Genomic DNA, 57,671 nt, shown 5'->3' with positions numbered 1-57,671 from the left:
CTTTTCGCTTTCTCTCCGTTGGAAGTTTTTTCTTTACTTTGTGGCCAGTGCCGCCATTACGGCGTTTTTGCTGCTTATTCTCTCCTTGCTTGCGGAATTTCTCGTTCAATTTCCATTAGCGGAGCAGTTATTCCGATGGTTGAAAAATAAAATCGGGTATAGGCCGCTTACGATATTGTTCGGCTGTATCGTATTCGTCTTTAGCTATAATCTGCTTAGCCGTCCAGCCATGAACAGACTGAACAGGTTAAAGGACGGACTGAAGGAGATGGCGGCAGGGAACTTCGATATATCGGTATCCGTGCATTCCCGGGACGAGCTGGAGGACATTGCGCAAGCTATCAACAAGCTCGCTGCGGAGCTGAATCAAGACTTGCGCGATATTACAAGAGGACTGGACGAGATCTCCAGAGGAGAGCTTCGTCATGAGCTGCCGGTTCGGGACAAGCACAAGCTTGGTGAAGTGGCGGACAGTATCAACCGGATGAGCGCTCGGCTATACAAGTCCATTCAGGAAGAGCGTATGGCGGAGAAGACGAAGAATGATCTGATCACGGGCGTATCCCATGACTTGCGCACGCCGCTTACATCTATCCTGGGCTTCCTTGAGCTGATCGAGAATGACCGGCATAGAGATGAGCTCGAACTCAGGTATTATGTCAATATCGCCTATGAGAAGACGCTGTCGCTGAAGAAGTTGATCGACGATCTGTTCGAATATACGAGGCTGAGCAACGGGCTTCCGTTGAAGCGGGAGCAGCTGCCCATTGCGAACTTCATACGCCAGTTGACGGAGGAATTCGTCCCCAGCTTCGAAGCTGCGCAGATGGAATGCCGCATTCGTCAAGTGGAAGAGGGCTTGATCGTCTCGGCGGACGGCGATAATCTTGCGCGCGCCTTCGAGAATCTGATCTCCAATGCGATCAGATACGGTCGTAAGGGTGTATACATCGACATTGACATTGTGTCCGAAGCGGAGCATGCCGTAATCAACATCAGCAATTATGGCGATCCCATTCCGTCGACGGCACTGCCGTTCCTGTTCGACCGATTCTATCGGGTCGACAGCTCCCGTACCAAGGGGAGCGGAGGAACAGGGCTGGGTCTTGCGATTGCGAAGAGCATTATTGAAGGTCACGGCGGTACTATTACGGCAATTAGCGACGATCGCGTCACGACGTTCCAGACGAGATTGCCCAGAATCGTTGCGTAATTGTTGTTAAGCTTCATTAAGAAGCCTCCTTTATTGTCCTTGTAGAAGGATATTGAGGAGGCTTTTTTTGGAAATATAGAAATTATAAGTTCCGGGGTCCCCTGCAAAGTACCTCAGTAAGCTTCGAATCGGAGCCCCACTTTGTGGGGGTTATGCCGATAAGGAGCGTACGGGCCATATGAGTGTATGAATCCTACACTGGAGTGCCGAAAAAGGTCGTTCGAGCCGATATAGTGTATGAATCCTACACTGGAGCGCCGAAAAGGGTCGTTCGAGCCGAAATAGTGTATGAATCCTACACTAGAGCGCCGAAAAGGGGCGTTCGAGCCGATATAGTGTATGAATCCTACACTAGAGTGCTGAAAAGGGTCGTTCGAGCCGAAATAGTGTATGAATCCTACACTGGAGCGCCGAAAAGGGGGCATGCGTAGCAAGAGGGGAGGACGCCGCTAGGCGTTTTTCTTATTATGGGATCGATCTGACAATTGAATATTTACCAAAACTTGAAAATAAGGTACGCTTGACCATGTAAACAACAAGAAAAGACTAGCCGTGCAGAAGTGATCATCAGGGAGGATTTGAAAGGATGGCTTCAAGGGAAAGACTCCCCCAGTTGGGGACGGCCAAAGGGATTGCAATCATTGCCGTTCTGGCCGCACAGTCTGCTTCATCGGCTTTGCCGGCCATGCAAGATTCCGGTTTTTACGCCGTATACAATCTCATTAACGTCATGTTGGGGGCAGGTACGCCTCTATTGCTCACGTTATTGGGCTTCTCTTTATTCTATACATACTATGAAGCTCCGTTTAACAGAGAGCAGGTTGTTCAGTATTATAAGCAGTGCTTGAAGTATCTATTCCTGCCATATGCGTTGTTCTCGTTCATCTATTTCATTATGTCCCATGTTCTATTCTATCGGGAACAATCTCCCATAGCGTTCATAGAGGGCTATTGGCGGGTGATGGTCGCAGGGAACGGCTACTCTCATCTGCATCCCTTCTGGGTGGGCCTGCAGTTCGCCTTGCTGTTCCCTGCTTTCTTATGGGTAATGAAGCGCAAGGAGGCCGTTGCGCGATGGGCTGTTCCGATCGGATTGGCGATACAATGGGCTTATTTCCTGCTGAGATCCTATGTGCTGGACATGCCCGGTCAAGGAGCGTGGCTGCCGGGATATATGTCCTGCTTGCTGCTGGGCGCATATGCGGGCATCTATTACCCGAAGCTGGCCGGCTGGCTCATGCATCGGCAAGGCGATGTTACGCGGGTCCGAATCGCACAGTGGACCGCCATATGGATTACGGGAATCGGTGCGGGGCTGCTCCATGTATACTTATGGCATGCTGCCCGCGTGCAAGGTGTATATTACCATGAACTGTTGTTTGAAGCGGCATGGCAAGCGCACACGATTACGGCATCGATCATCGTATTTCAGCTGGCCCATGGGCTCCATCGGCGTGCGTGGCACAAGCCGGTTGCGTTGCTGCGGAGATTAGGACATTTCGCTCTTGGCATTTACTTGTTCCATCCGCTCCCCCTATTCATCTATAAGCACTTTCCGCCCGAGACGTCGAACAGCAAGCTTGTTCATCTCTGGCATGGGGGCGGATTTCTGTTCATGCTGCTTGCCTCCTGGGGAATGGTGTCTATGCTGGCACGTATTCTCCCCTGGTCATGGATGGTCTTCGGCAAGCTGTTCCCCGATGAGAAGAGGGAAGGGACCGGCAGGGTTGCGGCCATTGTCATCGGAATCGCATTAATCGCATTTCCTGCCATGGCCGGCGGGCTCGCAACTATACAACCGAGACCGGACTCGTTCCTCGTGACAATGAATGGCCGCATTCTGGACGCTTCCGCGCAAGGGATACGTCTTCTTCACGGCGAGCTGATGGCGATACCGGCTTTTATCGAATCGGCGTTCTCTGCGGATGTGAATATAGGAATGCGCCATGTGACCAGCGACGGCGTCTATTATACCGACAGGGTTGCCATTCTGATGTACCATGAAATTCAGGATGAGCCTGAGGCGGACCACATTTTGTCGACCGAAGCCTTCCGGCAGCAGATGGGATTGCTTCGCGAGTACGGCTTTCATGTCATTAGCATGGAGGACTATATCCGGTTCAAAGAAGAAGGAGCACCTGTGCCTCCCAATGCCGTGCTGATCACATTCGATGACGGGTATGAGAGCTTCTATTCGAAAGCCTATCCCATTCTGCAGGACTATGGCTATACGGCGACCAACTTCGTAATCGTATCGCTCATAAGTAAAGCGAACGAGAAGCTTCCCAGGCTGAGCTGGGATCAGATGAGGGAGATGAAGGCTGCGGGAATGAGCTTCTACAGCCATACGTATCATTCCCACTACTACGCCGAAGTCAATGCAGCCGGAGAGCGGCAGCCTGTGCTCGCGAATCCGCTGTATCGGGTGCGGGAAGGGCAGTTAGAGACGGATGAGGCCTACATGGAACGGATAACGCAAGATTTGTCTCTGGCCGAGCAGCGGCTGAAGGAGGAGCTGGGCAATGAGAGGAGTCTGCTGGCTTATCCGTACGGCGCGTATAATGAGCATGTGCTGGAGGTGATCGGCAAGCTTGACATTCAGCATACATTCACGGTGAGGCACGGCTTGACGGCCAGAGCGGATGCGAACGCCTACCGCTTCGATTGCGGGAACAGTACGGACTCGCCGGAGGAAGTGATGAGACGGTTGATCGGGGCAGGCGGCAAAGTGTCGCTAAGCCATGACATCGACTACATCATGAACATTGACGGCCAGAGCATGCCCAAGGAGTGGGGGTGGGCGGTGACCGGCGAAGGGGAGATTTGGCTTCCTTTAACCAAAGTAGCTGCTCTGTACGGTACAGAAGTGCGCTGGAACGCGAAGCGCAACAGCGTGGAACTGATCAGGTGATGCGTGCTCAGCAGGCGCCAATAGGCATGACTTGGAAACCTCGCAAGAGGTTTTTCTTTTTCACTATCGATAAACCGGGAACTTATTGTACTCTTATGTGTCTGTTTATTGGAGGTGGAAAACGGGTGGAGGAGGAGTACCTGAAAACAACAGACAACGTTCAGCCGCATGTCATCGAATCGCTCGTCAGGAAATATTGGAAAGACATATGGAACTTTGCCTTTGTTCTGACGAATAAGTACGATGCTGCCGACGATATCGCGCAAGATACGTTTGTTAAGGCGTTCTTGTCTCTGGAGAGCTTTCGAGGAGAGTCGACGGTGAAGACCTGGCTGCTGAAAATCTGCAGAAATCAGGCGATGAATTACAAGCGTTCCGCTTTTATCCGCAAGATGGTGTCCTTCCCCGCAAACCGTAAAGTGGGAGAACAAGCTTCGGCTGAATCGGAGTATTTTCAAGGCGTCATGCTGGATGAAATCTGGCGTACACTGCTGTCATTGCCTCGGCATTATCGCGAGGTGCTTGTTCTGGAGCTGAGGTACGGTCTGTCCATTGCGGAAGCGGCCCGAATTCTGAATGTGGCAGAAGGAACGGTGAAGTCCAGGTTGAACCGTGCCAGGACGCATATGAGAAGAAAGATTCGAGGAGGTTGAGGAACGCTTATGGTGAAGTGGGAGGATCGTCTTGCGAGCGGACCGTATGAAGCGAGACTTGCGCATGAGCAGGTTCATGCTATCCAGCAGAAGATAGCCTTGGCGAGCGAAGGGAAGCGGAAGAAATATGTGTTGAAGTGGATTGTACCGATTTGTCTGGCAATGAGTATTGCTGTACTGGCATTTACTCTGGAGATTAAGTCTGAACGTGTGGGACTTTTGGCAGGCGGCAGGCTGACCGACGAACAAATATTGGCCCAGATTCATAAGGAGTATCGCCCCCCGGAGAGAGTGTTGCTACATAAGCATCCTATAGGTGAAGAAGGGGTATTAACGTTTACCAATGTCATCGATTATGATCGGAAAGGAATGGTCTGGGAGCTCGGCTACTTGAGCAATAACACTCGACAGTGGGTGAGCGGCGGCGATATAAAGATTGATTTTCTATCAGCGGATGAGTATGAAAAGATGGTTGCGGAAGGCTCGCAGCCTGTCATTGCTCATTATGCCGATAAGAAGTCGGGACTGCCGGTGCCGGTTGTGTATGGTGTGCTGATGAATCCTTCAGTGGCGCAAGTGCAACTGTCAGGCGAACAACTGGAACTACAGCAGGCAGTCGTGATAGATAGCGTGCATGGAGGATATTCGCTATGGTACGCCCTCTTGCCGGAACACGGATTAACGGAGTTAACGATCCGATTCGCGGATGCGAAGGGGGCAACGGTGCAGTTGGAAAAGGTGAAAACAAGCTCTTTGTAGCAGCATTCAATGGGTGGAAAGTGGAGCGGATTCTCTCTGCCTGAATATTCTACGCTGCTTCATTCTTCGTTCTTCGCTATACTTTCGCCATGTACGCGAACGTCTTCTCTGTGCAAAATAAGGTTATACATATGATGGAGGAGGAGGAAAGTATGGTGGATGTGAAAATGAAGGAAGAGATTGGGCGTGAACTGCAACGGCTGGAGCGGGAAGAAGGAGTTCGCATTCTGTATGCGTGCGAATCCGGCAGCCGGGCGTGGGGATTTCCTTCCAAGGACAGCGATTACGATGTACGGTTCATCTATTCGCGTCCTGTGGAATGGTATCTGTCCATCTTCGACAGACGGGATGTGATCGAGCGTCCGATAAGCGATCAACTGGATATAAGCGGGTGGGATGTCAGGAAGGCGCTGCAGCTGTTCCGGAAGTCCAATCCGCCGTTGCTGGAATGGCTGCAGTCTCCGATCATTTACCGGGAGAACGGCAGCTTTGCAGCGCAAGTGCGCCAGCTTGCGAGCCGGACTTTCTCGCCAAGATCGTGCATGCACCATTATCTGCATATGGCCAAGGGGAATTACCGGGACTATTTGCAAGGCGAGCGTGTGCGGGTGAAAAAGTACTTCTACGTGCTGCGTCCGATATTGGCTTGCAAGTGGATTCTGCGATTTGATGCAATGCCGCCTATGGCTTTCATGGAGCTGGTGGAAGAACTGCTTCCTGCAGACGGAGAGCTGAGGGGGACGGTGGAGCGGCTGTTGGCGCGGAAGATGGCGGGGGAAGAGCTGGATATGGAATCGAAGCTTCATGCCATTAACGATTATGTGGAGAAAATGTTAGAGGAGTTAACGATAGAAGCGGGCAAGTGCGATAAGGGCGGCGCTGATCTGGATGACGAGCTGGATATGCTGTTCCGGACGTCTATACATGCCGACGGCATTGCAGTCCGGCCCTGATCCGCCATCCATAAAAAAGTACCCACAGCCCGCAGCCCGCACACCTGTTTTTCAAAGTGATCAGTCCATGGAGGGGTACCAGTGTATTTATGTATGTGTTTATTTTTGATCTTCAAATTTTAATTGAGCTCTGACTTTCTTTGATATCGCATATGGCTCTCTTTCGATAAGGAGCTGAGCATCTTTAAGTGCTGAAATTGGTAGCATACCCTTATTAAAATCTATCACAATTTGGGCCATCCTTTGATATTCTGACCTACTAATTTTAGTAGGTGTAGAATCACTGTTAGCATATTGGGCATAGCCAACTGCTAATCCACCGCCCATAACTAGAGCAGTAATAATAGTAGCAATCAACTTTACTCTCTTCAAAGTCTCCCTCCTCTCAGCTAATATTATCTCTTCATAATATTGACGAATATATTCAAAAAAAGGTTTCGATTACCACATCTCATTGTACTTACCTGTTTGGGCAAAAGGGTTGTCTACGATATGCTCACTTGGAACCCGCCAATTTCAGAACACACTGGAGATATTTAGGGAGCTGAACGACGAGAAGTGTCCTGCGTGCGGAGAACGGAATCAAGCAAGGAATAGAACCTACAAGTGTTCCTGTGGCTTCAAACCCCAACTGTCTTCAAATCATTCTTCCCGGCTCGAAATGCAAATGGGGACCCGGACGCAACTCGATGCGCACGGGTCCCTCCTGTATTAATTCTGCCACTTATTCTCCAGCTCTGGACGCTCGAAAGCTGCCAGCTTGTCGACCAGCGCGGTCGGCTGCTCGTCCATGACGAACAGGTTCCTGTTCGATTCGCGGGCGAAGCCGGCGTCTATCGCATGCTCCACCAGCGCATAGAGCGGCTGGTAAAATTGCTCGCAGTTCAATAGGCCGATCGGCTTGCGATGGATGCCGAGCTGTGACCAGCTCATTGCCTCGAACAGCTCCTCGAAGGTGCCAAGCCCGCCAGGCAAGGCGATCAATGCATCGGAGAGCTCCAGCATAAGCGCTTTGCGCTCGTGCATATTGGCTACTTCCCTAAGCTCCGTCAGTCCCGTATGCACCATCTCTCCCTTGAACAATCCCGTCGGCATGACGCCGATGACTTCGCCGCCGTGCTTCAGCACGGTATCCGCTATGCGCCCCATCAAGCCGTACTTTGATCCGCCGTAGACGAGCGCGATGCCCCGCTCGGCCATTACTCTTCCCAATTGTTCCGCCGTCTCGCCGTACATTGGCGAGACGCCGCTGTTCGATCCCGCATAGATGCATATTCGTTTCAACTCAGATGTCCTCCCATTCCCGGGCCAAGCTGTTCTCTCTGTAGAAGGAGGATTCGCTTTCCCTTGTTCGCTATATATAGTTGTGGTAATAATATGATTATACTATATATGGAGAGTTGGTCATATAGAGATGGAAAAGTTAACACAAACGCTACATCGTATCAACGGACGCGGCTATAAAGCCTATAAGGACATTGCAGGTACATATAAAGGGCCGGACTGCACGCTGCATATCGATTATGTGCAAGGCGATCCATTCGCTTCCCCATCTCGGATCAGGGTTGCCGTCAAGCGGGAAGCGGAAGCGGGCTGGCTCACTACACCATGGCGGCGGATCGCAGCGGAGGACTTCTTCGCGCGCAATGTGGCCGAAGGGATACGCAGGGCGAGCGTACGCGTGAGAGGGAACGGGAAGAGCGGCCTGATCGCTGTCGATGCCCCGGGCCAAGAGGTGCTGCAGCGGACAGCGGTTGTCATCACGAAGGATGGCATTGAAGTGCGACTTAGCGTCGGCCTGCCTGCTGCGGGAAGGTCGGTGCTGGGCCATGAAGCGGCGAAGCTGCTGTGCGAGCATGCGCCCGGCATTGTGCTGAAGGCGCTGCGGACTTATGACCGCGGGCGACTGCAAGCGCACCTGGAGCTTGCCGACCAGCAGCAGGCGATTCGCCGCTTCCTGCGGGAGCAAGGCTATGTCGCCTTCGTCGCCAACGGAGCGGTGCTGCCGCGCGAGAGCGGCGTGAGCAATCGTCCGCTGAAGGGGAGGGATGTCGTTCCGTTCGCTTCGCCGCCGTCGCTGGAGGTGCAGATTCCGCTGCCGCATCGGGAGCCTCTCCGCGGCATGGCGGTGCCGCAAGGGGTGACGCTTATCGTCGGCGGGGGCTATCACGGCAAGAGTACGCTGCTCAAGGCGGTGGAACGCGGCGTGTACAATCATGTACCGGGCGACGGACGGGAGTATGTCATAGCGGATGCGACGGCCTGCAAGATCAGAGCGGAAGACGGAAGGAGCATCAGGAAGGTCGACATCTCGCCGTTCATTCGCAATCTGCCCCACGGCAAGGACACCGTCCGCTTCACGAGCGAGGATGCCAGCGGCAGCACCTCTCAGGCGGCGAACATTATGGAGGCGCTGGAAGCCGGGGCGAGGACGCTGCTGATCGACGAGGATACGAGCGCGACCAACTTCATGATCCGCGATGCGCGCATGCAGCGGTTGGTGGCGAAGGAGAAGGAGCCGATTACGCCGTTCGTCGATAAGGTCAGACTGCTCAATGAACAGCATGGCGTCTCTACCGTGCTCGTGTTGGGCGGATCGGGCGACTACTTCCACATTGCCGATACGGTTATTATGCTGGATGAGTATAAGCCGGCGGATGTGACGGAGGAAGCGCGTGCCATCGCGGCGGAGGTCGATACGCAGCGGGAGGCGGAGGGCGGAGCTAGCTTCGGGAGCGTGACCTCGCGCATCATTATGCCGGGAAGCTTCGATGCGACCCGCGGCAGGAGAGAGAAGGTGGATGCGAAGGGGCTGGACCGCATTCTGTACGGAACGAGCGAGATTGATCTGACTGCCGTGGAGCAACTGGTGGACAGCAGCCAGACGAGGGCGATCGCCTGCATGCTGACCTGCACGGCAGGCCGGTATGCAGATGGCGATACAAGCATTCCGTCTATTATAGACAAGCTGTACAGACTGATTGAGGAGAAGGGGCTGGATGCGGTATCCCCCCATTATGGCCAGCATCCCGGCGATCTTGCGCTGCCCAGAGGACAGGAGTTGGCAAGCGCACTCAATCGTCTGCGAACTTTGCTGGTGAAGGGGTAACGGTTCCGGTGTGATTTTTGTTACAATGGTAGAGATTACGGATAGACTTGGGGGAGGTTGACAATGGAACGGTTGCCAAAGTACTTACATCGTTCACAGGGTGGACTGTGGCTGACCGAGGACGAACGAGATAATCTGAAGATCAGTTATCGCATTAAGGATGTATTATTCGAGGAAGACAGCCCGTATCAGCATGTCATGGTATTGGACTCACACGAATTCGGCCCTATGCTTGTGCTGGACGGCGTCGTGCAGACGACCTCGATGGATGGGCATATTTACAATGAAATGATATCACATGTCCCGATGACCGTTCATTCGCATCCCGAATCCGTCCTCATTATCGGCGGCGGAGATTGTGGCGTGGCGAAGGAGGTTGCGAAATACGAGGAAGCGCAGCGGATCGATATGGTGGAGATCGACGAAGCTGTCGTTCGCGCTTCCAAGCAATATATGCCGGAGGTGTCCGGCAATCTGTCGGATAGTCGCATTCGTTATCATTATACGGACGGCGTGAAGTTCGTGCAGGATAAGTGCGAGGAATACGATGTCATTATCGTGGATTCCTCCGATCCGGTCGGGCCGGCACAGATGCTGTTCGAGCTCGATTTCTATGAAAATTTGCAGGGCGCGCTGAAGGATGACGGGCTGATGGTCTGCCAGAGCCAGTCGCCCATTCTTCATCAGGAAGTGATGAAGCAGTCGTATGAGCGCATCGGCAGCTTGTTCCCGCATCTGGGGCTTTACACGGCTGTTGTGCCGACGTATCCCGGCGGATTATGGAGCTTCACAATCGGCTCCAAGCAGGAGCTTCCGAATCCGGATGAGCTGGCGTTCGAGAAGGATGCGATCTATGCGAACGAGGATCTGCTGCGCCGCTGCTTCTCGCTGCCAGCGTTCCTGCAGAAGCTGTTGGATGAGGAGACGGCGGGCCTGGAGGCGGCGGACAGCTAGCGCTACAGTAGGAGGAGATGGTTATGCCGGTTCTGCCGGATGGGCAACGCATACTGCCTGCCGCGCGCAAGGGAAAGGATGTGGAGGCGATTCTCGCCTCCCCCTATACCTACATGGTGCTGTTGGGCGGACATGTGGGGCAATTGCAGGGAATGGTGGATCTAGCGCGAGGAAGCGGGAAGAAGGTTCTGCTGCATGCGGACCTGATCGACGGGCTGAAAAATGACGAGTACGCAGCGGAATATCTCTGCCAGTCGATTCGTCCGGCGGGGTTGATCTCGACTCGGGCGAGCGTCATCGCCAGAACGAAGCAGAACGGGCTGATGGCGATCCAGCGGCTGTTCCTGATCGATTCCGACGCGCTGGAGCGGAGCTACAAGCTGCTGGAGAAGACGCAGCCGGATTATATCGAGGTGCTGCCCGGCGTCATGCCGGATATCATTGCGGAAGTGAAGGAGCGCAGCGGCGTGCCGGTCATTGCCGGTGGTTTAATCCGTACGGAGCAGCATGTGCGGGATGCGCTCACTGCGGGTGCTACGGCGATTACGACGTCCCGCAGAAGTCTGTGGCAAGCTCCATTCGCTTGGGAATAGACGGGAATAAGGTTCGGCAACACACATGGGAGGGAAACGTACATGAAGCGTTATATGATGGCGTTGGATCAGGGAACGACCAGCACAAGAGCGTTGCTCGTCGATGAAAGCGGAACCATTGCGGCAATCCGACAGGAGGAGCTGCCGCTGCACTATCCGAAGCCGGGAGCGGTAGAAGCGGATGCGGAATTCATCTGGGCTTCAGCCCAGCGCGTCATGCGCGGGGTGCTGGAGCAGGCCGGCGTATCGGCGGAAGCGGTCGCAGGCATCGGCATTACGAATCAGCGGGAGACGACGGTCGTCTGGGACAAGGAGACGGGCCGGCCCATTCATCAAGCGATCGTATGGCAGTCCCGCCAGACGGCGGACATATGCGAGCGGCTGAAGGCGGAAGGGCACGCGGCGGAATTCCATGCGCGAACGGGGCTGCTGATCGATGCATACTTCTCCGGCACGAAGGTAAGCTGGCTGCTGGATCATGTGGAAGGAGCCAGAGAGCGGGCATTGGCGGGAGAGCTGCTGTTCGGCACGATCGAGACATGGCTCATCTGGAATATGACCGGCGGCAAGGTGCATATGTCGGACGTGTCCAATGCTTCGCGCACGTTGATGTTCAACATTCATAACCGGGAATGGGACGATGAGCTGCTGCGCATCCTGCAGGTGCCGCGGGTCATGCTGCCGGAAGTACGGGCCTCTTCCGAGATTTATGGCGAGCTTGATGAATCGCTGCTTGGCCGGGCTATTCCGGTTGCCGGCGCGGCCGGCGACCAGCAGGCCGCCTTGTTCGGCCAGACGGCATTCGCGGAAGGCGCTACGAAGAATACGTACGGCACAGGCTGCTTCATGCTGATGAACACGGGGGAGAAGGCGATCTTGTCGGAGCGGGGCTTGCTTACGACGATCGCCTGGGAAGTGAACGGGAAGCTTGAGTATGCGCTGGAGGGCAGCATCTTCGTTGCGGGTGCAGCTATTCAGTGGCTGCGGGATGGGCTGGAGATGATCCAGTCGGCGTCCGAGACGGAAGCGCTGGCGGAGCAGGTGGATTCCACCGAGGGCGTCTATGTCGTACCGGCATTCGTAGGATTGGGCACACCGTACTGGAACAGTGACGTTCGCGGCTCGGTATTCGGTCTGACCCGCGGCACGTCGAAGTCCCACTTCGTCCGCGCCGTGCTGGAGTCGCTTGCCTATCAGAGCAGAGATGTGCTGGCGGTGATGGAGCGGGAATCCGGCTTGAAGCTGTCGTCGCTCGCAGTGGACGGGGGCGCGGTAGCCAACAATCTGCTCATGCAATTCCAGAGCGATCTGCTCGGCGTTCCGGTGGAGCGTCCCGGCTCCAATGAATCAACTGCGCTCGGCGCTGCGTTCCTGGCGGGGCTGGCAGTCGGCTTCTGGAAGGACTGCGAGGAGTTGTCCAAGCTTCGAGGCATAGATCGGATCTTCCGTCCGACGATGGACGAGGCGCGCCGGGAGCAGCTGTACGAGGGGTGGCAGCGGGCTGTGAAAGCGGCCATGGCTTTTGCAGAGCAGGTATGATATACTGGTCATAAGTTAATACAGGTTGGAGATTCGGAGAAACCACGAAAGCCGCTTCTTTCCTCATTGTCGAGGTGAAGCGGCTGGAGTGGCTTCTCCTTTTTGCTGTTCTCATAAATTATCTGCAGAGAGGAAGGATATAGTTATGACTAAAAAAAGCGAAAAGATCAAATTCGGAGCGCATGAGCGGACGGCAATGCTGGAGGCAATGGAGCATGCGGAGCTGGATGTGCTTATTATAGGCGGCGGTATTACGGGGGCCGGGATTGCGCTGGACGCGGCTTCGCGGGGGATGAAGGCCGGACTGGTGGAGATGCAGGACTTCGCGGCGGGCACGTCCAGCCGTTCCACGAAGCTTGTCCACGGAGGCTTGCGTTACTTGAAGCAACTGGAGATCGGTGTCGTGGCCGAGGTGGGGAAGGAGCGGGAGATCGTATACGAGAACGGCCCGCATGTGACGACGCCGGAATGGATGCTGCTTCCTCTGTACAAGGGCGGCACATTCGGCAAGTTCTCCACATCCATCGGTCTGCGCGTCTATGACTATCTTGCCGGCGTGAAGCGCAGTGAGCGGCGCAAGATGCTTAGCGCGGAGGAGACGTTGCGCAAGGAGCCATTGCTGAAGAAGGACGGTATGAAGGGCGGCGGCTATTACGTCGAATATCGTACCGACGATGCGCGCCTGACAATCGAGGTGATGAAGCGCGCGGTAGAGAAGGGTGCGCTTGCCGTGAACTACAGCAAGGTGGAGGAGCTGTTGTATAACGGCTCCGGCAAGGTCGTCGGAGCGGCCGTGCGCAATCTGCTGACAGGCAAGCTGCACCAGATCAAGTCGACCAAGGTCATCAATGCGACAGGTCCGTGGGTGGACAATATAAGGGAAATGGACGGCTCGAAGCGGGGCAAGACGCTGCGGCTGACGAAGGGCGTTCATCTGGTATTCGACGGCGGCCGCTTCCCGCTGCGCCAAGCGATCTACTTCGATACGCCGGACGGTCGCATGGTGTTCGCCATTCCTCGCGAAGGCAAGACCTACTTCGGCACGACGGATACGAATTACACGGCGGATACGGCAAGGCCGGTCATGACGCAGGAGGACCGCGACTACCTGTTGAAGGCGGCGAACTTCATGTTCCCTACGCTCAATCTGGCTGACCAAGATGTAGAATCCAGCTGGGCGGGTCTCCGTCCGCTTATTCAGCAAGAAGGCAAGTCGCCATCGGAGATCTCGCGACGCGATGAGATATTCGTATCGGATTCCGGTCTGATCAGCATTGCCGGCGGCAAGCTGACCGGTTACCGGAAGATGGCGGAATCGGTCATCGACAAGGTGCTGGAGCTTCTGAAGGCGGCGGGAGCACCTTCCATGTTCGGGGCAAGCCGCACGAAGAACATGCCGATATCCGGCGGTGATGTAGGCGGATCGAAGGAATTGGATGGCTTCATTAAGCGCAAGACGCAGGATGGCGTTAAGTACGGCTTCTCAGCCGAGGCGTCTCATCTGCTTGCCGGCCGGTATGGTACGAATGTAGATAACTTGTATGCGCTGGCGGATCAGGCGCATAGTATGGGGCAGACATACAGCTTGCCGCCAGAGGTAGCCGTTCAGCTGCGGTATGCGATCGATGAGGAGATGGCGGCGAAGCCGGTAGACTTCTTCATCCGTCGCACGGGCGATCTGTTCTTCCGAATCGACGAGGTCCGCAAGTGGAAAGAGCCCGTCATCGCGGCTATGGCGCAAGAATTCCAATGGAATGACGAGCAGAAGCGGCAATATAGGGAAGAGCTCGAGCGAGCGATTCAGGATGCAGTGCAGCCGACTTAAAACGAATAGTATTTGAGTGCGAGAAGCAAGGTCAGCTCCGTTGTCAGCATACGCGACTCAAGGGGCTCCCCCTTGCCGGCCCATGTCCGGTAGCTTGGCTTGTAGCAGCTTGCGATACTTGTGCGGCGTTGTGCCGTACAACGCCTTAAAGCATTTATAAAAGTGTCCCAAGTTGCTGAATCCGGCTTCCAGAGCGATATCAAGTATGCTCCAATCGGAGTGAAGCAGCAGATTCTCCGCATATTGTAATTTAATGCGATTCAAATACTGCAAAGGAGTGAGTTGTTCCCATTGCTTGAACAAGCGGCATAGATGGGCATGGGATTTGCCTGACAGCCGCAGCATGGCTGGCACCCCTTCATGGAAGTTGGCAGGATACAGTATGTCCTTGCACAGTTGGAGAAACCACTCCGGACGGTCGTCATGTTTGATGACAATGGCTTGCATCATGTAGTTGCAATAGACTTCCGCAAGTAAAGCGCGCAGTTCGGTTCGGAACGGACCTTTATCCTGCTGTGGAATCCTGTAGAGCTTCTCCAGACGGCGTTGAAGCTCTTGCTTGTCACGCGGGGAGAGTTGGATGGTAGTCGGGTAAGGTGCGCTCAGGAAGGCGTCCTGCGGAAATGCCTCGCCCAAATAGCTGAAAAGCTCCATAACAGTATGCTCATAGAAGGATAGATTAATTAAGCGGAAATCGCTGCCGGGCACCTTTTCATAATAGTGAATATCCTGCGGACGCATAAAGACCAAGGTCCCTTCCTGAAGCTGCTCCTTTTTGCCGTTGACCCAATGATAAGCCACCCCTTCTACGATAAGAAAAAATTCAAAAAAATCATGCGTATGCGGACCGGCCGTGCTTTCGATCCCGATCAGGTCGCGGTAGTGTCCCTCCGCCTCCGCGTCAATTCCCTCATAAGCCGTTAGTTTGATGATTTTTCTTCCCATGAGTACACCTCCCTATAAAAATCAAAATAACACATTTTTGAATGAGAGGGTAGAAGTTGCAGCTCCCTTATTTTATTGATGATTTTCGCATGATAAAAGAAAACTTTTCGAAAATGTTAAAATAGCGTAGTTTTTGTGAATTACAAGCAAGATTCTGCATTCCTCCGCGTGCTAGAATGCCATGTATAATCTTATAGAAGCGGAGGCTGAAGACAAGTGGATTTATTGCGGCAGCGGACACAATTCGAAGAGATCAAGATGATATATGAAAGCGTCAAATTAACCTTCTATGGCGTTGCAGGCTACGATGTTTATAATGTGTCCATCCCTTTTTCATGGAAAGGCGAGCGATATATTTATGGCCGGGTGGAAAGACGATGCGAATGGGCCCGATCGTGGGTTCGCTTGTTCCAGGAGACGGAGCCCGACGAATGGACGCTGGTTCCGGATAGTATGATTTATCAGCTGGAAGATCCCTATATTAGTCTGATCGGAAATCAGCTTGTTATGGGAGGTACGCACGTACGTTATCAGCAGGGATATGTGGATACTTATTTTGGCTACTTTTATAAAGGGACGGAATTGGATGATCTGACGTACTTTACGACTGGGCCAGAGTATATGAAGGATATTCGTCTGGTCGAGATGGACGGAAGCCGGATCGGCGTTTTCTCCAGACCGAGGAGCGAAGCGATTCGCAAGCAGTTCGGCAGTGAGTCGATGATTGGGTTTACAATCATTAACAGCCTGGACGAATTGACAATGGAGGTCGTGGAGAATGCGAAGTATATTCCGGGGTTATTCGATCGCGATCAATGGGGCGGCTGCAATCAGGCTTATTATTTGGAAGACGGCAATATTGGCGTGATCGGGCATATTTGCTATAAAACCTTCAATGACGACGAAGGGATGAAGCAGGTGTACATGAACTTTTCATTCGTGCTGGATGTGGAGCGTCATGAAGCTGTTGATCGAAAAATTATCGGTACGCGAAGCTGCTATCCGGCTGGTCCAGCTAAAAAGCCGGAATTGACAGATTGCACCTTTACTTCGGGCATCGTGATGCGAGAGGACGGCAAATGCGATTTGTATGCCGGAATCGGAGATACGGAGGCGGGAAGGATCGTCATCGATTACCCGTTTGAAGGGCATGGTCGAATTATCAGCAAAACTTAACGCAACAATAGAACAAGGACTGTCCTCATGCTTGTCCATGCAGGACAGTCCTTCTGTTCATGCAAGAAACAAATGGAATTGATTGTGGTATGATAATTTCATGTGTTTATGAGAGATAACGCTTTCATATAACGGTTGCTGCAAATTGCGATAGATGAAAGTTTTTGACGGGGGGACATAGATGAAATACATCAGGGGTAAAATCCGGTTAAGAACATTGTTTTCGAAGTTTTTCCTGTCGTTTGCTGTGTTGCTAATTCTCGTGGCATTAACAATTACGGCTTTGCTGTTCCAGGCTTTTTCCAAAGGATCGACGAAGCAAATCAATGAAATTTCACAAAAGGGATTGGAACAGAGCGCAAGTATGCTGGAGTTTATGGCGAACCAGACCAGATTGATTACGCTGCAATTATCGCTTGATCCCGATATTATTCAGTCGATTTATAAGCGGGGAACTGCTGAGGACTACTTCGTAAATCAGACAGCCTTGCGCAAGCTTCATAATGTGATGTTGACGAATACGAATATTTATTCCATTACGCTGTATAATGGACAGAGCGGAACCTTGATCGGAACGGATCGCGACAAAGCCTACGCGGAAGCGCCTACGATCGAATGGCTTCAGGATGAGAATGTGCAGAGTCTGGGGCGTATGGTGCCCCGCCATTTTCCTGCTCTTCATTCCGATGGCGATGGAGATAAGGTATATACGGTATTTTATTATGATAGACATCCCGATCGTCAAGAAATCTTAAGCGCAATCATCGTGAACATGACGATTGATGAAGCTGTCTACCCGAAGGAGCCGCAAACAGGGGATTTCACATTCTTTGCGATGGACAGGCAAGGTCGAACTGTTTATTCTCCGTATCAGGAAGGGTTCCTGAGCAATTTGTCCAGCCGAAGCGATGTGCAGCGGATTTTATCGTCCCGGGCAAGCAGCAGCTTTGTTTCTGTTGAGGATGGAGCGGAAGCGCTCGTGTCTTCTACTTACTCGGAGCAATTGGACTGGTATTTTGTTTCCCTGATTCCTTACAAGACAGCTATGGCCCCAATTACGGAAGTACGCCGAACGTCGATCATCATTTGTTTGCTGTTGCTGCTGTTGGCTTGTTGCATATCGGCGGCGTTAAGCGGTATATTGTCTTCGCCCTTGAAGAAGCTTGCGCGAAATGCGCAGTCGTATCAGTTGCGGAACGCGGAACTGCCATCGAATGAAAGTCTAAGCGAAATGGAAATATTGACGAGCTTTTATTCCAATATGATGATTCAGTTCGATAAGCTTAAAGCAAGCAGCCGTCTATCGCGTAAATCGATGAAGGCGGAGTATGTGAAGGAATTGCTTCAGGGTATACGGCAGCCGGAGTCGGCAGATCGTGAGATGTATCAGCTTATGCCCGACTTGGCCGGCCCCACGAAACTGTATGTGGCTGTACTGAAATTGGATGGCATTCGGGAGCGGGAGATGCGCGAGCCAGAATTCGGGCATCAAGCGCACGAGTTGTTAAGCCGCTTGGCAGAGTCCTACATGCAACAACGAATGGCTTGCGAGGTTGTAAAGCTTGAACAAGAAGTGGCGATGGTCATTAGCGGTGAAGATTTGGAATGGCCGGTATTGTTGGAGGTGCTGCGAGGCTTGCAGCAAGAGATTGTCTCTCAGTACAGCTTTTCGATCTCGGTTGGCGTCGGTTGTCCGATTACGGAAGGTATAGAGATTAGCGAGGCTTATCTGAAGGCCAAGGAAGCAATTCAATATCGGCTTATTCAGGGGAAAGGGCATATTCTCGTCTACGATGAAATGCTGAAACTCGTGAACGGCGGCTTCGAATATCCGTATGATAAGCAAAAGAGGCTGCTCGAGGTCATAAGAGAAGGCAAGGAGGACAAGGTGGAGTCGGTCGTCGCCGATCTATTTCAATCCTTGCACAGGGCTCCTTATTCCATGATCCGCTTGTCCGTACAGCAACTTTTATTTTCGATCGTGACGGCAGAAACAGACGCTTCGATTTCTACCGTGTCAACCGGATTCATGGATATTCTATCCGTTCTGCAGAGAATGGACAGCCTTTCAGAAATGCAAGAGTGGTTTGTTGCCTTTGGCAAAGCGTCCATCCAACGATCGAAAGTAAATAAGAAGCAAATGAAATCGGAGCTGGCTGCGGAGATCGCCGCTTTCCTGGAGGAGCAATACGGGAATGCCGAGCTATCGATTGAAATAGCGGCAGAGCACTTCCGATACAACGGGGTCTATTTTGGCAGGCTGTTCAAGGAATTATTCAATCAATTATTTTTGGAATATGTCACAGAGCTTCGGATTCGCAAGGCCAATGAATATTTGCTCACGACCAAGCTGATGGTGAAGGAGATCGGCAGGAAGGTCGGCTTTTTGAATCCGTCCTATTTCGTAACCTGGTACAAAAAGCAAACCGGACTCGCGCCATCGGAATATCGCAAAAAGCATAAACGTTGAACGCCCCTTAGGGGCGTTTTTTCGTTTGAATAAATGACAGATTGCCTTAAAGTATAGTTTTTAAAGGGGAAAATCTATCTTTTCAAAAACAATATTTAGTTTTTAAACTTGCCGGCATTCTGTTGGAAACGCTATATTTTAGTCCATCGGCAGCAAGCAGATACGATAAAAGAGGTGAGCATTTATGAGGAAAGCTGCAAACACGATGGCGAAAGATTTGATCAAAAACAAATTTTTGTATGTATTGGTATTGCCGGGCTTGCTCTTTTTTCTTCTGTTTCATTACTTGCCCATGGCTGGCATCATCGTGGCCTTCAAAGAATACCGCATGGATTTGGGGATATTCGGAAGCCCTTTCAACGGACTTGACAATTTCAGGTTTTTAACGGTGGATACCGCTACCGTGCTAAGGGTTATATTCAACACCTTGTTTCTGAACATCTTATTTATTAGCATCGGTACGATACTCGCGGTGATGACCGCTGTGTTGGTCAACGAGATCAGGCTGGTGTGGTTTAAAAAAGTATCGCAGTCCATCATTATTCTTCCCAACTTCATTTCTTGGGTAATTGTGTCGGTATTCGCCTACAACTTCTTGAATACCGATTTCGGCATTGTAAACGGGTGGTTAGACCATCTGGGACTGGAAGACGTGAGTTGGTACGGCAGCCCTGAAGTCTGGCCGGCAATTCTTGTTTTTTTGTATTCGTGGAAGTCGGTTGGCTTCAGCAGCATTATTTATCTCGCGGCAATTATGGGCATTGATCAGGAGCAATACGAGTCGGCTGCGTTGGATGGCGCCACTAAATGGAGGCAGATTTGGCATATTACGATTCCGGGCATTTCCAAAACAATGATTATCTTATTCTTGCTGGCCGTCGGCCGAATCTTCTATGGCGACTTCGGTATGATCTATGGACTGGTTGGCGATAACAGCCTGCTGTTCCCGACAACGGACGTCATTGACACTTATGTGTTCCGTGCGCTTCGCACCTTGAACGACGTGGGCATGTCTTCGGCGATTGGCTTACTGCAATCCTTCATTGGTTTCCTGTTCGTTTTCGCAGCCAATGCCGTTGTCAGAAAATACAATAAAGACTCTGCCCTATTCTAATAGCACAAATCAGACAGGAGTTGCGAAAGATGAAAGCCAGAACGTTAAGCGACAGATTAATCGGCCGATTTGCTTATCTGTATATGACGTTATTCGTCATAGCCGCCATTATTCCGTTCATGACGATTGTGTCCACCTCATTTACGGATGAGCAGTATATTCGGGCGAACGGATTCGATATTTTTCCGCATGCCGTCACGTTGGATGCTTACAATTATATACTCGGTAGAGGTTCTTCCATAATGGGCGCCTACCAGGTTACGCTGCTTGTTACCGTTGCCGGTACATTGGTAAGCATGCTGCTAACGACGATGATGGCGTTTGCCTTATCGAGACGGGAATGGAGAATGGCCGTACCGATTTCATTCTTCGTTTATTTTACCATGCTCTTCAACGGAGGCATTGTGCCCTGGTACATTGTGACCACGAAGTACTTGCATCTTTATGATAATTTACCGGCGCTTATTGTTCCCTACGCGATTAACGCATTTAACTTAATCGTGCTGCGCAGCTTCATCTCCACCATCGATAATTCGATCTTCGAAGCGGCCAAAATAGACGGTTCCAACGAAATCCAGCTGTTATTCAAAATAGCGCTGCCCTTATCGCTGCCCGGCATTGCCACTATTAGCTTATTTTATGCGATCAGCTTCTGGAACGACTGGTGGCTTGGCCTGATGCTGATTAGTGACAGGGAACTGTATCCGCTGCAGCTGCTTATTCGGGCGATCACATCCAATATTTCTTACGCTGCTTCCAGCGGTGTCAATTCATCGATCGCGGCCGCCGCAATTCCGAAGGAAGGCGTAAAGATGGCGACAACGGTACTTACGATCGGTCCCATTATATTGTTATATCCTTTCCTGCAGCGCTATTTCGTGAAGGGGTTGACGATTGGAAGCGTGAAGGGCTGATGGTTTATTGATGTATACAACCTAACTGGTTTGTATAAAAAGCTGTACAATCACATACAGGAGGTCAGACTATGCGAAATGTATTCAACAAGGGGTTCATGCTGGCCGGCATACTGATGCTGGCGATGATGCTGGGCGCATGCTCGGCAAAGACGACAGGCAATGGAGGGGAAACGGCTGCAGCGGGAAACGAAAACTCATCCGCCCCAGGCAGCGGCGAGACGTTAGAGACTGTGACCTTGAACATTGTTTATCCGGGCGACCCTCAGCCGGATCAAGACGCGGTCACGGCAGAATTGGAGAAGAAGCTGGCAGAAGACGGGATTCCGGTCAAATTGAATTATCAGTATATTCCTTGGGGGGATTACTTCCAGAAGCTTCCGATCATGCTGTCGACAGGCAATCAAGTGGACATTATGTGGACAGATCCGAACCTGCTGGGGACATTCGTAAAATCCAATTCGATTGCTCCGCTGGACGAAGCGCTATCGGAACACGGGGCGGATATTACGGCCGCTCTGGATTCGAAATACTGGCCGCCGGTAACGGTGAATGGCAAGAAATACGGCGTGCCGGCAGGTGCGCTAGGTACGACGAAAGGGTATTATACGGCGACCATCCGCAAAGATCTGCGTGAGAAATACGGCTTGCTGGAGATTAAGACGCTGGATGACTTGCTGGCATACGCAGAGGCGATCAAGACGAATAATCCCGAGATGCTCGTATTCAATGAGCCCCCGGCGGCATTCCACAGGGGAGAAGTGCTGCAGAGCACCAGCATTGACGGCATTGTGTTCAACTATGAGACGTTGAAAGCCGAAGCGAAATACGATCGGCCTGACACGATGGAGGATGCCAAGTTCTTGCGCATGCTGTACGAGAAGGGTTACATCGACAAAGACGTGATGGTGGGCCGCGACATCCGTGCGGACTTTAATTCCGGCAAAGCGGCGATCGGCGGCGGAGATGTTTATGAATACAACAATTACTCGCGCAATATTGCTGTGCCGGGCGCCGAACTGGAGTTTATCAAGATCCTGCTGACGAATGAGCCGTATATGCCGACGACGACTTGGAATTTCCAGAGCATCGCTGCTACTTCGAAGCATATCGACAGGGCTGTGATGTTCCTGAACTGGATTCAGAAGAACGAAGAAAATTACGATATCATGACCAATGGCATAAAGGGCACTCACTATGAATTGAAAGACGGGACGATTATGACACCTGAGGGGGTTGATGCGGCTTCGATTGGTTATGCGCCGCCGGAGTGGATGTGGCAAAATCCGGAGTTCTTGAAGCCGAAAGCTTCGGATGCATCGGATTTCATGCAGCAACTGCAGCAATTCGATCAAAATACGAAGCTGTATAGTCCGATCATGGGTTTTAACTTCGATCAAACACCGGTGAAGACGGAAATTGCGGCGATAAGCACGATTGAGAACAAATATAAATACGGCATTGCATCCGGCGTCCTTGATCCCGAAGAAAACATATCGAAGTATCAAGCGGAGCTTAACAAGGCAGGACTTCCAAAAGTAATGGAAGAATACCAGAAGCAAGTGGACGAGTTTTTGGCGGCAAGCAAATAAACAAGTAAATGAAGAAGCGAGTCAGGTCTCTTATTATATTCCACAATGCATAGGAGACCTTCCGCTCTCTACTCGTAATCATGGTGGCATCTAGCATGACTTAGACGAACACGATGAAAGGATGAAGATCATGCGTAAATGGATTGCAGCATTATGGATAAGTTTGATGAGTATGGCTTTGGCATTCTCCTTCTTGCCAGCGGTTTCCGCGAACGGCAGCTTCAGTGCCCAGTATGTTTCTGAAAACGCTTCATCGCTTACTTTACATCCAGGAGAGACTAAGAGCTTCTGGGTGGATATGAAAAATACAGGGACGGAACCGTGGCTGTTCGGCTGGCCGAGCCATGAAGTTGTATTGGCCCATACCAACAGCAGCTACACTGCAGAAACAAGCTCGATGTTTAGCGGATATAATGGATGGCTGTCCTACAGCAGACCTGCCGCTCCGAATGACTCACGTATTAATCCCGGAGATATCGGCCGCTTCGAGTTTCAAATCACAGGTCAAGAGGAACTTGGCACGAGCAGAATGTATTTGAGGCCGGTGAAGGCAGACGGAACATTCCTTAACAACTTGGGCATTTGGGTTGACTTGACGATTATCCCTTATCCCGGACTGGAGGCAATGGCTGATCTTCCGCAATCCAATGAGGTTTCCGTAAGCTGGGAGAAGTATACGGGAACCGATTTCGCCTCTTACCGCATTTACAAGTTTCCCAAGACATACCCGGAGCTAAGGTATTACGCCGGGGGAGATTGGAGCAAAAACTTTCAATATTTGCCCCAACTGCATCCCTATTATCTGGATCAAACGATAACCGAATTGAATACGCTTTCTTATACGAGTTCCATCGAAGCAGAGAAGAGCTATGTCTATATTGTCGATGTTTGCGATGAAACTGGAAATACGATAGCAAGATCGCCGCAGCTCGATGTACGCAATGTGTCGAGCTACACGATAAGTCCGCAGGAGAGAGGGCAACGGATTTATTACGACCCGCAGCTGGGCGATTATCGAAACACCGAAACGAGAGGCTACATTGAGAGCAGTATGCGATGGAGTACGGATTCCGCGGAAACGTTATTGAGCCTTCCGTTACTGCCGGAAACGTATGCGCTGCCTTCAGCGCAGGAGCTGGCCGATTTCGTGAAAGAGAGTATGCCTCGCGGCTTGCCTACGCACCGCTGGGCGGATTTCCGGCATGGCCAGGGTACAAGCATATATGTCGATCCGCAATTGAAATTCGATAACGGCATCTATAGGGTGACGGGAGATTTATCCGTGCCAAGGTTGACGTTCCAGGAAAGCACATACGGTTCTTCGCCGCTCGGAGCGCTTCGATTCGCATACGGATACGACGGGCTGACACCAATCGAATTAACGGCTCCGACTACGAAAGAGGTTGCATTCGATCAAGATACAAATACAATGCATGTAGTTATTGCGAAAGATGAGCATAATGTGCATGTACGATTCGATATTAAGATCAGAGGCGGCGTTATCGAAGTGGAAGGTACGCTGAAGCCGACTAATGGATCGGTGACGAATCCGCGTTTAATCGTCAAAGCGCTTAACGATGACGGAATCGGTCAATCCAGTTTCTTTGAATCCGTTAAGCAATGGGGCAGTGATAGCTGGCTGTTATATGATGACGGACAGGGGTTCGTTCGAGGCGAGGATGTTGCCAAAAATAACAAGAGCCGCTTTGAAGGCATTTTGCAATCCAATGGCAGCTCGTATTTCAAGTATAATGGTACTTTGTCGGAAGGAGAAGTATGGCAGGAGTATCTGGAGAAAATCAGATTCGGCTCGCATATGTTGGGTGGAACCGCTGACGCTTATGAGCCTACGGAATACAATTCCGACACTTACGATCATTATTTGTTCGGACGTTTATTAAATTACGGCTATCCTGCGATGGGCCTGGCTTCCTGGAGCAACCAACATCCGGAGGATACGGAAGCGAGAGAGGTCTTAAACGATGCAATCGGCCTATTCTATCAGAATATGCTGAGTTATCCGGACCATAACTGGTCCTCTTTCGAGGATAAAAACAACGGTTCACTGTATTGGGGAGAACTGGGGCCGCTGTTATACGGCTTGTCGTTAATGGCGGACGTGGATTCCAATACAACCATACACGGTAAAACGTATGCGGAGTTAGCCCAGTTCGTGTACGACAGGCTGCCCAGCCAGGCATCCGGCATCTTCGCAGTGGATAATGACGGGTTAGGAAATGCCATATACGGCATACGCAAGTTTAAAGGGGGATATGATGCCAAAGCAGCGGATTACGAGTCGAGATTGCTAACAATCAATGCCGGCAATAATCAAGGCTACTATACGACAAAAACCTACTTGGGGTACGAGAACAAGCAAAGCTCGGAAGCTCTAAACGCTCTTAGTCATTTCCTTCAACTGCCGCAATGGGATACCGAAGATGCACTCGTCATCCGGAACAATCTGGGATATGCGGGAATGGGAGAGTCCCAGGCTTGGGGGCAAATCGTGTTCGCTGAACTGGCAGAGCGATATGGCGGCGTCTACCCGATTCTGATCGGTACCGATACGAGACATAAGCATCAAGACATTCGAATGACGGACATCGGGTGGAATGAGACGACAAGCACGCTGAATATGAGCTTTGACCGTTCATTCGAAGAGCTCGATGTTTATACGGGCGTCCATGACCTTGTTGAAGTGAAATTGAATGGGGCCATTCTGCAAGAAAGCTCCCAGTACACTTTCGATGAGTCGACTCATATATTGAGAATTATGGCTACTAATCAAGCAACAGGTGCTTTTATAGTCGAAGTGACGGTGGAGTAGAAGGTCGTTTCCTTGAAGCCGCCGAGCTTGCAATAAGGGTTTCAACTTTGGTGATGAAGAAAGCCGGGAAGCGATCATGCTCGCTTCCTGGCTTAATTTTGCCCGTTATGAAGAACCGCTAACTGCTTCTTTCTGTTTCAGAATATACTGCATAAGCGTATAGCAGACTAGCGACAGCAGCAACATCGCTCCGACAGCTGCGACGGGTGCCGGCAGCGGGTAAGTGGCGACGTTAACCGTTATGTATGTGCGGAACAATTCCTCCACCTTCATAACTCCGGTATAACTGTAAGTGATCAGCCGATTCAGCCAATCGATATCGAAGTCGAACAGCGAGGTGGCTGCGATCGGAAAAGTGAATAAGGCGCCGTTAACGATAATAGAAATTGTCGAATGCTTGCATAGGGCGGATATGAGGAGAATGATGAACATAAAAGCGATGGCTCCCGCCAGATGCATTCCGATTTGTGTAGCATAATAAGCCGCGAGATCCATTTGGTAAGGGGAGTCCCTGTATTTGAACAGGCTTTGAAGCGGTGCTTTCCATCCCTCTCCACCATAGACGGACAGCCGATGAGCGGCATTATATATATTCCAGACCAGTACGACTGTAAACGTGTAGGCCATTGATGCAATGATTTTGGCTATAACGGTGCGGCTTCTTCCATATTTGGCGCTGAACAGGAATTGATCCATGCGTGTTGCGTAGTCGTTAGAGAAAACCGCTGACAAACCGATCAGCATTAGCGCCCCGGTCATGACCAGGCCGAAAGTATTGACGAAATCAATCATTTCCGCAGGGCCTCTGTGGCTATAATAGCGATCTGTGTCCAATCTCTCCAGCATGCTTATATGGAGCTTCATCCGATTGCGTTCATATCCCTCGATACGACTATCTTGCAGTTGCTCCGCGATTGCGGCTATTTGGGTCTCCCTCTCCATGCGAAGCGTATGCAAGACAGCTATGTTCTCATAGATACCATCTTCTTTCCATTCTTCGCGGGAAGGACTCTCCTTGGCCATGATCGCTTCATGGGCTGCCGCGGCGCGGTCGATCTTGTCCTGCGTGAGCTCTCCCTCCCACATCTTATGAACGGTCAGGGGTTCATATCTCGACACTGGTCCGTTCAGGCTGACAGTGATGAGCACCAATAGAATGAATAAGAAGATATAAATGCTTTTTTGCTGAAAAATCTTATATAATTCAAACCCGATCAGCCTTCTCACTTGACAGCCTCCTCGTCGAAATAATGCAAATACAAATCCTCCAAATTCGGTTCGGCAATCTCTGCTCTCCGGTCCGGCTCCGACAATGACAACACACGCACCAGAACGCTTCCATCAGCCTGGCGCATGATGCTGCTTATCCGCAGCCGTTTCTGTAAAGCGCTGACTTCATCTTCCGATACTTGCATGACCCATACGCTGCCCCGTATCCGGTCAAGCAGCGATCGCGGCTCGGCTTTCTCGATTAACCGGCCTTGCTTGAGAACTAGGATTTCTTTCGCAATGTACTCAATATCCGATACGATGTGCGTAGAGAGCAGCACAATGCGTTTCTGTGAGATGGTCGCCAACAGATTGCGGAAGCGGATGCGTTCCTTCGGATCGAGTCCGGCAGTCGGTTCATCGACAATAAGAATGTGGGGATCATTTAACAGCGCTTGGGCAATCCCGACACGTTGTTTTTGTCCGCCCGACAGCTTGCCCATCTTAAGAGAAGCCATATCGGCCATGCCGACCCACTCCAGCATTTTCTTTGCTTTTGCGTGCGCTTCATCTTTAGCGATTCCTTTGAGAGCTGCAATATAGAGCAAGAATTTCATGACTGTGAAACTGCGGTATAAGCCGATCTGCTGTGGCAAGTAGCCGATTAATTCGCGATAGCGGTCATCAAGCTCGCCGATATCCGCTCCGTCAAAGCGTATATGGCCTTTCGTCGGTCTGGATACGGCGGCCAGTATGCGCATGAGCGTTGTCTTGCCGGAGCCATTGGCGCCTAGAAATCCGTACACCCCTTCCGTCAGTTCGCAGCATATGTCCTGCAGAACCTTCTTTCGTCCGTATTGCTTATGTACTTGCTCGATCGATAATTTCAAGCAGATCACCTCTTCGCAAATGATTAATTTGACGGGCTATGATGCCCGCAGAAATTAGTACAATTATTCCATGCCATATTGGATGCAGTTCCTCGGCCCATATCCGGAAGTCAGTATTGGACAGAAACAGCATTCCTGCGAATGTCCAGACGGTCAAGAACGCAGGTGCGGTTATTGAGCTTCGAAGCTTCATGGACAATGTCAATCCAATGCAGGAAGCAATCGTGAACGGGGTGATCCAATAGACGAAAAGCTTGCTTAGCCCGAGCGAAACGCCAAACAAACCGAATGCGCACAATAGAGCTGCGTTCAAGATGAGGTTGTAACCACCGGTCACGACCAGCTTGGCCATCATGAGCTGATGAGAGGAATACTTGCAAGATAACTCCAGTTCCATGAGGCCTCGATCCCTGCTTCGGAACACTTCCATCAATCCGAGCAGGAAGGGAATGGGCGACAGCAGGAGAAGTATCCAATAGGGATTCGTCTCGAACATGCGCCATACGAGAAACCCTACCGCATAGAACAATGCGTTCAACCACCAGAATTCACTTTGCATGCGCGATGAGTCCCTTGCTGCCATTCTTATAAGGATAAGCAGACGCTTTATTGCGGTCTGGGGAGGCTCACTTGCGACTGCCCCAACGAAAGTGCGCTTGCGAGGAACATGTGGACGCAATGCGGCAATTGTTGCCGAGAGGCGCTCTTCACCCGGATAATCTACGGTATATTCGGAAAGCCATTCTTCGGGGAATTCGCAGTCCTCCGTCTCGTCTTCATCGTTTAGAAATAGTGTGTTCAGATTGTGTTTATTGTCTTTGTCTTTCATCAAGGAAGTCCCTCCTTTGCAGCGCGGATTTTAGCTTCGCCAGTCCTTGCCTGAGTCGTGATTTAACGGTGGACTCTCCCGTTTCTGTCAGTACGGCGATGTCCCTGATTTTCATATCGTGATAATACTTTAAAACGATTGCCTCACATTGCGTTTCCGGCAGTGATAAGATGGCCTCCCTGATTTCCTTTCGTTTCTCCTTCTTGTCAAAGATAGAGGGTACAGAGGATCTCTCGTCTTTGCTTGCGATTTCTTCCGTGAATTCGTATGTAGCCGCTTGTTGTCTGAATTCGCTTGATCGGTAATAGTCCCGGCAGCGGTTGATTGCTATCGTGAACAGCCAGGCGGTGAACGAGCCTGAGCCTGTGTTGGCATAACGACTCAATCCGTTCATCATCTTGACGAACACTTCCTGTGTTAGATCACCTGAGAGCTGTTTGTCTCCCGTTCGGCGGTAAAGGTAAGAATAAACTTGGTTGTAGTGCCGTCTTACGAGCACTTCCATGGCGGCTTCGCTGCCGGCCTGGATTTCTTCAATTAATTCTTCATCCGTTGACAATGGCTTCACCTCGATTATTAGAACGAAATCCCTATGCAAAAAGATTTAATTTGTTTCGATTTATTTTGCTTTAAATATGGAGGTCCGCATTTCCTCGACGGACTAGTTCCTTATGAAAATTGTGATGAATATCATTGCTAAATTAAACAGACAAGAGAATGGGTTGACAAAACAAAATTCTCACCGTATTATAATACCCATAGGGGTATTAGTATAACCCACAAAAACAAATCGGCAGGCAATTGCGCCGGAAAGGAGGAAGTTATGGATATTCAGATCAGCTTGGTTCTCACCTTGTTCGCCATAGGCTTCGTCGGATCATTCATCTCCGGCATGGTGGGGATCGGCGGTTCCATCATCAAGTATCCCATGCTCTTGTATATACCGCCAGCACTCGGCTTCCTGGCCTATACCGCGCAAGAGGTATCCGCGATCAGTGCTGTTCAGGTGTTCTTCGCATCATTGGCCGGCATAGTGGCTTACCGCAGCGGCGGCTTGATCAATATGAAGCTCGTTCTCTATATGGGCATTCCCGTCGTAGCCGGAAGCTTCATCGGAGGATACGGCTCCAAGTGGCTGCCGGACTCCGCCATCAATCTGACGTATGCTCTGCTGGCGCTGACAGCGGCGATCATGATGTTCCTTCCCAAGAAGGGAGACAACGGTCAGACAGGGTCCGAGCTTACGTTCAATAAAGGGCTTGCGGCCGGCGCGGCAGGTATTGTAGGCGTACTGTCCGGAATTGTCGGAGCGGCCGGCGCATTCATCATCGTTCCGATCATGCTGGTTATGCTGAAGATTCCGACAAGAATCGCGATTGCTTCATCACTGGCAATTACGTTCCTGTCTTCCATCGGATCGACGACCGGCAAGCTGCTGGGCGGTCATATGCTGCTTATCCCGTCCATTATTATGGTCGTGGCCAGCATTATCGGTTCCCCGCTCGGCGCGAAGCTGGGACAGCGCATGAATGTGAAGGTGCTGCAATGGCTATTGTCAGGTCTGATTACCGCTACGGTAGTGAAGATTTGGCTTGATATTTTGATGAAGTAGCAGCAACTGCTTGCATGCATGGATGTAACGTTCGTATACGAGATGCCCGCGGGGCAAAAAAATTTTCACATGATTATACCCCAACAGGTATTTTGGTCTTAGGAATAGAGAATTCAACTTCGATTGACTTAATAGACAAGGCAAAGATGAACCCTATGGAGGAGGCAGTATGATGACAAGAAATCATATTGAAGTTAATGAGACACTGGATTGCACGGGGCTTGCATGTCCGATGCCGATCGTCCGCACGAAGAAGGCCATGCAGAACATGAGCTCGGGAGAAGTGCTGGAGGTGCAGGCGACGGATAAAGGCTCGCTTGCGGATTTGCAGGCTTGGGCCAAAAGCGCTGGTCATCAGTATTTGGGAACGGTGACGGAAGGGGAACTGCTAAAGCACTTTGTCAGAAAAGCAAGTCCCCATGATGTGAAACAGGAAGCGACGTATCCGCATACGGCAACCAACGAAGAGCTGGATGCGAGCCTGAAGAGTGGAACCGGCAACATGCTGCTGCTCGACGTCCGGGAAGCTGCGGAATACGCGTTCGGCCACATTACGGGCGCCGTATCGATACCGCTTGGCCAGCTGGAGCAGAGACTGGAGGAGCTGCCGAATGACCGTCAGCTGTTCGTCATCTGCCGTACGGGCTCGAGAAGCGACATGGCCTGCACTCTGCTGGCGGATAAGGGCTATGCGAACGTACGCAACGTGTTGCCGGGAATGTCGGGATGGACGGGACCTGTTGAAAAGTTGAACTAGAGCTTATGAACATGAACTGTCGACACATGTGTTAATAAAATTACATTTCACGAGGGGAGTTATGAGCAATGAGCAACGTTGTAGAGGTAAAAGGATTGACTGCGGGTGAACTGGCACAGTCTGTCGTGAATGGGGAAGAGCTGTTCATACTGGATGTCCGCAATGAAGCGGATTATGCCGATTGGAAAATTGAAGGCAGCGGCGTGACATCCGACAACATCCCATACTTCGAGCTGCTTGAAGGTGTCGATGCGGCGGTGGAGCGAATTTCGGCAGGAGGAAAAGTGGTCGTCGTCTGCGCCAAGGAAGGCTCCTCGATCTTCGTGGCGGAAAGCCTGGCTGAAGCGGGAGTGAAAGATGTGCAGTATCTGGAGGGCGGCATGAAGGCATGGAGCGAGCATCTGGAGCCTGTCAAGGTGGGAGAGCTGTCCGGCGGCGGCGCATTGTACCAGTTCGTAAGGCTGGGCAAAGGCTGTCTCTCTTATATGGTCATCTCCGGCGGCGAGGCTGCCGTCATCGATGCGATGAGAATGACGGATGTGTACGAGTCGTTCGCAGAGCGTCACGGCGCCGTCATCAAGCATACGATGGATACGCATCTTCACGCCGACCATATCTCCGGCGGACGGAAGCTTGCGGAAGCGGTCGGGGCGTCATACTGGCTGCCGCCCAAGGATGCGGGCGAAGTGACCTTCGACTATGAGAAGCTGGAGGACGGCGAAGTGATTACTGTAGGCGATACGAGCATAGCTATCGGAGCGTTGTATTCACCGGGCCATACGATCGGCAGTACTTCATTCGTCATCGAGGACCGCTATCTGCTGACGGGGGACATCCTGTTCGTCGCTTCCATTGGCCGTCCCGATCTGGCCGGTCAGGCGGAGGACTGGGCGGGAGATCTGCGGCACACGCTGTATCGCCGCTACAAGGAGCTGTCCTCGGAGCTGATCGTGCTTCCTGCGCACTTCGGCAGCATAACTGAGCTGGGCGAAGGCGGCGTGGTTGCCGCAAGGCTGGGCGACTTGTTCGAGCATAATCCGGGATTGAATATGGAAGACGAAGCAACATTCAGACGTGCTGTAACGGAGGATCTGCCACAGCATCCGAATGCTTATCAGGATATCCGCATGACGAATATGGGCAGAATATCGCCAACTGACGACGAGATGCGCGACATGGAGATTGGTCCTAACCGCTGCGCCATTCATGACAAATAAATAATGAAGCATAATCATCCAAATACAAGGAGGAAACAGAGATGAATATAAAGGTAACGGTGGATACGAAAGGTATGGCATGTCCGATGCCGATTGTGAAAGCGAAGAAGGCGCTGGACGGCATACAATCGGGAGAAGTAATGGAGGTCATCTCCACAGACAAGGGTTCGCTGCAGGACTTCCAGGCATGGGTGAAAGGAACGAATCACGAGCTGCTCAAGCATGAAGAAGCGGGCGGAGTATTCACCTTCTATGTGAAGAAGTCTTAATCCGTTAGCTTGATGAGCGGGGCTGCCGGTTGCAGACAACTCGCTCATCTCCCCTAATCAGCGCAGACAGAAGGGGGTATATTGAGTTTTGATCGGGAACGGTATATAGTACCTCTAAGGGTGTTAGATCGGTTCTTGAATGGAGGGGTTAGCATGAAAGAATATGATGACAGCATTATACGCAGACTGAAGCGGATGGAAGGACAGGTGCGCGGCGTCATTCGGATGATTGAAGAAGGCAAGGAGTGCAAGGATGTCGTAGCCCAGCTCTCCGCGGTGCGCAGCGCAGCCGACAAGGCGATGGCGACGATTGTCGCTATGAATCTGGAGCAATGTATTGTGGAGGAGCAGGAACGAGGCGGAGACACCGGCAAGCTGGTCAAGGAGGCGGTGGAACTGCTGGTGAAGAGCAGATAAGGATTGCGCCGCAAGGCGTTTTTCTTTCCAACACTTTCATACCTATAGTGGTATGTGTATATACCAATCGAGATAAAGGAGAGATGAATCAATGGAAGTAACGACAACGAAGGAGAAAACGACGATTGTTCTGTTCAGCGGCGACCTTGACAAGGCGATTGCGGCATTCATTATTGCCAATGGAGCAGCTGCGTACGATCATGACGTCACGATCTTCTTCACCTTCTGGGGACTGAATACGATGCGAAAAGACGAGGTCGTGAAAACTGACAAGGGCATGCTGGAGAAAATGTTCGGTTGGATGATGCCGCGCGGGGCGAAGAAGCTGGGGCTGTCCAAAATGAACATGGCCGGCATGGGTCCCCAAATGATCAAGCATGTGATGAAAAAACACAATGCGATGTCGCTGCCGCAGCTGATCGAACTGGCACAGGAGCAAGGCGTGAAGCTTGTTGCGTGCACGATGACGATGGATCTGCTCGGCCTGAAGCAGGAAGAGCTTATTGACGGCATGGAGTATGCAGGCGTGGCGGCCTATCTGGGCGATGCGACGGAAGCGAAAGTGAACTTGTTTATTTAAACTCCATTCGACAATGGAACTCGACAACAGGCGACAATAATATGATAGAATACTAGATATAAGAGCTGGAAGCGGGTGATCGTTATGAAGCAGTTGCGACTTGCTGCCGCGGCACTTTTACTAGTTATTCTATCAGGAATTGGCGCCTTGCCGACATATGCCAATATGTTCGAGCGAATAAAGGATATTTATGATACGCCGGAGCGCTTGCAAGAGCTTCAGAATCAGTACAACGACACCAAAGAGCAACTGGAAGGACAGCTGGAGTCACAGCGCGAGCAGCTGGAGGAATCCCGGCGGCAGACGGAGGAACTGCTGCAGAGCCAAGCGGAGATGCAGCGGATGAATGACGACTATCGGCAGCAGAACGAAGCGCTGATAGCGGAAAATCAGGAGCTCGTGAACCGTATGCAGCAGTTGGAAGAGAAGCGGAAGTCGCTTATCCGCAAGGCGATCTGGACAGCCGGCATACTGATCGGCTTGATTGCGCTCTATGCGCTCGCCGTTCGCGTATGGCGGTTCATGGTATGGCGCAAGCAAGGCCGAGACGGCGCAGCGGGCAGATCGGGCCGCACAGGCAGGGGGGCATTGCTGCCATGAATATTCATTGCCCCGCTGCCATCGGCCATGTGAAGGTGGAGCTGGAGGCGAATGAAGCGCTGCATGTGCTGCATCCGCAATCCATTGCGGCGTTCCAGGGCAATCCCAGGAACCGCGAAGACCGGTTCATGGACTTGGGCGGAGCGTACCGGAAGAAGCGTTGGACGCGCTCCCGGCTCCAGGGGCCGGCTCAATTCCTGCTCGGCTTGCCTCCCGGCTTCACGCTGGAGATGGTCGATATACCGGAGGAGGGCAGCTTGCTGTTCGATTACAGACATATCATGCTGTTCTCTGACGGCATGACCTTCAAGAGCAAAATATTGAAATGGCGCACAGCGTGGATTACACGGGAACTGGTCCGAATCAAGTTCAACGGTCCCGGTGTGCTGGGCGTACTGTCTGTCGGAGATATCGCCACGATCCAGCTTCTTCCGGAGGAGCCGCTGTTCGTCGACAAGAGTGCCTTGGTCGCTTATCCCGAGGATGCGGAGATTAAGCTGTCCGTCTACGGCAACACGCTGGCGAGCCAGCACATGAACGTGCAATGGGAGCTGCGAGGACGAGGCCCTGTGCTTATTCAGACGGGCGCGCGCGATACCGGGCTGCAGGACAAGCTGACGGACGACGGATGGATCAAGCGGGTGCTGCGCGAGGTGCTGCCGTTCGGCAGCGTATATATCAAGTAGAGAGCAGAAGGAACTAGCCGTATGTGATAAGCGGCTGGTTTCTTTGTGCATAATGAATGGGTTATTCCAAGCAATGCCCCGCTTTGAAGGGTTATTTTTCCATATGGAGGTGTCCAGGGGAAACATGAATTTATATCGGTTGAGAGTGAAGGGCGAAGACGGAGAAGGACGTATGAAATCGTACCTGGAAGATCATTTCATCAGTATCGGATGGCCGAGACTGGGGGATCTGGAGCATGCGGGGGAGAACGAAACGGTACAGGGGCTGCGGCAGTATTACGGTCTGGAAGGGACTGCCCTGATCGCTGCAGCCGATACGATCCGGCTCTTCGCGATGGATATGCAGGACGGAGACTACGTGCTGGTCATACATGATAACGGCATCGTGCTGGGCGACCTCGGAGACTACTACTACATTGAAGATCCGCAGTCGGAAGAGAGCAAGCTGTGCCACAGGCGGGGCGTCACCTGGCTGAAGCGAATGGGGATGAATGAATTGCCGCCGTCCCTGCAAGCTTTCTTACGGGAGGAAGACGGGGAAGTCGGAAAGTTCTGCAGGCCGATATCCGCGGCGGAAGCGGAGAGTTGGACGGCTGTCGAGACAGCGGTAACAGGCGGGGGAGGGCGCAGCATGCCGGCTGTTGATGAGGAACTGGTGAGAGAAGCGCTCTTGATCCTGCAGGAAGCGATGCGTTGCTCAGAGGCGGAGCGGAGGGAGAGAGCGGCCATAGCCATTTTGCAATACGCCGGGGGATGTGGCCGGAAGGAATAAGGAATAATGCATGTAAATATGCACACAATAGGCTTATCCAAGCAGTCGGAAGCAAAGCACAGTAAGGAGGAAGACAGCCATGTTGAGCAAGCAAAGAGCGCAGGAAATAGCGGAATCTCCCGTCATGGCGAACGTGACGTATCAAGGAATGCCGGTCTATATCCAGCATGTGGATCAGGAGCGGCAGACGGCCAGAGTCTATCCGCTTCAACAGCCGGAGCTGGAACAGGAAGTGTCGCTGGATCAGCTGCAAGAAGAGTGATCCGGCTTCTGCCGGCCCAGGACAGACGAAGGGGAGCATGATGTGGAGATTGTATTCGCACTGCTAAGAGCAGCGGCCATGTTCGCTATCGGACTAGTCGCATTCCGGCTGATGGGCAGCCAATCGGTAGGCAGGCTGACGGACTTCGACCTTGTCGTCGTCATTGCGATCGGCGCGATCATCGGGGACGGGCTGGCCGATCCGGAATTGAAGTTAGGGGTATTGATCGCATCCGTTGCGGGACTGGTATTCCTGCAAATAACAGCGAGCTGGCTGTCCATGAAAAGCCAATGGGTGGAGAAGCTCGTGATGGGCAGTCCCATCAAGCTGATTGACAAGGGCAAGCTGCTGATGAACGGACTAAGGAGAGCGCGCATTACGAAAAACAATCTGGAGCAGGAGCTGCGCGTTAAAGGACTGCAAGGCTTCTCGGAAGTGAAAGAGGCGTATATGGAACCGAGCGGCAAGCTGAGCGTCATCGAGCTGGAGGGCGGCATGAACGAACAAGACGAGCAGTGATGCAGGATGCACCGCTGCTCGCCTTGCATTCTCTCATGCGCTGTCAGCGCCGCGCGTTAGCGGATTTGACCGCGAATCTCTCCGTTCGGATAACGCACCGTATACACATTGACATAAGCATTGCCACGTTCGATCTCGCGGATCAGCTCACGGATCGTGCTGCCGCGCAGCGGTCCTACGAGGTCTCTGTCCCGCAGCACGCCGTTGATGACGCCGCGCCGGAACGATACGCCGCCGCTCACAGGTCCGAATAAGAAGGCGACGACCGGCCCATTCTGACCGGGACGGCCCAGATGAATCTGCGCTTGCGTGACACGTCTAATATTGCGCAATATGAGGCGGTATTGCAGGCTTTGCCGTCTGCGTCTCCACCACCTTTGCCCGTTCGCTCCGTTGACGTTGTCGTTGCTGACGTTATCGTCGTTGTCATAAGGACCGTTGCCGTAACGGATCGACCGGAAGATGGCGTGTCCTGAGGCGAAAGTCGCAACAGGCGGCACTTCGTTGCGCCCTCTCAATCTTGCTCGGAAAGTAGCCATAAGCTCTCACTCCTTTTTTCCCTTGATACTGCAATGTATGTGAGGACAAGCAGGAGAGCTTGTTCGACTGTCCCGAGGCAGAGGTGGAATTATGGCTGATTATGACGGACATGCACAGAAGAAGCCCCCACAGGACGCATGAGGCGGCCGCTAGAGGCTTCTTCTTGTATATCGAATGACAGTTAATTCTCTTCCAGTTCCAGCTCGATGACCGTATTGCGGCTATCCGGCAGCGGGAAGGTGAAGTGCTCCGGGCGAGCGAAGTTGACGAAGGCGTCCGCGACGAATTCCTCCGCGCTCCAAGGGCGCGTCAGGAACAGCTCCGAGCCGTCGGCAAGCAGTCTTGCCCGCTTCACTTTGCCGGCAAGTCCCACCAGATTGACTGGCCCGATGCTCTCCTCCATCACATGCGCGTAGAGCTTGTTGCCCGCTTGCGTATAGCGGCCCCAGTCCGGCTTGGGGAACTCGGACGCTTGGCAGCCGTATACGCTGGCTCCGTTCCTGCTTATCCATTCGCCCACTTCCTGAAGAATATCGAGCGATTCCTTCGGAATGACGCCTTTGGCATCCGGACCTACATTCAGCAGCATATTGCCGTTCTTGCTGACGCATTCCACGAGCTTGCGAATTACCGTCTGCGCGCTCTTGTAAGTGTGGTCTGCCGCGGCATATCCCCAGTTGTTGTTAAGCGTAATGCAGGCTTCCCATGGAATGGGATTGCCGTTCTCGTCCTTCACGCCGCCGGGTGGAATAATCTGCTCGGGCGATGCGAAGTCTCCCGCGTAGGTAGTCGGATTGTCCGTATAGATGCTGCCGCCCTGGTGGCCGCTGCCCTCAAGGCGGTTGTCGATAATGACATGAGGCTGCAGGGAGCGAATCATCTCCATAAGCTCCTCGGCCTTCCACTTCTCCCTGCGCATGTCGTCATAGGAGAAATCGAACCACATCACATCCAGCTTGCCGTAGTCTGTCAGCAGCTCGCGAATCTGCCCGTGCATATATTCCAAGTACCGGTCGAACGTAGCGGGATCGCGCTTGAATGCTTCATTGTTCCGCATAGGATGAATGCGGTCGCCGTAGGCGGGATAATCCTCGTGATACCAGTCGAGCAGAGAGTAGTACAGTCCGACCTTCAGTCCTTCCGCGCGGAACGCCTCCAGGAATTCTCTTACCAGATCTCGTCCGGCCTTCGTATTCGTCGACTTGTATTCCGTGAGCTTGCTGTCGAACAAGCAGAAGCCGTCGTGATGCTTGGCCGTCAATACCGCGTACTTCATGCCCGCTTGCTTCGCCGCCTTCGCCCATGCCTTCGGGTCGTAGTCGACGGGATCGAATTCGTCGAAGTAAGGCTGGTAGTCTTCTATCGATAGCTGTTCTGTGCTGCGCACCCATTCGCCTCTGGCGGGAATGGCATATAGCCCCCAATGGATGAACATGCCGAAGCGGTCATTGAGGAACCATTCGGTGCGCTCCGTTCTCTCGCGAATCAACTGTTGTCCTGTACTCATATGATCTACCTCCATATTGGAAATGGTCTGCCGGGATAGCATGCGCGCATGCTGCCCGTTATTTTCAATGGACAAGCGTTTGTCTTGCCCCTTTAGTCTAGCAGGGATGTGATACAATACATAGATAGAAGACTAACCTGTATGGGTAACAAAATAACTTTTTTGAATGAAGGGTTGTAGGTGAGCATGAACCGTAGCCAAGCGGATGGAGCGGTGCAGGAGATGCTGCTGAATATGCAGGTGCAGATTATAGAAGCGAACTTGACGCAGTGCTGGCCCGACTGGAGAGAACTGGATTATACCCCGGCTTACAATAAACTGTACTTCATACTGGATGGGGAAGGCTGGGTGAAGGTAGGGGAGCGGGAGCTATACCCGGAGCCGGGCCAGCTCATTATGATGCCCGCCCATGCGAAGCAATCGTACAGCGCTATAAGCGACAGACCTTTCCACAAATATTGGTGTCACTTCACGGCAACCGCTGGCGGGACCGATGTCTTCCAATGGCTGGATATGCCCTTGTGCTACAACGAGCTGGACCGGGAACGGCTGGAAGGGTTGTTCCGCGAGCTGGTAGATGCCAGGCGCAGCTATGCGCTAGTATCGCGACTGAAGGAGAAATCTGTACTGTTGCATATTCTGACCTTGGTCATGGAGAATCAGCCGCTGCGCATAAGTGAAAGCCACAGTCAGGAGATGGAGCGCCTGACGCGCATACAACAGTATGTCGATTCCCATCTGCAGCGGGAGCTGACGCTGGAGGAGCTGGCATCCGTCCTTCATCTTCATCCTAACTACTTCAGCAAGTACTTCAAGCGCCACTTCGGCGTATCCCCGCTGAAATATGTAAGCCGCAAGCGGATGGAGCATGCCAAGCTGCTGCTGAAGACGTCCTCGCAGAGCATTAAGGAGATCGCCCAGGCGACGGGATTCGAGGATGCCAACTACTTCTCCAAGACATTCCGCCGGGAAGTCGGCTACAGTCCGACGGAATATCGGGTCAATGTGTAATGCCGGCCGCTGCCTAATCGCTCCCGCAAGAGCTGCAAGGGGAGCCTCCGCCTGAGTCGGCGACGGTCGTCGTCACCGACTCAGGTTTACATTCGCTTGGCGTTTAAGTAAGCCCTCCGTAATGGGAATATCCTGATCGCTGTCCACAACCGGTAGGCAATAGCTGACCGTTGTCCCCATACCAGCTTGCGAGCTTATTGTTAAGCCGTACATATCCCCGAAGTAGGTTTTCAACCGACGTGAGACATTGAACAAACCTACCCCTGATTGATTATCTGAATCGGAAGGATGCTGCAATTGCAGCAACTTATCCTCTTCCATTCCGACTCCGTTATCGATCACATCGACAACGATTTTCGTTTCTTTGATATATGCTGTGATACGAATAAGGCCTCTGCGGTCCGTTAAAGCTTCCAATCCGTGTTGGATGGCATTCTCCAGAATCGGCTGGAGTATAATTTTCAACGTATAGAATCGTTTTACAGCAGGATCAATCTCCCATTCCACATCGAATTTCGATTGGGATCGAATCTGCACGATATCGAGATAGCAGTTCGCATGATAGAGCTCGTCACTGAACGGAATGAAGTGTTTTCCTTGAGAGACAGACACCCGAAACAAATCCCCCAGCTTTACAATCATCTTTACCGCCATGTCGGTATCGCATTCCATTAGATCGATTTCGCTCTTTATAAACTCCAGCGTGTTGTACAGGAAATGAGGATTGATCTGGGACTGAAGCAATTGGAGCTCCATATCACGTTTTTTCAAAGATACGGAGTAATTTTCATGAATCAACTTTGACAAACTATTGAGCATGTCATCGAAGCTTCGATCCAGAATGCTTATCTCGTCTTTGCCCGTCGCTGGTGAGGCGGGGTACTGGAATCCCTTGGCCACCCTTCCGACTTTGTTCCTCAGCTTGCGGATGCCATTCGTAATTTGTTGCGTAAGCAAGTAGCTGATGACTGTAAAGACGGCACACGCAATCGCGCCCGAGATTAAGACATACGTACGCATGCGATGAATGGGCTCGTCCATGGACTCCGTAGGTACGGAGAGGGCGATTACCCATCCTAACGGCTCCAGTTGTTGATGCCAGACAAAGTAACGATCGTCATCTTGATAGATGACTTCGGCCTCTCGGGGGCTTGCTTCCTTTTGAACTAGCTGAAGGAGGGACGGTTGTCCGATGAGAGAGGAGTCGGCGTCATAGATGGTAGTTCCATTCTCGTTCACAATATGAAATCGAACGTTCCCCAATTGTTGGGTGAGATCGGAGTCGATGCTGACGATGGACGGTAAGTTAACCTTCATCTTCAAGTATCCGATCTGCACGCTGTCTTCGTAGCTGAAGATCGCTCGGAAATAAGTGATGAAGTACTTGTCTTGGAAAGCATCGTGTTCCAGATACCACATCGGTTTTTTATTGTTGAAGGTGTCAAAGTGCGGATCATCGCGTAATGCGGACATTGGGAAAATGAACTGCCCGTCGGAATAGGTATAATCCTTGGTGTAATAGAAACCAACTTCCTCCACCTGCGATTCCCGATAAGCCCTCATAAATCGTGTAGCTGCATAGATTTCCTTATTGACCGTAATTATTCCCTTATCTTCAAAAATACTGGGGTCGGATAACAGACTCTGGATGTCCGGGTTTAACATGAGATGATTGGCGATGCTTTCATATAGCTGGAGATTGAAGGAGATGGAGCTATTTTGTTGACTGACCATCGTTTGGTAGGAGTCGCCAATGCGATTAATAATTAAGCTCTCCGCCTGCTTGATGAACAGCATGGATAGGACAATGATCGGAATGGCATTGGTTAACAGATAAGCAATCGTCAATTTATTATGAATCCGCATGTTGCTCCCCCTTATCACAACAATCATCGGCTGAATGGGCTTATAAACATTGTACATGAGTAGCTTGAATCCGCAATATAGGGCAAAAAGAAGATACGAAGGGACAATTATTTTGACTTATTTCATGCAAATGGCCTTGCTATACTTTGATTAAGAACTGAAAGACACAAGGAGACTATTGCATGAAACTGATGAGTGCGAGAAACAATCTGCCTGTAACCGATAGGAGTTCGAGATGGGTTCGTGAGCGGATAAAATCGGTCTGGTCACATCGGATGTTTTATTTATTTCTTTTGCCGGGACTGGCGTGGTTCTTTATCTTTTCTTATATTCCGTTGTATGGCGTTACGTTGGCCTTTAAAGAATACAGCTTCACTAAGGGAATATTGGGCAGCCCGTGGGTAGGACTAAAGTATTTCGAACAGTTCTTTCATTACTATCAGGCATCGGATTTAATTAAGAACACGGTCGTCATCAGTTTGCTGAAGCTGTTGATAGGCTTTCCAGCGCCAATCATTCTTGCGTTAATGTTGAACGAAGTCAGTAAATCGTGGTTCAAGAGGCCGATCCAAACGATTTCTTACATCCCTCATTTTATATCCTGGGTAGTTGTCTATACGTTATTGAATCGTCTGCTTTCGCCTAGCGGCGGTCCGGTCAACGATATGATCGAATCGTTCGGAGGGGAGAAGATCTTTTTCTTTGGGGAAATCGATTGGTTCTATCCGTTAATCATTGTTTCATTCGTATGGAAGGACGTCGGTTGGAATTCGATTATTTATCTTGCGGCTATTTCCGGCATCGATCAGCAATTGTATGATGCGGCCAAAATCGATGGAGCCGGGAGATTCAAGCAGATGTGGCATATCACATTGCCGGGAATAAGGGATGTATTTATTCTTCTGTTTATACTCGGAACGGGTTCATTAATGAGCGCGGGTTATGAGCAATTGCTGCTCTTCAACAACCCGGCTACTGCTTCAATTGGCAACGTGTTGGATACCTATGTCATCAATGCGGGAATTAAAGGGGGAGAAATGAGCTATGCAACGGCAATCGGCTTTTTCCAAAGCGTCATTGCTCTGATCTTTATCCTGACGGCGAACAAAATAGCCAAAAAAGTCAGCAGTACTCATTTGTTTTAAATTTTGTTTGATTGATAGGAGAGAGATTGATGCGTTATATGTTTCCTGTTATCAACTATTCGCTGCTCAGTTTGTTTGCATTTTTTACGCTCTATCCCTTTCTATACGTCATCGTCTATTCATTGAATGATGGGATGGATGCGATGAAGGGCGGATTATATTTCTGGCCGCGAGAGTTTACGATAAAAAATTACGTAGAGCTGTTTAAAGATTCTACTATTATCAATGCTTACCAGATAACCATTTATCGAACCGTTCTGGGCACTTTGCTGCATGTTGTGCTTAACATGTTATTCGGCTATGCGCTGGCCAAAAAAACGCTTCCGGGAAAAAACTTCATTACGTTTTTCATCTTCATTCCGACCTTGTTCGGCGGGGGGCTTATTCCCTTCTTCATTCTTCTTCGGGATTTGCATCTGCTGAATACATTTTGGGTGTACATCGTGCCATCGTTATATAGTTTCTTTCACATCATCATTATTCGCACATTTTTGCAGCAGCTGCCGCCTGAGCTGGAGGAATCCGCCAAAATTGACGGCTGCGGAGATTTAAGAATATTCGTATCCATTATTCTGCCGCTCTCCATGCCCGTATTGGCTGTCATATCCATCTTTATCGGAGTAGGACATTGGAATGATTGGTTTACCGGGAGGTATTTCGTTACCGATAAAGACTTAATGCCGGTTCAAACGCTGCTGCAGGATCTGCTTACGCAATCGGATGCGTTGATGAACGCGGCCAAGTCAATTGAGAAAGGGGCCGCAACCTCTCAATATAATATGGGGTCTGCGAAAGTGACGGCGGAGTCTCTCAAAATGGCCGTGTTGGTTGTATCGACCGTTCCTATTCTATTGATCTATCCTTTCTTCCAGAAGCACTTCGTCAAGGGCGCTCTGTTAGGTTCCGTTAAAGGGTAGCGAGCATCTTAATATTTCGAGCCGAAACAGGCCCGATTTATTATACAAGTTGTAAAAATAGCATTCAAGAAACAGGGGAGGGTTCGCACATGCGCAGAAAGACATTGCTTGTTACATTTCTTTGTTTGTATGTCATCATCACGATTCTAGGTGGTTGTACCTCCGGGAATACGAACGAAGGGAAGGCGGAGGACGTTCGTCCGAATGAGGGAAATGCGGAAGGAAACGAACCGGAGAAGTTTAAAGAAGTAACGTTAAAGCTGTTGACCAACTGGAACGGAGCGTCTACGGCTCCGGCGGATCAAATCAACAATCCGGTAGCCAAAGTCATTCGGGAAAAAACCGGCGTTACGCTGGAGATCATCGAAGTAAAGATGTCGGAAGTCGAGAAGCTGAATGCCATGTTCGCGATTCAAGATTTTCCCGACATTTATGCCGGACCGGCCTGGATGGGCGGAGCGGAGATGGAAACTATTCTTAAAGGCGTTAAAGGCGACATGTTTCTGGATTTGTCCGATTACATGAAACGGTACCCCAACTTGGCGAAGAGCGTTCAAAAAGAAGCTGTGCCGCTCGATATGTACAATCGATACTTGGACCCGGACAATTTCGGCGGGAAATCGTACATGCTGTATACGGGCATGCCGGCTACAAGCGAAGATGGTTATGATTGGCTATACGGATTTTATGTAAGGAAAGACATTGCCGAGAAGCTGGGCGTCGACCCCCAAAGCGTTCGAACGAAAGATGATCTATATCAATTTTTGAACAAAATTAAAGAAGCCAAGCTAGAGGAGAACGGCAAGGAGATTTTCCCTATGGGCGCGTTCCATGGAGGCTGGCCGCTCGGTCTATTGTCCAAAATGTTCTACAACAACGCAGGGTGGCAATTTAACGAAGACGGTACGGTGCAGCATAATTTCATGACTCAGGCCAATGAAGAGGCGATTCTCTTCACTCGGAAGCTGATTAGTGAAGGCCTGCTCGATCCCGAAGCTTTCTTGCAGTCGGAAGCGATTGCCAACGAGAAGATCGCTCAGGGCCGTTATGCGGTTCTTCCCGGCCACTTCTATTACGTCTATGAAGCGACCAGTGGATATGTGAGAGATAATCCAAGTGGAGAATTCATCCCGCTGGGGCCGATGAACAATAGTAAAGGCGATCCTTATACGACCGTCTTCCGGGCGCAAGGCCATAATATTAATTTGATTCCGAATACGTCCAAAGATCCGGAAGCCGCTGCTCGAGTCATTGATTTCCTATCCTCGGACGAAGGGTATGTTCTTACGCACTATGGAGTCGAGGGCGTACATTATGACAACATAGACGGCAAGCCTTCGGCGAAGGCAGAGTGGGTAGAGAAGATGAAAGCTGATCCGAAGGCACTGTTGAATGAAGGGATAGCGGCGGGGTATGCAACCTTGTCCGGTCCCGATCGACAGGTGTCGCTTGGCGGCGGAGCATTCGGCCATGAAGCGGATCCCAAAAACGCCATCGCGCAGCAATACAAAAAACTGCTGCGTCAGAAGGGCATAGAGATTGCGAATGGCTCCGATCCGCAGCTTTATGCGATATCGACGGACTTATGGCAATCGATTAAACCGGTTGCCGACGGTCTGGCCGAGCTTACGCAGCAGGCTTATTACGCCAAGTCGGAAGAAGAGGCGAAGAAGCTGATCGAAACGGGCAGAAATCAAATGGAGAAGGCCGGAATTCATAAGCTTGAAGAGATGATGGCCGAGCAGCATAAGAGCACCCCGTTCATCGAATATCTTGACCCGAATTGATCCAGCATTCAGAATGAAGACGATAGCCGGTTGCCTTGGGCTCGGCTATCTTGCTTCCAAGGAGAAGATCGCTTAATGACGCAAGAGATAACATTCGAGACCGTTTCTTTAAGCTCGCTGGCGAAGGTGTTCCCGGATGAGGAGATTCAGGACCCTGTGTTGCAAGGCGCAACTGCGTTGTGGAATGAAATCTATTCCTACCAAATCGCCTATCGGTGCGAGGGGAAATTGCTCCGACCGATGCAGATTCGGATGCATTCCGATATTCAGCGTCACGTTCAAATACGATCCGTCGGAGTCGTTCCGGTAGAAATGCCGACCTATCATGATCATGACGATGACGTGCTGCGCGTGACGCCAGGCTTATACCCGGACCCCTTGTATCCGATCGAAGGATTTCGGCTTACCGGCTTGCCGGGACAATGGAGGTCGATTTGGATCGAAGTTGATGTGACGGATGACATCGAGCCGGGCACCCATAGCATTGAAATTGCATTCGAGACCGATGAAGGGGAGCTGTTGGGGCGACAAAGCTTCGATTTGGTTGTCGTGGGCATCGAATTGCCCAAGCAAACCTTGATACGCACAGAGTGGTTTCATAGCGATTGTCTGGCTGCCTACTACGGAGTTGAGGTGTTTTCCAGCGAACACTGGCAATGGATTCGGAAATATGTTCGCACAGCCGTCAGAAACGGAATTAACATGATTCTGACGCCCTTGTTCACCCCTCCTCTGGATACCTTCATAGGGGGAGAACGACAGACGGTTCAACTTGTTGGCGTAGAGCAGCAGGGCGATGGCTACCGCTTTGACTTCGATCGATTAGAACAATGGATCAGGCTGTGTGAGGACTGCGGCGTCGAATATTTCGAATTTTCTCACTTATTTACACAGTGGGGAGCGAAGTCTGCTCCGAAAATTATGGGACAAGTGAACGGAGAACAGAAGCAGCTATTCGGGTGGGAGCATTCCTCGACAGGACAGGAGTATCAACATTTTCTGGAGATGTTTCTGCCGGAACTAAGAGCATTCATTTTGCAGCATCAGTTGGAGTCGCGCGTTTATTTCCATATTTCCGATGAACCCGGTCCTGCCGATCTTGAAATCTACGAGAAGGCCAGCCGCTTGATTCAGAAGCATATGGGCGAGTTCTCCATTATAGACGCATTGTCGGATTACTCATTCTACGAGAAAGGACTCGTGGAGAAGCCCATTCCTTCAAATGATCATATCGAGCCGTTTATCCAGAATGAGGTTCCGGATCTGTGGACGTATTATTGTTCCGGACAATACAAAGGCGGTGTGTCGAATCGGTTTCTGAATATGCCTTCCTACCGCAACAGGATCATCGGCATGCAGCTCTATAAGTTCCGTATTGCCGGTTTCCTGCATTGGGGATACAATTTCTGGAATTCCCACTTATCCAAGCGTACCATCGACCCTTACAGGGTAATGGACGGCGATTATGCTTATCCTGCCGGGGACGCTTATGTCGTGTACCCAGGAGAGTCCGGCCCAATCGAGTCGCTGCGCTTGCGGGTATTTCACGAGGGCATTCAGGATATGAGAATGCTTCAGCTGCTGGAACAATTAGCGGGACGGGAACAGACGTTGATTTGGTTGGAAGAAGGACTATCAACACCTCTCGCATTCCATCAATATCCGCATCATCCATCATGGATACTGAGCAAAAGAGAATATTTGATTAAAAAAATAGTGGCATGCAAGGAGAAGAGGAGGCTTGCAGATTAGCGTATCCAGTCCAATGAAGGAGGAGGATGCAACATGTATCGGCTGCTTGTTGTGGAAGACGAATATGCTTCCCGGAGATGGTTGCTGAAAAAACTGGATTGGGAACAGCTGGGTTTTCATGAAGTCGTATCCGCCGAAAATGGTGTGCAAGCATTGGCTATGCTGTCTGAAATGGGGGGAGTAGATGCGGTCATTACGGATATACGCATGCCGCTGATGGACGGTCTTCAATTGGCGGGGGAGATCCGATCCTTATATCCTCAGGCGGAAATTGTCATCCTTAGCGGGTTCGGCGACTTCGAATATGCGCAACAGGCCATTCGATTCGAGGTTCGGGACTATTTGACCAAACCGATATCCAAAGAGCGTTTGGAACAGGTTGCCGAAAGAGTTAAGATCCGGTTGGACGATAAATACCTGCAGACAACAAAGATGCAGCAGGCCGTATGGCTGCAGAAGGAAAAGACTGAGCTTGAAAAAACGAATGTATTGTTCAGGTGGCTGCGAGACAAGGAGAAGGTCTCGGCCTTTCACCTCAAAATGCAGCAATTCGGCATTCAATTTCATCATCCCGAGTATTGGATTCTTGTCGTAGAGTTGGATGAATACCATAAATTCAGGTTCAGGTACAATCAAGAGGACAGGGATTTATGTACGTTCATTATCTCGAATATTTTTGGGGAAGTGATGAATCCCTACGGAAGTATCGGGTCCACTCACTCGGACAGGGGTCAATTTGTATTTATTATGCCTTACGATCAGTCACAAGGGGACTGGGAGCAATACGCCCTAAGGATCGGGGAGCAATTAATAGAGAGTTTGCATAAACATCTCAAGTTGTTCAAGGTTTCCGTCTCTGTTGGCTGCAGTCGGGCAACAAGTCAACCGGAGCGCTTGCCTTCTTGTTATGAACAAGCGACCCGGGCGCTGGAACGGAAATTTATATCGGGTTATGGGCAAGTTCATCTTTATTCCGAAGAGGCGGCGGAGTCGAGAGCATCGCTTAGCGATGTTCCGTACGAAATGGAGCATCAGATGCTCCAAGCCTTTAAGGAACACCGATTCGAGCAAGGCATAGCTTGCTTATCGCAATATCTGAATGCATTGGCGAAGCTGGGCGAGGTTGCATTAATCAAGCAGATTGCGTGCGAATGTCTCGCGAACTTGACCAAGTCGCTGCGAGACTTTCGTTCCGTATCGACACCGGAACTGTCGTTTATTGAATTTCTGGAAAGATTGAGCATGACGGATGAATTTTCGCAATTTAAAGACGATGCTCTGAAATACGTGCAATCCATCTATGACCGTTTCCATGAGCAACGTCGTGTCAGCCGTATGGATCGAGCCGTTGAATATATGAAGCTGCACATGACCGGGGATCTCTCTTTGCAGGAGGTAGCCGATTATGTCGATGTGGGCTATCATCGCTTCAGCAAGCTGTTTAAACAAGAGAAAGGCCAAAACTTTATTGATTTCCTGGTCAGTTTGAGAATGCAGCGCGCCTTGGAGCTTCTGGAGAGCTCTGATCGAACGATAGCTTCCATCGGAGAGGAAGTCGGCTATTACAATTATCGCTATTTTATTAAAGTGTTCAAAGATCAATATGGCATTACGCCGACCCAGTATCGGGAGCGATTAATGACCGTGATCTAGACGAAATAACATGCAAGCATAGAAAGCGAGGAGGATTCGAAAATGGAAATGAAGGACAATGGAATGATCAGCAGAAGGAAAATGCTGGCTGCATTGGGCGTGGCGGGTGTAGGCTTGGTAGCCGAGAACTTAATCCCGGGAAGTGCATCGATAGCCTACGCCAAAAATGACAAAGAGAAAAAAGACAAATGGCAGACGGCAGGAGATTGGATTGCCGTTACGCTCACCGAGTTGATGACTTTGCAATTACCGGATGCAGACTGTATTTATTATTTGAAGGAACGCGGCAAGGAAGGGCCTTTCTATTATGATGCTTCAGACGTCTCAACTGCGGATAATACAGGGACCGTAATTGTCTCCAATAACGGAGCTCGATTCAAACGCATCTATCATGGCGAGGTTAACGCGAAGTGGTTCGGCGCTGTTGGAGACGGCTTGGCCGACGATACGGCGGCCATAACCAAGGCAGTCGAAACGGTGCAACCACCTGTCGGGAACTACCATGCGGCGCCTGGCGGCACGGTATTTCTTCCGGAAGGTTCCTATCGGGTAACCAGCACCATTATTTTGTGGTCGAATGTATGTTTGCGAGGGAATTCCATTGAATCCACTCGAATTATTGCGGATCTGAATGGTTATGCGTTGACGCTCGCTTTTCTCCATAATACCGTCTCCGATCTGAAGATCGTCGGAACGGGCAATCAAGCGGAAAGTGCGCTTTCCTGCGGAATCGATATGAACTATACGCCCCATCGATGGAAAATCTCAAATGTTCGATTCGAAAAGCTGTTGAAAGCATTCGAAGCAAAGGGTGCATGGACGGGAACGATGAACGACATATATGTCTATAACTGTGGCAATAGCTCTACTTATGCCTGTTGGCTTGGCACGCATGCGGAAGGATACGAAACCAACAATGTGACATATACGAACCTGCACATTGAGGGATCGCAGGAATGGATTGGCAAAGGGTTGTATATTGAAAACCTCGACCATTCTTTCCATGGGCTTCATATCGAACATATTAGACTTCCGGATGCGTTCACCTCCAATGCCGACGGCGTAAGTATCAACGGTATTTATGCCGAGCACCATTCGACGCCGGCGGATAACCAATTAACGTTCAATAAGAACGCGTTAATTACCGGAGGTCTGATTAATTGCGAAGTGGTATCGAACGCCAGGGTCACCTTTGAAGGAACCCGCTTCTACGTCCCGCAGAGCGTCACTCATAAAAACTTTTATAATTGCGTGCAGCCGGATATTCGGAGTGTTGGAATCCTTCAAGACATGGCTTCGTTGCCGGCCATAGAGGATTTTACGGCGAGAGACATCTCTTTGGACACGAATTCGGGAACGTTCGAGGAATGGGCTATCGGTATGAACGGGACGGATGGATTCATTGGGGAAAGCGGGTACTACAGCGGAGCCCACCGGCTGGAGATTTTGAACGAAGCGGGTCAATATTTCACCGGGACGAGAAGCTGCAAAGTGACCAAGGTTTCGGATGACGCATTTGGAGGCAGCGTTTACTTCACATTCCCTGAGACGTATTTGAACAAGAAAATTTATGCTTGGGCCATCGTCAAAAACCCGTCCGCCGATCTGCAGCTTACCTTTGGACTGGGAGGCTATGGATTTGAAGAACCTCAGAAGCTTATTCCGGTATCGAATACTGGAAGCGATTTCAAGCTGCTGGTGGTTGGACCGGTTACACCTTATAGCCATTATGTGACCTTCAATATCAATAAAGTTGGAGGAGGAGCTCCCCCTAACGGACAATATTTTATTATTGATAGTCTGGGAATCAGTGTAGGCGGAATTAATTTCAGTAAATTATTTCAATCGGTAAAGTCGGAGGGCAGAAGTCTCGCATCCCTGCCTGCCACTGGAAAATGGTTGATTGGCGATGAAATTAGGAATGCCGCTCCTTCCGCAGGTGGAAGCTTAGGGTGGGTATGTGTATCGTCAGGCGAATTCGGAACAATCAGTCCTCCAATTTTCAAAACATTCGGACAAATAGAGTCATAGGGAGGAACGACGCTCTTTCAAATAGCTCGAAGAAGAATAGCCCCATTTATCGGCGCATAGATGAGGGCTATTCGAAGTGAAGCCAGGAGGTGGTTGCGTTGAACATTCGATATTGCGGAGCGGGCTCCCTCTCACGTTCGGAGGAAACCTCGAGTGGTGGGATGCATCTGTCTTGTCATGAAATTTTATATATTACCACGGGAAGGGCTGTTTTCAGCTGGAGGGGGAATACATGCGAGGCTGAAGCGCCAGCCGTGTTTATTCTGCCTCCCTCTACGCCGCATGAACTGGAAAGCGGCTATGGCGAAATCCGATATTGTTTTGTTGAACTGGACAAGTGGAACGATTTCCCGCTTAGCGACGAGCAAGTGGATCATTGGAACTTTATGCAGTCGCAGAATGACGTGTATGCCAAAACGCTGGCGGCTTCTTCGATTATTCTGTCCATTGAGTTCGTTTATGCGATGCATTCGACCGGGAACGCTCCGCGCAACTCGAACCTAGAGGAAGCGTGTTTGCTGGAAATTCGCAAAATTTATAAGCTGATAGCCCATGTTGTGATCGAATCCGGGGACGAGCCAGCTTATTGGGAAAGGAAGGACAAGCGGAAGAGTCGAGCGGCAGTCGACTTGATGATTGATTACATGGATACGAGGTATAAGGAAGACATTACACTGGAGGAACTTGCTCAATCCGTATATTTACATCCCTCTTACGTGGTGCGTCTATTTAAGAAACATAAAGGCATGACTCCGTTCGAATATCTTCGCGACCTGCGACTGAGAGCCGCGGCCAGTTATTTATCGGGCAGCGATATGCCCATAAGCGATATCGTGCAGAAGACAGGATTCAACAGCCTGCACTACTTCACGAGGATGTTCTCATCCCATTACGGGCAAAGCCCGGCAGAATGGCGAAGGCAGATACGAAGCCGCAGCAAGTCGGCGCCGATGGCGAATGCGGAATCTCCGAGTTGTTAGCGAACTCCCGTGCCCGCCGCAACGCAATTCCGCGGCTGACTCCGCGGATGATTCCCCGGCTTGCTCCGGTGACTGACGAGAAGTTCTCCCTCTCCAATGGAATTGGACTCATATTGGCCTGGTGCCTCACATACCAATGTTATAAGGCATGAGGCCTGTATACATAGAAGAGGAGGATATGAGAATGATGAAGAGGGGCTTGCTTGCGGTGTTAAGCTTAATGCTGGTGATGCTTGCTGCCGCGTGCAGCAAAGGCGATAAGGATCTGGTCATCCTGACGGGCGGGGAGCAGGGCACTTATTATCCGCTTGGAGGCGCGCTGGCGCAGATTATTAACGACCAAGCCAAGGGAATGACGGCAACTGCCGTTACAAGCGGCGCTTCTGTCGTCAATGTGAACGATGTGAACGACGGCAAGGGCGATCTGGCGCTTATTCAGAATGACGTTGCTTATTACGCCGTACAGGGCACGCAGATGTTCCAGACGAAGGTCGACGGCTTCAAGGGCGTCGCGATGCTGTATCCGGAGGTGGTGCAGATCGTAGCGGCGGCGGACAGCGGGATCGCAAGCGTGGACGATCTGAAAGGGAAGCGGATTGCGGTAGGCGACCAAGGCTCAGGGGCCGAGGTGAACGCGAAGCAAATTCTGGATATTCATGGTATTGCCTATGATGATATTAAAGTGGAATATATGGCGTTCTCCGATGCGGCGGGCGGCATTCAGGACGGCAATATCGATGCGGCGTTCATTACGGCCGGCACGCCAACCGGCGCCATCGAAGCGCTGAAGGCGAACCGGGCCGTGACCATCGTAACGATAAGTGATGAGAAGATCGCGGAGCTGGCGGATAAATATCCGTATTATACCTCATTCAACTTGCCCAAGGATGTATATGGAACGGAGAACGATGCCAAAACCGTTGCCGTAGGCGCGATGCTCGTCGCCAGCGACGATATGTCGGAGGATGATGTGTATAAGCTGACGAAAGCGATGTTCGAGCATCTGGACGTATTCGCGGCGACGCATCAGAGAGGGAAGGACATTACGCTGGACACCGCGCTGGACGGCATGTCGGTCGATATCCACGCGGGTGCGCAGAAGTATTACGATGAAGTGAAGTGACGGCGATGAGACCGCTATGGCCAGGGAAGAAGGAAGGGGCATTGCTGCTCGGCAATGCCCCTTCCCGGGATTCGCGGGAAGTCGTCTCAACTGCTTGTTATGCGAAGCTTCTGAGGGCTGGCGGCATCGGAGTCGCACTTGCGGTGCTTCTCTGGTGGCTGCTCCAGCCGATATCCGCCTATCATCTCCAGATCGTGAGGGCCGACAGCGGGAAGGTGTTATGGTCGGAGAATGTGCAGACGGGAGAGGCATTCCTGGTAAGATATGTGCACTCCGTCGAGCTGTCTCCCGTGCTGGAATACTTCATGGTTGGAGATGATGGCGAGATTGTGGCGACGGAAAGCCGCACCCGTTCCTTCGGCGCCGGACTGCCGCATGTGAAGAAGGGGGTAACGGAGCTGGCGGGAGGTTATTATGTGATGCGGGAATTGTATGAGCCGGTAGGCGAGCTCCATGTTCAGCCTTCGCATCTCCACTCGCACACGCTTCAGTACCACGGAATGACGGTGCAACTCAATCGGCCGCCCTATGCCCGGGAGCATCTGATCGTGCGGGCGCAGCAGCCGCCGCGCTGGCAAGCCTTACTAGGAGGGGGTTGAAGCATGGTTGTGTCGGTCAGATCGGGAATTGTGCTGCTGCTGTGCGTCTTGTTGTCGCTGTATCACTTCTGTACGTCGGGCTTCGGTTACCTTCCCGGCGTCGGCTCGCGAACGCATCTCGTCATTCACCTTGTATTCGGACTTAGCCTCGTCTACTTGCTGTATCCCCTCATGAAGGACGGCAAGCGGCGATATGCGGCATGGCTCGATTATGCGCTTGCGGTCAGCTGCTTGGGCATTGGAATCTATATGATGATCAATCTCAAGTCGCCCTCCATCTTGAGCGCCCGCATGACGTTAGTCGATCTGCTTGTGGCGATTGCATTAGTCGTGCTCGTGCTGGAGGCGACCAGGCGGGTCGTCGGCAAGGCGCTCGTCATTATCGCGGGCGTGTTCATCGCCTACTACTTCCTGGGCGAATATCTCATCTATCCGTTCCGGCACAGCCGCGCCGACTTCGAGCGATTCTTCTACGAGATGTCCTTCACGACGAGCGGCATCTTCGGCACTCCGCTTACCGTGTCGGCCAACTATGTATTCATCTTCATTCTGTTCGGAGCGATTCTGGAGGCGACCGGTGCGGGCAAAATGTTCATCGACCTCGCCTTGCGCGCCTTCGGGAAATACCGGGGCGGTCCCGCCAAGGCAGCAGTCGTATCCAGCGGCATGCTGGGCTCCATCTCCGGCAGCTCCATTGCCAATGCGGTGACGACGGGTACGTTCACGATCCCGCTCATGAAGAAGGTCGGCTTCAAGCCGCATGTAGCGGGAGGCATAGAGGTGGCCGCCTCTTCCAGCGGGCAGCTGCTGCCTCCGATTATGGGGGCAGCCGCATTCCTGATGATCGAATATACCGGCTATGCGTATGTGGAGATCATTCGCAGTGCGCTTATTCCGGCTTTGCTCAGCTATTTGGCCATCCTGCTGATGGTGCATTTCGAAGCGGTCAAAAACCGGATCAGCGGCTTGAAGCGGGAGGAGCTCGTCTCCGGCAAGTCACTTCTGCTGCGGCAAGGGTATCTTATTTTTCCGATAGCGGTGCTTATCTTCTTCCTAGCTTCCGGCAAGACGGTGGGCAATTCCGCCTTCTTCTCCATCGTCATCCTTATGGTGATCGCTTACTTCGCCAGTCTGCTTCAGCGAAGGCTGCCGATCGGGCTGCTTATTGCGATAGTGTTGTCGGCAGCGGTCTACGGTATGAACGCGCTCTTCGGATGGCCGGCGGAGATTGCGGTCGTGTGCGTGCTGGGCGTCGCGATTGCGTTATTGTTCGTACTGCTGCAGAGGGCGGCGAAGCTGGAGACGCAGCCGCTGCGCTTCGGCTTGCGGGAACTGGCCGCCGGGCTGGAGCTGGCCGCGAAGAATGCGTTGTCCGTCATTGTCGCTTGCGCGACGGCCGGGATGATGATCGGCATCGTCAATCTGACCGGACTCTCCAGCAAGCTGCCGCATATTATCGTCGGCTTCGCCCGGGACGTCTCGTCCTGGTTGCCGCCCTTCGCAGCGGCATACAGCGAATCCATTCAGCTGTATGCGGCGCTGGTCTTGACGGTGGTGGCCTGTCTCATCCTGGGACTGGGGCTTCCTACGACCGCGACCTACGTCATTCTTGCCGCTATGGTAGCTCCTGCGCTCGTCACGCTGGGATTGCCGGTTATGACGGCTCATCTCTTCGTGCTGTATTACGGAGTGCTGGCAGACGATACGCCGCCGATTAATCTGCCGGCTTATGCGACGGCGGGCATTGCCGGCGCCAATCCCATCTCCACGGGGGTGCAGGGCTTCAAGTTCGATTCTGGCGCCTTGCTGCTGCCGTTCGCCTTCGCCGCGAATCCCAACTTGCTGCTGCTGAATCCGGACGTATCCCCTTGGGTGCTGGCGCTCAATATCGGCACGGCGCTGCTCGGCATTGTGGCGCTCGCCTCCTTCATACAGAAGTGGCTGTTCTCGGCGTATAGGGGCTATGAGCGATGGCTTGCCTTCTTGGCGGCGCTTGTGCTCATTCACGGCAGCTGGATCACGGATGTGGCGGGCATTGCGGTGCTTGCTCTGCTGGGCGTGCTGACGTACCGCAGGCGCGAGCCGGCAAGTCGTTCGGGGGCGGTCAAGGAGAGGGCATCTGGCTTGGGAGGGTAAATGCAGTTAATAATTGGTGGCAGTAACGTTTAGCGAAGCTAAGTGCTTGCCGCCTTAAATATCGCCTGCCTCTAGCCGTTTAGCGGCTGAAGGCAGGCGTTTTTTGCCGGTTGCTTTGGGCTGCAAGGCATGCAGCATAGGCTGGAGAGTAGCAGTTAGGAGAAGTCATTTTAATTAATTGCTTTTCAGTTATATAACCGTATGGTAATATAAAGTAGCAAGACCGATTACAATTACTGGAGGGATTGGATGGACGGCAAGGTATTGCAGCGGGATAATCGTCGTATTGTAAGTTTCGAGCGTTACTTGAAGCATCCGGTGGAGAAAGTGTGGGAGGCGATTACAAGGCCGGATCAGCTTGCCCAATGGCTAACCGTAAAGTCGGAGCTGGATTTGAATGTGAATGGACAACTCGTGTTAAGATGGGATAACGGAGACGAGGTAACGGGCAAATTCACAAAAGTCGAAGCGCCTTACGAGCTGGAGTACACGTGGATGGAGTCGTCTTCAGGGAACTCTGTGGTACGATGGATGTTGAAGGAAGAAGGCGAAGGCTGCATGCTGCAATTGACGCACGACTTCCCTGAGTCAGCTGCCGTCATTGATTTCTTGTCGGGCTGGCATGTGCATCTGGATGTGCTGGATACCGTGCTGCAAGAGCGGTTTACCAGCTTTCCGGACGGCCGCGTGAAGGAGATGCGGAAGCTATATGCGTCAATGATGACTTAAGAAGGGGCGGACATGGGGCGATGAACGATGACAACTAGAACGGTTTTTGAAGTGTTGGCGGAGCCGCACAGAAGAAAGATTCTCGATCTGCTATGCGTTCGCGAGCGTTCTGTAGGAGAGCTCGTCGCTATCTGCGAATTAAGCCAGCCGGGCGTATCCAAGCATCTTCGCATATTGCGGGAAGCCGGGCTCGTAGCCGTTCGATCGGTCTCGCAGAAGAGCATCTATTCCATAGTGCCGGAGCCGCTGAAGGAGATTGATCATTGGCTGGCATCCTATCGCCGCTTCTGGTCCGGCAAGCTGGATGAGCTGGAGCAGTTTCTGGATCGGGGGAATAACGGTGAGAAGCCGCATGCGGAATAACGGTGCAGATTGTTGCGAATCGTTGCTTTTTCTCGAAGTATTTCTCTCATAAGATAATTAGGCGTATAATTGAAGATAGGCTGAGAAGCAACTCTTATGATGGGAAGGAGTGCGAGCAACGTGAAATACAGAAGACTGGGAAGCACAGAGATGAAAGTATCTGTTGTTGGCATCGGCACCTGGCAGTTCGGCGGGGAGTGGGGGAGAACCTATACGCAAGCGGAAGCGGATGCGATACTGGACAAGGGGCAAGAGCTGGGCATTAACCTGATTGACACGGCGGAGTGCTATGGCGATCATCTGTCCGAGAAGTTCATCGGCGACTACATAAGCCGTCGCAACCGCGAAGACTGGGTTATCGCCACGAAGTTCGGCCATCAATTCCACGACTTGTTCTCCCGTACCGACAAGTTCGACGCGGGCAGCATGCTGGAGCAGCTGGACGCTTCGCTGAAGGCGCTGAAGACGGACTATATCGATCTGTATCAGTTCCATTCCGGGCCGGACGAAGCGTTCGACAAGGACGAGCTGTGGACGATGCTGGATAAGCAGGTGATGGCGGGCAAGATCAAGTTCCTGGGCACCTCCATCTCCAAAAACGACCGAACGCATCAGACCGACGCCTCGCAGAAGGTTGGCTCTCGCACGATACAAGTGGTGTACAATCGGCTTGACCGCAAGCCGGAGGAAGGCGTCTTCCCGTCCTGCCAGCAACAGGATCTCGGCGTACTGGCGCGTGTCCCGCTGGCAAGCGGCTACTTGAGCGGCAAGTACAAGCCGGGCGCGGAGTTCGCGGGCAACGATGCGCGTCACCGCCACGATGCGGAAGAGCGGCGCCGGAAGCTGGAGGAAGTGCAGCGGATTGCGCGCGAGGAAGTGCCGGAAGGAGTGGACATGGCCAGTTGGGCGCTCGCCTGGTGCCTGAAGCATCCAGCGGTGACGACTGTCATTCCGGGCTGCAAGGACCCGGCGCAGGTCGAGATGAATGCGAAGGCGGCGGAGCTGGTCACAGAGCCGCATCCGCAGGACGTGCAGAGGTAGACAACCTTTATCAAGGCCTTTCAATTTGTGGTAAGCAGAAGTAAAGTCTCCATCTCCATTGCGACAATGGTGATGGAGACTTTTTTCAGTGAGGAGGCACATAGTTATACAGGCGTAGGCGATTGCACATCTTTTAATTGTCCGTTTTCCATATGCACAACCGTATCACATAGCGATATAATATCTTCTCTATTGTGACTAGTGAACCTCTCGTCAATGAATGGACGAGCTTCTCAAATCATCGGGACTCGTAACCTCGTCCCTCCTTGAAGGCTAGTTCCTAGCCTGATTGGATTGCTGTGGCTACGATACGCTCTGCAAA

The 57,671-nt window shown here is 51.6% G+C and carries 51 protein-coding genes (1 of these 51 running past the window's edge); 41 read left to right on the top strand and 10 right to left on the bottom strand.

All coding sequences use genetic code 11. The annotated features are described in order from the left end of the window. The 5 genes from M6D81_RS07720 to M6D81_RS07700 form a co-directional block, all read left to right on the top strand. Positions 1 to 1,213, top strand: partial view of a sensor histidine kinase gene (locus tag M6D81_RS07720; protein ID WP_262676275.1) — the 3' portion only. 14 nt of this gene lie to the left of the window's left edge; 1,213 of the gene's 1,227 nt are visible here — the last part of the coding sequence; its start codon lies beyond the left edge, outside the window; its stop codon occupies positions 1,211 to 1,213. A gap of 586 nt (positions 1,214 to 1,799) precedes the next feature. Continuing rightward, entirely contained in the window at positions 1,800 to 4,124 is a 2,325-nt protein-coding gene (locus M6D81_RS07715) for a polysaccharide deacetylase family protein (RefSeq protein WP_262676274.1), read from the top strand. Between the two features lie 125 nt (positions 4,125 to 4,249). Next, the gene (locus M6D81_RS07710) at positions 4,250 to 4,777 is read left to right on the top strand and encodes an RNA polymerase sigma factor (protein ID WP_262676273.1); all 528 of its coding nucleotides are present in this window, start codon (positions 4,250 to 4,252) and stop codon (positions 4,775 to 4,777) included. A gap of 9 nt (positions 4,778 to 4,786) precedes the next feature. Then, positions 4,787 to 5,536, top strand: coding sequence for a hypothetical protein (locus tag M6D81_RS07705; RefSeq protein WP_262676272.1), 750 nt, complete (start codon positions 4,787 to 4,789; stop codon positions 5,534 to 5,536). A 152-nt stretch (positions 5,537 to 5,688) separates the two neighbouring features. Then, positions 5,689 to 6,489, top strand: coding sequence for a nucleotidyltransferase domain-containing protein (locus M6D81_RS07700; RefSeq protein ID WP_262676271.1), 801 nt, complete (start codon positions 5,689 to 5,691; stop codon positions 6,487 to 6,489). 99 nt (positions 6,490 to 6,588) lie between these two features. Here the strand turns inward: M6D81_RS07700 and M6D81_RS07695 are convergent, their stop codons facing one another. Both M6D81_RS07695 and M6D81_RS07690 read right to left on the bottom strand, forming a co-directional pair. Further along, positions 6,589 to 6,861 (bottom strand): hypothetical protein, encoded by a 273-nt coding sequence (locus M6D81_RS07695; RefSeq protein WP_262676270.1) that lies wholly within the window; start codon positions 6,859 to 6,861, stop codon positions 6,589 to 6,591. A 339-nt stretch (positions 6,862 to 7,200) separates the two neighbouring features. Then, positions 7,201 to 7,773 carry an LOG family protein gene (locus tag M6D81_RS07690; RefSeq protein WP_262676269.1) on the bottom strand — a complete coding sequence of 191 codons (573 nt, stop codon included), beginning with the start codon at positions 7,771 to 7,773 and terminating at the stop codon, positions 7,201 to 7,203. A gap of 130 nt (positions 7,774 to 7,903) precedes the next feature. Here M6D81_RS07690 and M6D81_RS07685 point away from each other — a divergent pair, with 130 nt between their 5' ends. From M6D81_RS07685 to M6D81_RS07665, 5 genes are all read left to right on the top strand, one after another. Beyond that, positions 7,904 to 9,598 carry an ABC-ATPase domain-containing protein gene (locus M6D81_RS07685; protein WP_262676268.1) on the top strand — a complete coding sequence of 565 codons (1,695 nt, stop codon included), beginning with the start codon at positions 7,904 to 7,906 and terminating at the stop codon, positions 9,596 to 9,598. A gap of 63 nt (positions 9,599 to 9,661) precedes the next feature. After that, on the top strand, positions 9,662 to 10,552 hold the full coding sequence (speE, locus tag M6D81_RS07680; protein ID WP_262676267.1) for a polyamine aminopropyltransferase: 891 nt from the start codon (positions 9,662 to 9,664) through the stop codon (positions 10,550 to 10,552). Positions 10,553 to 10,575: 23 nt separating this feature from the next. Beyond that, positions 10,576 to 11,145 (top strand): glycerol-3-phosphate responsive antiterminator, encoded by a 570-nt coding sequence (locus M6D81_RS07675; protein ID WP_262676265.1) that lies wholly within the window; start codon positions 10,576 to 10,578, stop codon positions 11,143 to 11,145. Positions 11,146 to 11,187: 42 nt separating this feature from the next. Further along, positions 11,188 to 12,684 carry a glycerol kinase GlpK gene (glpK, locus tag M6D81_RS07670; RefSeq protein WP_262676264.1) on the top strand — a complete coding sequence of 499 codons (1,497 nt, stop codon included), beginning with the start codon at positions 11,188 to 11,190 and terminating at the stop codon, positions 12,682 to 12,684. Positions 12,685 to 12,829: 145 nt separating this feature from the next. Beyond that, positions 12,830 to 14,509: a glycerol-3-phosphate dehydrogenase/oxidase gene (locus M6D81_RS07665; RefSeq protein ID WP_410795703.1), complete on the top strand. Its 1,680-nt coding sequence runs from the start codon at positions 12,830 to 12,832 to the stop codon at positions 14,507 to 14,509. Positions 14,510 to 14,566: 57 nt separating this feature from the next. Here M6D81_RS07665 and M6D81_RS07660 read toward each other — a convergent pair whose 3' ends face one another. Next, a complete protein-coding gene (locus M6D81_RS07660; protein ID WP_262676263.1) occupies positions 14,567 to 15,454 on the bottom strand; it encodes a helix-turn-helix domain-containing protein in 888 nt (295 codons plus the stop codon). A 216-nt stretch (positions 15,455 to 15,670) separates the two neighbouring features. On the opposite strand from M6D81_RS07660, the gene M6D81_RS07655 reads away from it, so the two are divergent. The 6 genes from M6D81_RS07655 to M6D81_RS07630 all read left to right on the top strand — a co-directional run bounded on the left by M6D81_RS07655 (position 15,671) and on the right by M6D81_RS07630 (position 25,550). Further along, a complete protein-coding gene (locus M6D81_RS07655; RefSeq protein WP_262676262.1) occupies positions 15,671 to 16,630 on the top strand; it encodes a DUF1861 family protein in 960 nt (319 codons plus the stop codon). Between the two features lie 181 nt (positions 16,631 to 16,811). Continuing rightward, on the top strand, positions 16,812 to 19,100 hold the full coding sequence (locus tag M6D81_RS07650; RefSeq protein WP_262676261.1) for an AraC family transcriptional regulator: 2,289 nt from the start codon (positions 16,812 to 16,814) through the stop codon (positions 19,098 to 19,100). Between the two features lie 184 nt (positions 19,101 to 19,284). Then, positions 19,285 to 20,214: an ABC transporter permease gene (locus M6D81_RS07645; RefSeq protein WP_262676260.1), complete on the top strand. Its 930-nt coding sequence runs from the start codon at positions 19,285 to 19,287 to the stop codon at positions 20,212 to 20,214. A gap of 29 nt (positions 20,215 to 20,243) precedes the next feature. Further along, positions 20,244 to 21,128: a carbohydrate ABC transporter permease gene (locus tag M6D81_RS07640; protein WP_262676259.1), complete on the top strand. Its 885-nt coding sequence runs from the start codon at positions 20,244 to 20,246 to the stop codon at positions 21,126 to 21,128. 71 nt (positions 21,129 to 21,199) lie between these two features. Continuing rightward, entirely contained in the window at positions 21,200 to 22,720 is a 1,521-nt protein-coding gene (locus M6D81_RS07635) for an extracellular solute-binding protein (protein ID WP_262676258.1), read from the top strand. 130 nt (positions 22,721 to 22,850) lie between these two features. Then, the gene (locus tag M6D81_RS07630) at positions 22,851 to 25,550 is read left to right on the top strand and encodes a hypothetical protein (protein WP_262676257.1); all 2,700 of its coding nucleotides are present in this window, start codon (positions 22,851 to 22,853) and stop codon (positions 25,548 to 25,550) included. 105 nt (positions 25,551 to 25,655) lie between these two features. Here M6D81_RS07630 and M6D81_RS07625 read toward each other — a convergent pair whose 3' ends face one another. The 4 genes from M6D81_RS07625 to M6D81_RS07610 are packed head-to-tail and all read right to left on the bottom strand — an operon-like array spanning position 25,656 to position 29,037. Continuing rightward, the gene (locus M6D81_RS07625) at positions 25,656 to 26,777 is read right to left on the bottom strand and encodes a hypothetical protein (protein ID WP_262676256.1); all 1,122 of its coding nucleotides are present in this window, start codon (positions 26,775 to 26,777) and stop codon (positions 25,656 to 25,658) included. Beyond that, entirely contained in the window at positions 26,774 to 27,658 is an 885-nt protein-coding gene (locus M6D81_RS07620) for an ABC transporter ATP-binding protein (RefSeq protein ID WP_317259102.1), read from the bottom strand. The genes M6D81_RS07625 and M6D81_RS07620 overlap by 4 nt, the downstream gene beginning before the upstream one ends. Then, positions 27,621 to 28,481: a hypothetical protein gene (locus tag M6D81_RS07615; protein WP_262676254.1), complete on the bottom strand. Its 861-nt coding sequence runs from the start codon at positions 28,479 to 28,481 to the stop codon at positions 27,621 to 27,623. Before M6D81_RS07615 ends, M6D81_RS07620 begins: the two co-directional genes overlap by 38 nt. Next, positions 28,459 to 29,037 (bottom strand): RNA polymerase sigma factor, encoded by a 579-nt coding sequence (locus M6D81_RS07610; RefSeq protein ID WP_262676253.1) that lies wholly within the window; start codon positions 29,035 to 29,037, stop codon positions 28,459 to 28,461. The genes M6D81_RS07615 and M6D81_RS07610 overlap by 23 nt, the downstream gene beginning before the upstream one ends. Positions 29,038 to 29,301: 264 nt before the next feature. On the opposite strand from M6D81_RS07610, the gene M6D81_RS07605 reads away from it, so the two are divergent. The 11 genes from M6D81_RS07605 to M6D81_RS07555 all read left to right on the top strand — a co-directional run bounded on the left by M6D81_RS07605 (position 29,302) and on the right by M6D81_RS07555 (position 36,169). Continuing rightward, positions 29,302 to 30,090: a sulfite exporter TauE/SafE family protein gene (locus tag M6D81_RS07605; protein WP_262676252.1), complete on the top strand. Its 789-nt coding sequence runs from the start codon at positions 29,302 to 29,304 to the stop codon at positions 30,088 to 30,090. Positions 30,091 to 30,259: 169 nt separating this feature from the next. After that, a complete protein-coding gene (locus M6D81_RS07600) occupies positions 30,260 to 30,847 on the top strand; it encodes a sulfurtransferase TusA family protein (RefSeq protein WP_262676251.1) in 588 nt (195 codons plus the stop codon). 68 nt (positions 30,848 to 30,915) lie between these two features. Beyond that, positions 30,916 to 32,064, top strand: a complete 1,149-nt coding sequence (locus M6D81_RS07595; protein WP_262676249.1) for an MBL fold metallo-hydrolase — start codon at positions 30,916 to 30,918, stop codon at positions 32,062 to 32,064. Positions 32,065 to 32,105: 41 nt separating this feature from the next. Next, positions 32,106 to 32,333 carry a sulfurtransferase TusA family protein gene (locus M6D81_RS07590; RefSeq protein ID WP_262676248.1) on the top strand — a complete coding sequence of 76 codons (228 nt, stop codon included), beginning with the start codon at positions 32,106 to 32,108 and terminating at the stop codon, positions 32,331 to 32,333. 153 nt (positions 32,334 to 32,486) lie between these two features. Beyond that, the gene (locus M6D81_RS07585) at positions 32,487 to 32,750 is read left to right on the top strand and encodes a metal-sensitive transcriptional regulator (protein ID WP_262676247.1); all 264 of its coding nucleotides are present in this window, start codon (positions 32,487 to 32,489) and stop codon (positions 32,748 to 32,750) included. Positions 32,751 to 32,841: 91 nt separating this feature from the next. Then, positions 32,842 to 33,330: a DsrE/DsrF/DrsH-like family protein gene (locus tag M6D81_RS07580; RefSeq protein ID WP_262676246.1), complete on the top strand. Its 489-nt coding sequence runs from the start codon at positions 32,842 to 32,844 to the stop codon at positions 33,328 to 33,330. Positions 33,331 to 33,414: 84 nt separating this feature from the next. Then, positions 33,415 to 33,930 carry a hypothetical protein gene (locus tag M6D81_RS07575; RefSeq protein ID WP_262676245.1) on the top strand — a complete coding sequence of 172 codons (516 nt, stop codon included), beginning with the start codon at positions 33,415 to 33,417 and terminating at the stop codon, positions 33,928 to 33,930. After that, entirely contained in the window at positions 33,927 to 34,616 is a 690-nt protein-coding gene (locus M6D81_RS07570; RefSeq protein ID WP_262676244.1) for an AIM24 family protein, read from the top strand. Before M6D81_RS07575 ends, M6D81_RS07570 begins: the two co-directional genes overlap by 4 nt. Before the next feature lie 124 nt (positions 34,617 to 34,740). Continuing rightward, a complete protein-coding gene (locus M6D81_RS07565; RefSeq protein WP_262676243.1) occupies positions 34,741 to 35,388 on the top strand; it encodes a hypothetical protein in 648 nt (215 codons plus the stop codon). An 82-nt stretch (positions 35,389 to 35,470) separates the two neighbouring features. Further along, complete coding sequence (locus tag M6D81_RS07560) at positions 35,471 to 35,650, top strand: small acid-soluble spore protein H (protein ID WP_262676406.1); 180 nt, start codon at positions 35,471 to 35,473, stop codon at positions 35,648 to 35,650. 42 nt (positions 35,651 to 35,692) lie between these two features. After that, a complete protein-coding gene (locus M6D81_RS07555; protein ID WP_262676242.1) occupies positions 35,693 to 36,169 on the top strand; it encodes a DUF421 domain-containing protein in 477 nt (158 codons plus the stop codon). Positions 36,170 to 36,225: 56 nt separating this feature from the next. Here M6D81_RS07555 and M6D81_RS07550 read toward each other — a convergent pair whose 3' ends face one another. Both M6D81_RS07550 and M6D81_RS07545 read right to left on the bottom strand, forming a co-directional pair. Then, entirely contained in the window at positions 36,226 to 36,708 is a 483-nt protein-coding gene (locus tag M6D81_RS07550; protein WP_262676241.1) for a CHRD domain-containing protein, read from the bottom strand. Positions 36,709 to 36,890: 182 nt separating this feature from the next. Then, positions 36,891 to 38,216: an alpha-L-fucosidase gene (locus tag M6D81_RS07545; RefSeq protein WP_262676240.1), complete on the bottom strand. Its 1,326-nt coding sequence runs from the start codon at positions 38,214 to 38,216 to the stop codon at positions 36,891 to 36,893. Between the two features lie 186 nt (positions 38,217 to 38,402). Between M6D81_RS07545 and M6D81_RS07540 the strand changes: the two genes are divergently transcribed. Then, complete coding sequence (locus M6D81_RS07540) at positions 38,403 to 39,227, top strand: AraC family transcriptional regulator (RefSeq protein WP_262676405.1); 825 nt, start codon at positions 38,403 to 38,405, stop codon at positions 39,225 to 39,227. Between the two features lie 72 nt (positions 39,228 to 39,299). Here the strand turns inward: M6D81_RS07540 and M6D81_RS07535 are convergent, their stop codons facing one another. After that, positions 39,300 to 41,093, bottom strand: coding sequence for a sensor histidine kinase (locus tag M6D81_RS07535; protein ID WP_262676239.1), 1,794 nt, complete (start codon positions 41,091 to 41,093; stop codon positions 39,300 to 39,302). Between the two features lie 182 nt (positions 41,094 to 41,275). On the opposite strand from M6D81_RS07535, the gene M6D81_RS07530 reads away from it, so the two are divergent. The 13 genes from M6D81_RS07530 (at position 41,276) to M6D81_RS07470 (ending at position 57,349) form a co-directional block, all read left to right on the top strand. Next, positions 41,276 to 42,238 carry an ABC transporter permease gene (locus M6D81_RS07530; RefSeq protein ID WP_262676238.1) on the top strand — a complete coding sequence of 321 codons (963 nt, stop codon included), beginning with the start codon at positions 41,276 to 41,278 and terminating at the stop codon, positions 42,236 to 42,238. Positions 42,239 to 42,267: 29 nt separating this feature from the next. After that, positions 42,268 to 43,155, top strand: a complete 888-nt coding sequence (locus M6D81_RS07525) for a carbohydrate ABC transporter permease (RefSeq protein WP_262676237.1) — start codon at positions 42,268 to 42,270, stop codon at positions 43,153 to 43,155. Positions 43,156 to 43,244: 89 nt separating this feature from the next. Then, entirely contained in the window at positions 43,245 to 44,942 is a 1,698-nt protein-coding gene (locus M6D81_RS07520; RefSeq protein ID WP_262676236.1) for an extracellular solute-binding protein, read from the top strand. A gap of 75 nt (positions 44,943 to 45,017) precedes the next feature. Further along, complete coding sequence (locus M6D81_RS07515; RefSeq protein ID WP_262676235.1) at positions 45,018 to 46,694, top strand: DUF4091 domain-containing protein; 1,677 nt, start codon at positions 45,018 to 45,020, stop codon at positions 46,692 to 46,694. 33 nt (positions 46,695 to 46,727) lie between these two features. After that, positions 46,728 to 48,347 (top strand): response regulator, encoded by a 1,620-nt coding sequence (locus M6D81_RS07510; RefSeq protein WP_262676234.1) that lies wholly within the window; start codon positions 46,728 to 46,730, stop codon positions 48,345 to 48,347. A gap of 42 nt (positions 48,348 to 48,389) precedes the next feature. Further along, positions 48,390 to 50,378 (top strand): glycosyl hydrolase family 28-related protein, encoded by a 1,989-nt coding sequence (locus M6D81_RS07505; RefSeq protein ID WP_262676233.1) that lies wholly within the window; start codon positions 48,390 to 48,392, stop codon positions 50,376 to 50,378. A 98-nt stretch (positions 50,379 to 50,476) separates the two neighbouring features. Then, positions 50,477 to 51,358 carry an AraC family transcriptional regulator gene (locus tag M6D81_RS07500; protein WP_262676232.1) on the top strand — a complete coding sequence of 294 codons (882 nt, stop codon included), beginning with the start codon at positions 50,477 to 50,479 and terminating at the stop codon, positions 51,356 to 51,358. 184 nt (positions 51,359 to 51,542) lie between these two features. Further along, positions 51,543 to 52,481 (top strand): TAXI family TRAP transporter solute-binding subunit, encoded by a 939-nt coding sequence (locus tag M6D81_RS07495; RefSeq protein WP_262676231.1) that lies wholly within the window; start codon positions 51,543 to 51,545, stop codon positions 52,479 to 52,481. A 5-nt stretch (positions 52,482 to 52,486) separates the two neighbouring features. Beyond that, positions 52,487 to 53,080, top strand: a complete 594-nt coding sequence (locus M6D81_RS07490) for a DUF1850 domain-containing protein (RefSeq protein WP_262676230.1) — start codon at positions 52,487 to 52,489, stop codon at positions 53,078 to 53,080. A gap of 3 nt (positions 53,081 to 53,083) precedes the next feature. Beyond that, positions 53,084 to 55,216, top strand: coding sequence for a TRAP transporter permease (locus M6D81_RS07485; RefSeq protein ID WP_262676229.1), 2,133 nt, complete (start codon positions 53,084 to 53,086; stop codon positions 55,214 to 55,216). Positions 55,217 to 55,465: 249 nt separating this feature from the next. Next, a complete protein-coding gene (locus M6D81_RS07480; RefSeq protein WP_262676228.1) occupies positions 55,466 to 55,945 on the top strand; it encodes an SRPBCC family protein in 480 nt (159 codons plus the stop codon). Between the two features lie 27 nt (positions 55,946 to 55,972). After that, on the top strand, positions 55,973 to 56,308 hold the full coding sequence (locus tag M6D81_RS07475; RefSeq protein ID WP_262676227.1) for an ArsR/SmtB family transcription factor: 336 nt from the start codon (positions 55,973 to 55,975) through the stop codon (positions 56,306 to 56,308). Between the two features lie 120 nt (positions 56,309 to 56,428). Beyond that, positions 56,429 to 57,349, top strand: coding sequence for an aldo/keto reductase (locus M6D81_RS07470; protein WP_262676225.1), 921 nt, complete (start codon positions 56,429 to 56,431; stop codon positions 57,347 to 57,349). The last annotated feature ends 322 nt before the right edge of the window (positions 57,350 to 57,671 follow it).

This window comes from Paenibacillus sp. J5C2022 (assembly GCF_025567625.1).
GTDB lineage: Bacteria > Bacillota > Bacilli > Paenibacillales > Paenibacillaceae > Pristimantibacillus.
Note: the sequence above shows the minus strand (reverse complement) of the source record. Positions and strands in the feature narration are given on the sequence as shown.

What these genes read in the sequence shown, in the direction of transcription:
- M6D81_RS07715 (WP_262676274.1), top strand. Translation starts at nt 1,800, where the DNA reads ATGGCTTCAAGGGAAAGACTCCCCCAGTTGGGGACGGCCAAAGGGATT.
- M6D81_RS07705 (WP_262676272.1), top strand. Translation starts at nt 4,787, where the DNA reads ATGGTGAAGTGGGAGGATCGTCTTGCGAGCGGACCGTATGAAGCGAGA.
- M6D81_RS07700 (WP_262676271.1), top strand. Translation starts at nt 5,689, where the DNA reads ATGGTGGATGTGAAAATGAAGGAAGAGATTGGGCGTGAACTGCAACGG.
- M6D81_RS07685 (WP_262676268.1), top strand. Translation starts at nt 7,904, where the DNA reads ATGGAAAAGTTAACACAAACGCTACATCGTATCAACGGACGCGGCTAT.
- speE (WP_262676267.1), top strand. Translation starts at nt 9,662, where the DNA reads ATGGAACGGTTGCCAAAGTACTTACATCGTTCACAGGGTGGACTGTGG.
- M6D81_RS07675 (WP_262676265.1), top strand. Translation starts at nt 10,576, where the DNA reads ATGCCGGTTCTGCCGGATGGGCAACGCATACTGCCTGCCGCGCGCAAG.
- glpK (WP_262676264.1), top strand. Translation starts at nt 11,188, where the DNA reads ATGAAGCGTTATATGATGGCGTTGGATCAGGGAACGACCAGCACAAGA.
- M6D81_RS07665 (WP_410795703.1), top strand. Translation starts at nt 12,830, where the DNA reads ATGACTAAAAAAAGCGAAAAGATCAAATTCGGAGCGCATGAGCGGACG.
- M6D81_RS07660 (WP_262676263.1), bottom strand. Translation starts at nt 15,454, where the DNA reads ATGGGAAGAAAAATCATCAAACTAACGGCTTATGAGGGAATTGACGCG.
- M6D81_RS07650 (WP_262676261.1), top strand. Translation starts at nt 16,812, where the DNA reads ATGAAATACATCAGGGGTAAAATCCGGTTAAGAACATTGTTTTCGAAG.
- M6D81_RS07645 (WP_262676260.1), top strand. Translation starts at nt 19,285, where the DNA reads ATGAGGAAAGCTGCAAACACGATGGCGAAAGATTTGATCAAAAACAAA.
- M6D81_RS07640 (WP_262676259.1), top strand. Translation starts at nt 20,244, where the DNA reads ATGAAAGCCAGAACGTTAAGCGACAGATTAATCGGCCGATTTGCTTAT.
- M6D81_RS07635 (WP_262676258.1), top strand. Translation starts at nt 21,200, where the DNA reads ATGCGAAATGTATTCAACAAGGGGTTCATGCTGGCCGGCATACTGATG.
- M6D81_RS07630 (WP_262676257.1), top strand. Translation starts at nt 22,851, where the DNA reads ATGCGTAAATGGATTGCAGCATTATGGATAAGTTTGATGAGTATGGCT.
- M6D81_RS07605 (WP_262676252.1), top strand. Translation starts at nt 29,302, where the DNA reads ATGGATATTCAGATCAGCTTGGTTCTCACCTTGTTCGCCATAGGCTTC.
- M6D81_RS07600 (WP_262676251.1), top strand. Translation starts at nt 30,260, where the DNA reads ATGATGACAAGAAATCATATTGAAGTTAATGAGACACTGGATTGCACG.
- M6D81_RS07595 (WP_262676249.1), top strand. Translation starts at nt 30,916, where the DNA reads ATGAGCAACGTTGTAGAGGTAAAAGGATTGACTGCGGGTGAACTGGCA.
- M6D81_RS07590 (WP_262676248.1), top strand. Translation starts at nt 32,106, where the DNA reads ATGAATATAAAGGTAACGGTGGATACGAAAGGTATGGCATGTCCGATG.
- M6D81_RS07585 (WP_262676247.1), top strand. Translation starts at nt 32,487, where the DNA reads ATGAAAGAATATGATGACAGCATTATACGCAGACTGAAGCGGATGGAA.
- M6D81_RS07580 (WP_262676246.1), top strand. Translation starts at nt 32,842, where the DNA reads ATGGAAGTAACGACAACGAAGGAGAAAACGACGATTGTTCTGTTCAGC.
- M6D81_RS07575 (WP_262676245.1), top strand. Translation starts at nt 33,415, where the DNA reads ATGAAGCAGTTGCGACTTGCTGCCGCGGCACTTTTACTAGTTATTCTA.
- M6D81_RS07570 (WP_262676244.1), top strand. Translation starts at nt 33,927, where the DNA reads ATGAATATTCATTGCCCCGCTGCCATCGGCCATGTGAAGGTGGAGCTG.
- M6D81_RS07565 (WP_262676243.1), top strand. Translation starts at nt 34,741, where the DNA reads ATGAATTTATATCGGTTGAGAGTGAAGGGCGAAGACGGAGAAGGACGT.
- M6D81_RS07550 (WP_262676241.1), bottom strand. Translation starts at nt 36,708, where the DNA reads ATGGCTACTTTCCGAGCAAGATTGAGAGGGCGCAACGAAGTGCCGCCT.
- M6D81_RS07545 (WP_262676240.1), bottom strand. Translation starts at nt 38,216, where the DNA reads ATGAGTACAGGACAACAGTTGATTCGCGAGAGAACGGAGCGCACCGAA.
- M6D81_RS07540 (WP_262676405.1), top strand. Translation starts at nt 38,403, where the DNA reads ATGAACCGTAGCCAAGCGGATGGAGCGGTGCAGGAGATGCTGCTGAAT.
- M6D81_RS07535 (WP_262676239.1), bottom strand. Translation starts at nt 41,093, where the DNA reads ATGCGGATTCATAATAAATTGACGATTGCTTATCTGTTAACCAATGCC.
- M6D81_RS07530 (WP_262676238.1), top strand. Translation starts at nt 41,276, where the DNA reads ATGAAACTGATGAGTGCGAGAAACAATCTGCCTGTAACCGATAGGAGT.
- M6D81_RS07525 (WP_262676237.1), top strand. Translation starts at nt 42,268, where the DNA reads ATGCGTTATATGTTTCCTGTTATCAACTATTCGCTGCTCAGTTTGTTT.
- M6D81_RS07520 (WP_262676236.1), top strand. Translation starts at nt 43,245, where the DNA reads ATGCGCAGAAAGACATTGCTTGTTACATTTCTTTGTTTGTATGTCATC.
- M6D81_RS07515 (WP_262676235.1), top strand. Translation starts at nt 45,018, where the DNA reads ATGACGCAAGAGATAACATTCGAGACCGTTTCTTTAAGCTCGCTGGCG.
- M6D81_RS07510 (WP_262676234.1), top strand. Translation starts at nt 46,728, where the DNA reads ATGTATCGGCTGCTTGTTGTGGAAGACGAATATGCTTCCCGGAGATGG.
- M6D81_RS07505 (WP_262676233.1), top strand. Translation starts at nt 48,390, where the DNA reads ATGGAAATGAAGGACAATGGAATGATCAGCAGAAGGAAAATGCTGGCT.
- M6D81_RS07495 (WP_262676231.1), top strand. Translation starts at nt 51,543, where the DNA reads ATGATGAAGAGGGGCTTGCTTGCGGTGTTAAGCTTAATGCTGGTGATG.
- M6D81_RS07490 (WP_262676230.1), top strand. Translation starts at nt 52,487, where the DNA reads ATGAGACCGCTATGGCCAGGGAAGAAGGAAGGGGCATTGCTGCTCGGC.
- M6D81_RS07485 (WP_262676229.1), top strand. Translation starts at nt 53,084, where the DNA reads ATGGTTGTGTCGGTCAGATCGGGAATTGTGCTGCTGCTGTGCGTCTTG.
- M6D81_RS07480 (WP_262676228.1), top strand. Translation starts at nt 55,466, where the DNA reads ATGGACGGCAAGGTATTGCAGCGGGATAATCGTCGTATTGTAAGTTTC.
- M6D81_RS07475 (WP_262676227.1), top strand. Translation starts at nt 55,973, where the DNA reads ATGACAACTAGAACGGTTTTTGAAGTGTTGGCGGAGCCGCACAGAAGA.